General features: G+C 62.9%; 53 protein-coding genes (1 of these 53 running past the window's edge). 35 read left to right on the top strand and 18 right to left on the bottom strand.

Translation table 11 applies throughout. The features are described 5' to 3' along the window. The 14 genes from FJ938_RS15700 to FJ938_RS15765 form a co-directional block, all read left to right on the top strand. On the top strand, positions 1 to 724 hold a 724-nt coding region (locus tag FJ938_RS15700; protein WP_140606843.1), incomplete at its 5' end, for an extracellular solute-binding protein. 214 nt (positions 725 to 938) lie between these two features. Continuing rightward, positions 939 to 1,886, top strand: a complete 948-nt coding sequence (locus FJ938_RS15705) for a sugar ABC transporter permease (protein WP_140606842.1) — start codon at positions 939 to 941, stop codon at positions 1,884 to 1,886. Next, a complete protein-coding gene (locus FJ938_RS15710; protein WP_140606841.1) occupies positions 1,883 to 2,833 on the top strand; it encodes a carbohydrate ABC transporter permease in 951 nt (316 codons plus the stop codon). Before FJ938_RS15705 ends, FJ938_RS15710 begins: the two co-directional genes overlap by 4 nt. After that, positions 2,830 to 3,036, top strand: a complete 207-nt coding sequence (locus FJ938_RS15715; protein ID WP_140606840.1) for a hypothetical protein — start codon at positions 2,830 to 2,832, stop codon at positions 3,034 to 3,036. Before FJ938_RS15710 ends, FJ938_RS15715 begins: the two co-directional genes overlap by 4 nt. A gap of 2 nt (positions 3,037 to 3,038) precedes the next feature. Next, a complete protein-coding gene (locus tag FJ938_RS15720) occupies positions 3,039 to 4,151 on the top strand; it encodes an ABC transporter ATP-binding protein (RefSeq protein ID WP_140695192.1) in 1,113 nt (370 codons plus the stop codon). Further along, entirely contained in the window at positions 4,144 to 5,157 is a 1,014-nt protein-coding gene (locus FJ938_RS15725; protein WP_140606838.1) for an ABC transporter ATP-binding protein, read from the top strand. Before FJ938_RS15720 ends, FJ938_RS15725 begins: the two co-directional genes overlap by 8 nt. 72 nt (positions 5,158 to 5,229) lie before the next feature. Then, positions 5,230 to 6,873 (top strand): dihydroxyacetone kinase subunit DhaK, encoded by a 1,644-nt coding sequence (locus tag FJ938_RS15730; protein ID WP_140695194.1) that lies wholly within the window; start codon positions 5,230 to 5,232, stop codon positions 6,871 to 6,873. A 72-nt stretch (positions 6,874 to 6,945) separates the two neighbouring features. After that, entirely contained in the window at positions 6,946 to 7,548 is a 603-nt protein-coding gene (gene dhaL, locus FJ938_RS15735; protein WP_140606836.1) for a dihydroxyacetone kinase subunit DhaL, read from the top strand. Next, the gene (gene dhaM / locus FJ938_RS15740; RefSeq protein ID WP_140606835.1) at positions 7,548 to 7,937 is read left to right on the top strand and encodes a dihydroxyacetone kinase phosphoryl donor subunit DhaM; all 390 of its coding nucleotides are present in this window, start codon (positions 7,548 to 7,550) and stop codon (positions 7,935 to 7,937) included. The genes dhaL and dhaM overlap by 1 nt, the downstream gene beginning before the upstream one ends. Positions 7,938 to 7,958: 21 nt before the next feature. After that, entirely contained in the window at positions 7,959 to 8,261 is a 303-nt protein-coding gene (locus FJ938_RS15745) for an HPr family phosphocarrier protein (RefSeq protein WP_140606834.1), read from the top strand. After that, entirely contained in the window at positions 8,245 to 9,831 is a 1,587-nt protein-coding gene (gene ptsP / locus FJ938_RS15750) for a phosphoenolpyruvate--protein phosphotransferase (RefSeq protein ID WP_140606833.1), read from the top strand. The genes FJ938_RS15745 and ptsP overlap by 17 nt, the downstream gene beginning before the upstream one ends. Positions 9,832 to 9,842: 11 nt before the next feature. Beyond that, positions 9,843 to 10,268, top strand: a complete 426-nt coding sequence (locus FJ938_RS15755; RefSeq protein ID WP_140606832.1) for a hypothetical protein — start codon at positions 9,843 to 9,845, stop codon at positions 10,266 to 10,268. 32 nt (positions 10,269 to 10,300) lie between these two features. Beyond that, complete coding sequence (gene dhaK / locus FJ938_RS15760) at positions 10,301 to 11,287, top strand: dihydroxyacetone kinase subunit DhaK (RefSeq protein WP_140606831.1); 987 nt, start codon at positions 10,301 to 10,303, stop codon at positions 11,285 to 11,287. A 79-nt stretch (positions 11,288 to 11,366) separates the two neighbouring features. Then, positions 11,367 to 12,395 (top strand): nucleotidyltransferase family protein, encoded by a 1,029-nt coding sequence (locus FJ938_RS15765; protein WP_181165473.1) that lies wholly within the window; start codon positions 11,367 to 11,369, stop codon positions 12,393 to 12,395. Between the two features lie 50 nt (positions 12,396 to 12,445). Here FJ938_RS15765 and FJ938_RS15770 read toward each other — a convergent pair whose 3' ends face one another. Genes FJ938_RS15770 through FJ938_RS15780 form a run of 3 tightly spaced genes read right to left on the bottom strand, consistent with a single transcriptional unit; the run spans position 12,446 to position 14,164 of the window. Next, the gene (locus FJ938_RS15770) at positions 12,446 to 13,432 is read right to left on the bottom strand and encodes a serine kinase (RefSeq protein WP_140606829.1); all 987 of its coding nucleotides are present in this window, start codon (positions 13,430 to 13,432) and stop codon (positions 12,446 to 12,448) included. Then, the gene (locus FJ938_RS15775; RefSeq protein ID WP_140606828.1) at positions 13,429 to 13,863 is read right to left on the bottom strand and encodes a lasso peptide biosynthesis B2 protein; all 435 of its coding nucleotides are present in this window, start codon (positions 13,861 to 13,863) and stop codon (positions 13,429 to 13,431) included. Before FJ938_RS15775 ends, FJ938_RS15770 begins: the two co-directional genes overlap by 4 nt. 16 nt (positions 13,864 to 13,879) lie before the next feature. Continuing rightward, entirely contained in the window at positions 13,880 to 14,164 is a 285-nt protein-coding gene (locus FJ938_RS15780) for a PqqD family protein (protein ID WP_140606827.1), read from the bottom strand. 268 nt (positions 14,165 to 14,432) lie between these two features. Here FJ938_RS15780 and FJ938_RS15785 point away from each other — a divergent pair, with 268 nt between their 5' ends. Next, a complete protein-coding gene (locus tag FJ938_RS15785; protein WP_140695196.1) occupies positions 14,433 to 16,340 on the top strand; it encodes a propionyl-CoA synthetase in 1,908 nt (635 codons plus the stop codon). A gap of 322 nt (positions 16,341 to 16,662) precedes the next feature. Here FJ938_RS15785 and FJ938_RS30290 read toward each other — a convergent pair whose 3' ends face one another. The 3 genes from FJ938_RS30290 to FJ938_RS15800 form a co-directional block, all read right to left on the bottom strand. Then, positions 16,663 to 17,220 (bottom strand): acyltransferase, encoded by a 558-nt coding sequence (locus FJ938_RS30290; protein ID WP_140777896.1) that lies wholly within the window; start codon positions 17,218 to 17,220, stop codon positions 16,663 to 16,665. Between the two features lie 225 nt (positions 17,221 to 17,445). Further along, complete coding sequence (locus tag FJ938_RS15795; RefSeq protein ID WP_181169119.1) at positions 17,446 to 18,699, bottom strand: polysaccharide biosynthesis/export family protein; 1,254 nt, start codon at positions 18,697 to 18,699, stop codon at positions 17,446 to 17,448. An 84-nt stretch (positions 18,700 to 18,783) separates the two neighbouring features. Further along, positions 18,784 to 19,461 carry a sugar transferase gene (locus tag FJ938_RS15800; protein ID WP_140695201.1) on the bottom strand — a complete coding sequence of 226 codons (678 nt, stop codon included), beginning with the start codon at positions 19,459 to 19,461 and terminating at the stop codon, positions 18,784 to 18,786. Positions 19,462 to 20,060: 599 nt separating this feature from the next. Here FJ938_RS15800 and FJ938_RS15805 point away from each other — a divergent pair. Next, complete coding sequence (locus FJ938_RS15805) at positions 20,061 to 20,336, top strand: exopolysaccharide production repressor exox (protein WP_140606822.1); 276 nt, start codon at positions 20,061 to 20,063, stop codon at positions 20,334 to 20,336. Positions 20,337 to 20,374: 38 nt separating this feature from the next. Here the strand turns inward: FJ938_RS15805 and FJ938_RS15810 are convergent, their stop codons facing one another. The 6 genes from FJ938_RS15810 to FJ938_RS15835 all read right to left on the bottom strand — a co-directional run bounded on the left by FJ938_RS15810 (position 20,375) and on the right by FJ938_RS15835 (position 26,240). Continuing rightward, complete coding sequence (locus tag FJ938_RS15810) at positions 20,375 to 22,219, bottom strand: ABC transporter ATP-binding protein (RefSeq protein ID WP_140695203.1); 1,845 nt, start codon at positions 22,217 to 22,219, stop codon at positions 20,375 to 20,377. Positions 22,220 to 22,227: 8 nt separating this feature from the next. After that, positions 22,228 to 23,229 carry a serine kinase gene (locus FJ938_RS15815; protein ID WP_140695205.1) on the bottom strand — a complete coding sequence of 334 codons (1,002 nt, stop codon included), beginning with the start codon at positions 23,227 to 23,229 and terminating at the stop codon, positions 22,228 to 22,230. Beyond that, a complete protein-coding gene (locus FJ938_RS15820) occupies positions 23,226 to 25,148 on the bottom strand; it encodes a lasso peptide isopeptide bond-forming cyclase (protein ID WP_140695207.1) in 1,923 nt (640 codons plus the stop codon). The genes FJ938_RS15815 and FJ938_RS15820 overlap by 4 nt, the downstream gene beginning before the upstream one ends. Next, entirely contained in the window at positions 25,145 to 25,537 is a 393-nt protein-coding gene (locus FJ938_RS15825; RefSeq protein ID WP_226890474.1) for a lasso peptide biosynthesis B2 protein, read from the bottom strand. The genes FJ938_RS15820 and FJ938_RS15825 overlap by 4 nt, the downstream gene beginning before the upstream one ends. Before the next feature lie 109 nt (positions 25,538 to 25,646). Next, positions 25,647 to 25,895, bottom strand: coding sequence for a PqqD family protein (locus tag FJ938_RS15830; RefSeq protein ID WP_246673353.1), 249 nt, complete (start codon positions 25,893 to 25,895; stop codon positions 25,647 to 25,649). Between the two features lie 192 nt (positions 25,896 to 26,087). Next, the gene (locus tag FJ938_RS15835) at positions 26,088 to 26,240 is read right to left on the bottom strand and encodes a lasso peptide (protein WP_140606816.1); all 153 of its coding nucleotides are present in this window, start codon (positions 26,238 to 26,240) and stop codon (positions 26,088 to 26,090) included. Between the two features lie 540 nt (positions 26,241 to 26,780). Here FJ938_RS15835 and FJ938_RS15840 point away from each other — a divergent pair. From FJ938_RS15840 to FJ938_RS15870, 6 genes are all read left to right on the top strand, one after another. Next, the gene (locus FJ938_RS15840; RefSeq protein WP_140695213.1) at positions 26,781 to 27,929 is read left to right on the top strand and encodes a nucleotidyltransferase family protein; all 1,149 of its coding nucleotides are present in this window, start codon (positions 26,781 to 26,783) and stop codon (positions 27,927 to 27,929) included. 46 nt (positions 27,930 to 27,975) lie between these two features. Beyond that, a complete protein-coding gene (locus FJ938_RS15845) occupies positions 27,976 to 28,998 on the top strand; it encodes a glycosyltransferase family 2 protein (RefSeq protein ID WP_140695215.1) in 1,023 nt (340 codons plus the stop codon). Between the two features lie 284 nt (positions 28,999 to 29,282). Next, the gene (locus FJ938_RS15850) at positions 29,283 to 29,684 is read left to right on the top strand and encodes a hypothetical protein (RefSeq protein WP_140606813.1); all 402 of its coding nucleotides are present in this window, start codon (positions 29,283 to 29,285) and stop codon (positions 29,682 to 29,684) included. 146 nt (positions 29,685 to 29,830) lie between these two features. After that, positions 29,831 to 30,712, top strand: a complete 882-nt coding sequence (locus tag FJ938_RS15855) for a family 16 glycosylhydrolase (RefSeq protein ID WP_140695217.1) — start codon at positions 29,831 to 29,833, stop codon at positions 30,710 to 30,712. A 49-nt stretch (positions 30,713 to 30,761) separates the two neighbouring features. Continuing rightward, a complete protein-coding gene (locus FJ938_RS15860; protein WP_140695219.1) occupies positions 30,762 to 32,093 on the top strand; it encodes a UDP-glucose/GDP-mannose dehydrogenase family protein in 1,332 nt (443 codons plus the stop codon). Positions 32,094 to 32,307: 214 nt separating this feature from the next. Continuing rightward, positions 32,308 to 33,387, top strand: a complete 1,080-nt coding sequence (locus FJ938_RS15870) for a glycosyltransferase (RefSeq protein ID WP_140695224.1) — start codon at positions 32,308 to 32,310, stop codon at positions 33,385 to 33,387. 6 nt (positions 33,388 to 33,393) lie between these two features. Here FJ938_RS15870 and FJ938_RS15875 read toward each other — a convergent pair whose 3' ends face one another. From FJ938_RS15875 to FJ938_RS15890, 4 genes are all read right to left on the bottom strand, one after another. Further along, positions 33,394 to 34,416, bottom strand: coding sequence for a phosphoribosyltransferase family protein (locus tag FJ938_RS15875; RefSeq protein WP_140695226.1), 1,023 nt, complete (start codon positions 34,414 to 34,416; stop codon positions 33,394 to 33,396). A gap of 51 nt (positions 34,417 to 34,467) precedes the next feature. Beyond that, the gene (locus FJ938_RS15880; RefSeq protein ID WP_140695229.1) at positions 34,468 to 35,964 is read right to left on the bottom strand and encodes a lipopolysaccharide biosynthesis protein; all 1,497 of its coding nucleotides are present in this window, start codon (positions 35,962 to 35,964) and stop codon (positions 34,468 to 34,470) included. Between the two features lie 192 nt (positions 35,965 to 36,156). Beyond that, positions 36,157 to 36,900 carry a family 16 glycosylhydrolase gene (locus FJ938_RS15885; RefSeq protein WP_181169115.1) on the bottom strand — a complete coding sequence of 248 codons (744 nt, stop codon included), beginning with the start codon at positions 36,898 to 36,900 and terminating at the stop codon, positions 36,157 to 36,159. A gap of 286 nt (positions 36,901 to 37,186) precedes the next feature. After that, positions 37,187 to 38,503, bottom strand: coding sequence for a glycosyltransferase family 4 protein (locus FJ938_RS15890; RefSeq protein ID WP_140695234.1), 1,317 nt, complete (start codon positions 38,501 to 38,503; stop codon positions 37,187 to 37,189). 438 nt (positions 38,504 to 38,941) lie between these two features. On the opposite strand from FJ938_RS15890, the gene FJ938_RS15895 reads away from it, so the two are divergent. From FJ938_RS15895 to FJ938_RS15920, 6 genes are all read left to right on the top strand, one after another. After that, positions 38,942 to 40,114 (top strand): glycosyltransferase family 4 protein, encoded by a 1,173-nt coding sequence (locus tag FJ938_RS15895; RefSeq protein ID WP_140695236.1) that lies wholly within the window; start codon positions 38,942 to 38,944, stop codon positions 40,112 to 40,114. A gap of 15 nt (positions 40,115 to 40,129) precedes the next feature. Further along, positions 40,130 to 41,119 carry a glycosyltransferase family 2 protein gene (locus FJ938_RS15900; protein ID WP_140695239.1) on the top strand — a complete coding sequence of 330 codons (990 nt, stop codon included), beginning with the start codon at positions 40,130 to 40,132 and terminating at the stop codon, positions 41,117 to 41,119. Next, complete coding sequence (locus FJ938_RS15905; protein ID WP_140695242.1) at positions 41,119 to 42,069, top strand: glycosyltransferase family 2 protein; 951 nt, start codon at positions 41,119 to 41,121, stop codon at positions 42,067 to 42,069. The genes FJ938_RS15900 and FJ938_RS15905 overlap by 1 nt, the downstream gene beginning before the upstream one ends. Further along, a complete protein-coding gene (locus FJ938_RS15910) occupies positions 42,059 to 43,027 on the top strand; it encodes a glycosyltransferase family 2 protein (RefSeq protein ID WP_140695245.1) in 969 nt (322 codons plus the stop codon). The genes FJ938_RS15905 and FJ938_RS15910 overlap by 11 nt, the downstream gene beginning before the upstream one ends. A 73-nt stretch (positions 43,028 to 43,100) precedes the next feature. Beyond that, positions 43,101 to 43,997, top strand: a complete 897-nt coding sequence (locus FJ938_RS15915; protein WP_140695248.1) for a UTP--glucose-1-phosphate uridylyltransferase — start codon at positions 43,101 to 43,103, stop codon at positions 43,995 to 43,997. Positions 43,998 to 44,145: 148 nt separating this feature from the next. Continuing rightward, a complete protein-coding gene (locus FJ938_RS15920) occupies positions 44,146 to 46,533 on the top strand; it encodes a polysaccharide biosynthesis tyrosine autokinase (protein WP_140695250.1) in 2,388 nt (795 codons plus the stop codon). 74 nt (positions 46,534 to 46,607) lie between these two features. Here FJ938_RS15920 and FJ938_RS15925 read toward each other — a convergent pair whose 3' ends face one another. Both FJ938_RS15925 and FJ938_RS15930 read right to left on the bottom strand, forming a co-directional pair. After that, on the bottom strand, positions 46,608 to 47,231 hold the full coding sequence (locus FJ938_RS15925) for a transposase (protein ID WP_181169116.1): 624 nt from the start codon (positions 47,229 to 47,231) through the stop codon (positions 46,608 to 46,610). 215 nt (positions 47,232 to 47,446) lie between these two features. Beyond that, positions 47,447 to 48,754 carry an O-antigen ligase gene (locus FJ938_RS15930; RefSeq protein ID WP_140606797.1) on the bottom strand — a complete coding sequence of 436 codons (1,308 nt, stop codon included), beginning with the start codon at positions 48,752 to 48,754 and terminating at the stop codon, positions 47,447 to 47,449. Between the two features lie 346 nt (positions 48,755 to 49,100). Between FJ938_RS15930 and FJ938_RS15935 the strand changes: the two genes are divergently transcribed. The 7 genes from FJ938_RS15935 to FJ938_RS15965 form a co-directional block, all read left to right on the top strand. Then, on the top strand, positions 49,101 to 49,853 hold the full coding sequence (locus tag FJ938_RS15935; RefSeq protein WP_140695255.1) for an SDR family NAD(P)-dependent oxidoreductase: 753 nt from the start codon (positions 49,101 to 49,103) through the stop codon (positions 49,851 to 49,853). Between the two features lie 101 nt (positions 49,854 to 49,954). Then, the gene (locus FJ938_RS15940) at positions 49,955 to 51,400 is read left to right on the top strand and encodes a glycosyl hydrolase (protein WP_140695372.1); all 1,446 of its coding nucleotides are present in this window, start codon (positions 49,955 to 49,957) and stop codon (positions 51,398 to 51,400) included. After that, positions 51,393 to 52,742 carry a glucoamylase family protein gene (locus FJ938_RS15945; protein WP_140695257.1) on the top strand — a complete coding sequence of 450 codons (1,350 nt, stop codon included), beginning with the start codon at positions 51,393 to 51,395 and terminating at the stop codon, positions 52,740 to 52,742. Before FJ938_RS15940 ends, FJ938_RS15945 begins: the two co-directional genes overlap by 8 nt. Further along, entirely contained in the window at positions 52,732 to 54,261 is a 1,530-nt protein-coding gene (locus FJ938_RS15950; protein WP_140695260.1) for a mercuric reductase, read from the top strand. The genes FJ938_RS15945 and FJ938_RS15950 overlap by 11 nt, the downstream gene beginning before the upstream one ends. Before the next feature lie 161 nt (positions 54,262 to 54,422). Continuing rightward, positions 54,423 to 54,704, top strand: a complete 282-nt coding sequence (locus tag FJ938_RS15955; protein ID WP_140606793.1) for a hypothetical protein — start codon at positions 54,423 to 54,425, stop codon at positions 54,702 to 54,704. A gap of 132 nt (positions 54,705 to 54,836) precedes the next feature. Beyond that, the gene (locus FJ938_RS15960) at positions 54,837 to 56,480 is read left to right on the top strand and encodes a glycosyltransferase family 4 protein (protein ID WP_246671404.1); all 1,644 of its coding nucleotides are present in this window, start codon (positions 54,837 to 54,839) and stop codon (positions 56,478 to 56,480) included. A gap of 38 nt (positions 56,481 to 56,518) precedes the next feature. Next, positions 56,519 to 57,671, top strand: the 5' portion of a protein-coding gene (locus tag FJ938_RS15965; RefSeq protein WP_140695262.1) for a glycosyltransferase. Its footprint extends 422 nt past the window's final position; only the first 1,153 of its 1,575 coding nucleotides appear in the window; it begins with the start codon at positions 56,519 to 56,521; the stop codon falls past the right edge of the window.

Raw genomic sequence — 57,671 nt, forward strand, 5'->3', positions numbered from 1 at the left:
GATCTACACCGAGCGCGGCTCGGAAGGCATCACCATGGGCGCCATGGACGTGCTCTACAGCTACGGCTTCCAGTACGAGAACCCGAAGAAGCCCTATGACATGGAAGGCTTCGTCAATTCGCCCGACGCGATCAAGGGCCTGGAATTCTACAAGGCGCTTTACGACTGCTGCACCCCTCCGGGCGCCTCGAACAGCTACATGGGCGAAGGCGTCGATGCCTTCAAATCCGGCCAGGTGGCGATGCACATGAACTTCGCCTTCACCTGGCCGGGCCTGCAGAAGGACGAAAATGTCGGCGGCGACAAAATAGGCTATTTCGTCAATCCCAAGGGTCCTGGCGGCGCACAGTTCGCCCAGCTCGGCGGCCAGGGCATTTCCGTGGTGTCCTATTCCGACAAGCAGGAATCGGCGCTGAAATACATCAAGTGGTTCGCCAACAAGGACGTGCAGGCCAAGTGGTGGTCGCTCGGCGGCTATTCCTGCCTCAACGCGGTCGTCAAGGACCCGAAATTCCCGTCTAGCCAGCCCTATGCGCAGACCTTCCTCGACTCGATGGCCATCGTGAAGGACTTCTGGGCCGAGCCGAGCTACGCGCCGCTGCTGCAGGCCTCGCAGAAGCGCTTCCACGACTACGTCGTCGCCGGCCAGGGTTCGGCCAAGGACGCACTCGACGGGCTGGTCAAGGACTGGACGCAGATCTTCCAGGACGACGGCAAGATGTAAGCTCCTCCCGAGCTACGCCCAGGGCCGGATGATTTCAGGTCGAATAGACCAGAAATCATCCGCCTCCAGGCCTAAAGAGAGAGCATGATGTCGTTCCAAGACCGCTTCACACTTTTCGCCATCATGCTCGTGGTCCCGTGCCGCTCTTGGCACGAGACGCGGTTCAGATAAATTCCATCACAGAGACGCCCAAGTGACCGAAGCAGGACTGACCATGCTCAATCGGACCGCGGAGACCGTTGCCCGGGCGACCCCGGAACCGTTGGCGCGCAAGGTCCGGGGCATCAGCGACAAGGGCCTCGCCTGGCTGTTCATCTCGCCGACGATCCTGTTGCTGCTCGCCATCAACATCTTCCCGCTGTTCTGGGCGATCTATCTCTCGTTCACCAATTACCGCGCCAACCGGCCGAACGAGGTGGTGAAGAATCTCGGTTTTGCCAACTACCAGCGCATCCTCGGCGACCGGGACGTCTGGATCGCGATGCAGACGACAGCGCATTTCGTGTTCTGGACCATCCTGCTGCAGACGCTGATCGGCTTCACGCTGGCCTGGCTGATCGACCGCAAGTTCCGCGGCCACGCCTTCTGGACGACGCTGATCCTGGTGCCGATGATGCTGTCTCCGGCGGTGGTGGGCAATTTCTGGCGCTTCCTCTATGAGCCGCAGATCGGCCTGTTCTCCTATGTCATCGCGTTCGTCAGCGGCATTCCACCGACAAGCATCCAGATGCTCTCCAATGTGTCGCTGGCGCCGTGGTCGATCATCATCGTCGACACCTGGATGTGGACGCCTTACGTGATGCTGATCTGCCTCGCGGGCCTGCGTTCGATCCCCGAATACATCTATGAGGCGGCCGAGGTCGACCGCGCCTCCAACTGGCGCCAGTTCTGGTCGATCACGCTGCCTATGGCGCTGCCCTTCATCATGCTGGCGGTGCTGTTTCGCGGCATCGAGAACTTCAAGATGTTCGACATGGTCAACCTGCTCACCGGCGGCGGCCCGGGCTCGACCACCGAGGTCGCCTCGATCACGCTGAAGCGGCAGGCCTTCGAGAGCTGGCGAACGGGTTATTCCTCGGCCTTCGCCATCATCCTGTTCGTCGCGGTTTTCGGCCTCGCCAACATCTACGTCAAGGCGCTCAACAAGGTGAAGCAGAGATGAGCCTGACCACAGCCCACTCGGTCGTCGCGCCCTCGGCGAACTCGAAGCGCATCGCAGGCGCGATCATCATCGCCTACGCGCTGATCTCGATCGTGCCGCTCTTGTGGATCTTCGCCACCAGCTTCAAGACGCCGCCGGATTCGATCGCCTATCCGCCCAAGATCGTGTTCCAGCCGAGCATCGAGGGCTACTGCAACCTGTTCACCACGCGGACAAGGCAGACGCCGGAATACATCAACTCGCTCGGACCGGCGACCGGCTTCTGCGACGAGACCGTGCGCAAGCGCAATATGGTGATCGCCGGGCCGTCGAATTTCCTGCCGCGCTTCGTCAATTCGCTGGTCATCGCCTTCGGCTCGACCTTCTGTGCTGTCTTTCTCGGCACGCTGTCGGCCTATGGCTTCTCGCGCTTCAAGGTGCCGCTCGCCGACGACCTCCTGTTCTTCATCCTGTCGACGCGCTTCATGCCGCCGATCGCCGTCGCCATCCCGATCTACCTGATGTATCGCGAGCTCGGCCTGTCGGACACCGCGCTCGGCATGATCCTGCTCTACACGGCGGTCAACGTCTCGCTGGCGGTGTGGCTGCTGAAAGGCTTCATCGACGAGATCCCGCGCGAATATGAAGAAGCGGCGATGATCGACGGCTATACGCGGCTGCAGGCCTTCTGGCGCACCGTGCTGCCGCAGGCGACCACCGGCATTGCGGCCACCGCGATCTTCTGCCTGATCTTCGCCTGGAACGAGTATGCGTTCGCGGCGCTGCTCACCTCCGGCACGGCACAGACCGCGCCGCCCTTCATCCCGACCATCATCGGCGAAGGCGGCCAGGACTGGCCGGCGGTTGCGGCGGGCACGACGATCTTCCTGGTGCCGATCCTGGTTTTCACCATCCTGCTTCGCAAGCAATTGCTGCGCGGCATCACCTTCGGCGCGGTGCGCAAATGAGCATGACCCAATCCGCAAAACGCAAATCGCGCTGGCCGCGCTGGGCCAGGCGCGGCGTGATGGAAAACGTCGCCACGGCGCTCATCGCTATCGGCTTCCTGATGCTGTTCCAGCCCTTCGCGCTGTCGCTCTACACCTATTCCTTCATCACCATGCTTGCCGGCACCGTGATGTTCATCGTCGTCTCGAAATTCCCGGAATAATCATGGCCGAGATCCGCGTCCAACACCTGAGGAAGGCCTTCGGCGACTTCGTCGCCGTGCAGGATTCCAACTTCATCGTCGAGGATGGCGAGTTCTTCGTCATGCTCGGGCCGTCGGGCTGCGGCAAGACGACGACGCTGCGCATGATAGCAGGGCTGGAACTGCCGACCGGCGGCCAGATCCTGCTCGACGGCGAGGACGTCACCATGCTCAGGGCACGCGAGCGCGACATCGCCTTCGTCTTCCAGCTGTTCGCGCTCTATCCGCACATGAATGTGCGCAAGAACATCGGCTTCCCGCTCTTGGCGCAAGGCATGCCGTCGGCCGAAATCCGCACCAGGGTCGAGGAGACGGCGAAGCTGCTGCGCATCGACCATCTGCTCAACAAATCCGTCTCGGGTCTTGCCGGCGGCGACCGACAGCGCGTGGCGCTCGGCCGCGCCATCGTGCGGCGGCCAAAATGCTTCCTGATGGACGAGCCGCTGGGCACGCTCGACACCGAATTCCGCGACCTGATGGTGCATGAACTGCGCGAACTGCACAACCGGATCCACGCCACGACGGTCTATGTCACGCACGACCAGATGGAAGCGATGTCGATGGCCGACAAGATCGCTGTGATGAACCATGGCGTCATCGAACAGTTCGGCACACCTCGGGAGATCTACGACCGGCCGGCGACCATGTTCGTCGCCGACTTCATCGGCTCGCCGCCGATGAACTTCTTGGGCTTTGGCGGCGGGCTTGCCAAGGGCGCGAAGGAAATTGTCGTGCAAGGCGCAAAGGTCGCGGTACCGGAGGTGCGCGAGGATATCGCCCCGGCCGACATGGCGCTTGGCATCCGGCCGGAGCACATCCGCTTCGACGACGCCTCGAAGCTGCGCGGGGCCATCTACGGCACCGAATATCTCGGCACCACGCAGATCGTCGCCGTGGAGACGGCGGACGGCATCATCAAGGCGCGGGTGCCGGCCGAAATCCGGCTGAATGCGGGCGATCATGTCGGCCTGGCCCTGAACAGCGCGCGGCTGTCGCTGTTCGACAAGGGCTCCGGCCGCGCCGTGAAGACGGCGATCCACGACACCGCCTCTCAAGGGAGAGCGCAGCATGGCTGATGTGCGCGTCAAGAACGTGACCAAGAGTTTCGGCGAGCATGTCGCCGTCAACGGTCTCGGCCTGCATATATCAGACGGCGAATTCGTCGTGCTGCTCGGGCCGACCGGAGCCGGCAAGACGACGACGCTGCGGCTTATCGCGGGGCTGGAACGGCCGGATGCCGGCACGATCGAGATCGGCGGCCACGAGGCCACGACGCTGTCGCCGGCCGAGCGCGACACGGCTTTCGTCTTCCAGCAATATTCGCTCTATCCGCATCTGTCAGTGTTCGACAATCTTGCCTTCCCGCTGCGCTCGCCGGCGCGGAAAATGCCGGAAGACCAGATACGCCGGCGGGTCGAGGAGGTGGCGAAGATGGTGCGCATCCATCACAAGCTCGCCAACCGCTCGACCAAATTGTCGGGCGGTGAAATGCAGCGCGTCGCCATCGGCCGCGCGCTGGTGCGCAAGCCGGCCATCTACCTCATGGACGAGCCGCTTTCGTCGCTCGACGCCAAGCTGCGGGCGGACCTGCGGCTCGAATTGAAGCGCATCCAGTCCGAACTCGGCGCCACCATGCTCTACGTCACCCACGACCAGATCGAGGCGATGACGATGGCCGACCGGATCGGCATCCTCGCCGACGGCGTGCTGGTGCAGATCGGTTCGCCAAGGACGATCTATTCGGAGCCGGCGAACCTGCATGTCGCGGCACGACTCGGCCAGCCGGCGATCAACCTTTTGCCCATGGGGCTGTTGCCCGACGGCGGCGCGCCGGCGGGCGCCAAGACGATCGGCGCACGCACCGAGCATCTGGCGATTGAAAAGGCCGTGAATGGCCATGCCGACGGCGTCGTCGACTGGGTCGAGCATCTCGGCGACCAGAACCATCTGCATGTGACGGTGGGGCCGAAGAAGCTGGTGACGCTGACCGATCCAGACACCGATCTGGCCCAAGGCGACAGGGTGGTGATCCGCTACCGCTCGCCGCTCTATTTCGGCGCGGATGGACAAAGGTTGATGTGAACGGTTTCGAGCGTCCCCGCCAAGGGTCGACGCCGGCTTCCGATGGACGATTGCGAATACGGGACGAATTCGATGAAGCACTTTTTCAACCGCAGGGAAACGATCGTCGCCGAGGCGCTGGACGGCCTTTTGTGTACCATCGGCTCGGGCGACCTTGCACGCCTCGACGGCTACCCCGAGATCAAGGTCGTGCTGCGCGCCGGTTGGGACAAGACGAAGGTCAGCGTCATCTCCGGCGGCGGTGCCGGACACGAGCCATCGCACGCCGGCTTTGTCGGCAAGGGCATGCTGACGGCCGCGGTCTCGGGCGAGATCTTTGCCTCTCCGAGCGTCGAAGCGGTGCTGGCGGCCATCCGCGCAGTCACCGGCCCGGCCGGCTGCCTGCTGATCGTCAAGAACTATACCGGCGACCGTCTCAATTTCGGCCTGGCCGCCGAGAAGGCGCGCGCCGAAGGTTTTGCCGTCGAGATGGTGATCGTCGCCGACGATATCGCGCTGCCCGACATCGCCCAGCCGCGCGGCGTCGCCGGCACGCTGTTCGTGCACAAGATTTCGGGCCATCTGTCGGAGGCCGGCCATGATCTGGCTGCGATCGCGGCAGCGGCACGCGCGGCCGCGAAGGACATCGTCTCGCTCGGCATGTCGCTGTCGTCCTGCTCCATCCCTGGACAACCGCACGAAGACAGGTTCGGCGAAAACGACGGCGAGCTCGGTCTCGGCATCCATGGCGAGCCGGGCGTCGAACGCATCGCGGTGCAGAGCGCCGACCGGCTGGTGGCGATCATGGCGGAGCGCCTGGCGGCGCGACTCGATCCGAATGACCCTCATGCCTTGCTGATCAACAATCTCGGTTCGGTGCCGCCGCTTGAAATGTCGCTGATCGCCAATGCGGTGCTTGCCTCGCCGCTCGGTAAGTCCATCAAGCTGGCAATCGGCCCCGGCCCGCTGATGACGGCCCTCAACATGAACGGCTTCTCGCTGTCGCTGATACGGCTTGACGCGGCCCGCGAGGCCGCCCTGCTGGCGCCGGTCGGCCCGCACGCCTGGATGCCGGCAAGGCCGGTCGCCGCACCTGCTGTCGTGCCGATGGCGAAAGCAGCCGGACAGAGTGCGACGCACCTGCCCAGCCAGGACGCCGGCACAAGGCGCCTGATCGTTGCGGTCTGCGAAAGGCTGATCTCGCTCGAAGCGACATTGAACGGGCTGGATGCCAAGGCGGGCGACGGCGACACCGGCTCGACCGTGGCGACCGGCGCGCGCAGTGTGCTTGAGCGGCTTGATAGGCTGCCGCTCGCCAACCCCGCGGCGACGCTCGGCGCGGTGGGCGACATTTTGAGCGCATCGATGGGCGGCTCCAGCGGCGTGCTGCTGTCGATCTTCTTCACGGCGGCGGCGCAGGCCCTCGAAGGCGGCGCTGACATAGCCAAGGCGCTGCTTGCCGGGCTCGAGCGGATGACCTTCTATGGCGGCGCCAAACCGGGCGACCGCACCATGGTCGATGCCCTGGAGCCGGCGCTCAAGGCGCTCGACGGCAGCGGGCTTGGAAGCGCGGCGGCAGCGGCCCGGCGCGGTGCCGAGGCCACGGCGGCCATGGAAAAGGCGAAGGCCGGACGGTCCGCCTATATCGGGACCAAGTTGCAAGGCGTGGTCGACCCCGGCGCTCAGGCCGTGGCCGAGGCGTTCGCGGCCGCCGCCACGCTGCTTGTCACGGCCTGATGCATGCTCCAGTTGTCGAATGACCGTTCTTTCGCTACTGCGGGCAAGGCGCAAACCGGGAATTTGGCCGATATGACGGCATTGAACCTTGCCAGGCTGGTCGCGGCCGCCGCGGATGCGATTGCCGCCCACGCCGAGGAATTGACGGCGCTCGACCAGGCGATCGGCGACGGCGACCACGGGCTGAATATGAAACGCGGCTTCGAGGCCGTGCGGGCCGAGGCCGATCTGTTCGCGGCAAAACCGCTGCCCGACGCGCTGAAGGCGATCGGCACCAAGCTGGTGATGACAGTGGGCGGGGCCTCCGGCCCGCTCTTCGGCACATTGTTCATGGCGCTCGGCAAGGAGATTTCGGCCGACCCCGATCGCGCCAATTTGACGGTGGCCTTCGGCAAGGCGATCGAGGCAGTGGCCGCGCGCGGCAAATCTCAAGTTGGCCAGAAAACCATGCTCGATGTGCTGCAGCCGGTGCATCAGGCCTTGGCCGAGGGAAAGACGGCGGCGGAAATAGCCGACATCGCCGACATCGCCGCCAAGGCGACCGTACCTATGAAAGCGTTGCGCGGCCGCGCCTCGTTCCTCGGCGACCGCTCGATCGGCCATATGGATGCCGGCGCGCGCTCGACCGCGCTGCTGGTGCGTACGGTGGCGGAAACCATCGGGGAGGTTGCCTGATGAGCAATGTCGGGATCGTGATCGTGTCGCATTCGCCGCTGGTCGCGGAGGGCACGGCCGACATGGTACGCCAGATGGTGGGCGACGAAGTGCCGCTTGCATGGTGCGGCGGAAACGGCCATGGCGGGCTCGGCACCAATGTCGAGGCGATCATGGGCGCCATCGACAAAGCCTGGTCGGAAGCCGGCGTCGCCATTCTCGTCGATCTCGGCGGCGCCGAGACCAACAGTGAAATGGCGGTCGAGATGATCGGCGAGCCGCGTGCGCACAAGATCGTCGTCTGCAACGCACCGATCGTCGAGGGGGCGGTGATGGCCGCGACCGAGGCATCCGGCGGCGCCTCCCTGAAAGAGGTGGTGGCGACGGCGCACGAATTGTCGCCGTCGTGAGTGAACAGGAACGTTGAACATATGTCCGCAGCCGCCGAAGCGACCGTCCTGATCACCCATGCGGTGGGCCTGCATGCGCGCCCTTCGGTGAAGTTCACCAAGCTGGCCAAGACCTTTGCCGGCGATGTCGAGATCGCGCTTGCCGCCAACGGGCCGTGGTTCGACGCCAAGAGCATCGTCAAGGTGATGGCGGCCAAGGCGCCGAAGGGCACGTTGCTGCACATCAGGGCCAGGGGTGATGGCGCCATCGATGCCGTCGATGCGCTGGTCGATCTGGTGCGGCGCGACTTCGACGAAGGCGCGGACCATGCCCGCACCGCTTAGGCTCCAAGGCATTTCCGCCTCGGCCGGCTATGCCGAGGGGCCGCTGTTCGACCTCGACCGGCCATCGGCCGTCTACGCAAGCAAAGCCACCGCGGCGGAAGAGAAGGCGTCGCTGACAGCCGCGATCGACAAGGCGGTGAAACGGCTTGCCGCCATGGTCGAAGCCGCAGACAGCGATGCCGCCGGCATACTCGAATTCCACATCGCCATGCTGGAGGACGACGCGCTGAGTGGACCGGCCTTCGCATCGATCGGTTCCGGACAGACAGCCGATACGGCCTGGCGGCAGGCACTCGATAGCGAGATCGCCAGCTATGAAGCCTCCGACCAGGGCTATTTCCGCGCCCGCGCCGCGGACCTGCGCGACATCAGGGACCAGGTGCTGCGTGCCCTGACCGAGGACGGAGGCCGCGCCGCGCCTTCGGGCGCCATTCTGTTCGGCGACGACATCGCGCCAACACGTTTTCTCGAAACCGACTGGACGCACGGCGGCGGCATCGCGCTGAAGGCGGGCAGCACCGCCAGCCATGTCGCCATGCTGGCGCGATCGCGCGGCGTGCCGATGGTGGTCGGGCTGCGCCAATTGGAGGCCAATCTGGCAGGCCTCGCTCTGCTCGACGCCGAGCACGGCAGCATCGTGCTGGCGCCCTCGCCAGCGGAGGTCGCCTCCTTCCGACAATTGTCCTCTTCCTTCACGATTCGCGAAGGCAAGGCACGGACCTTCCTGGCACCGCCGGCGGTAACCAAGGACGGGACGGCGGTGCGCGTGCAGGTCAACATCGCCGGCCCATCCGATGTCGACGCCATCGACATCGCGACCTGTGACGGTGTCGGACTGATGCGCACCGAATTCCTGTTCGGCAAGACCTTGCCGGATGAGGCGACGCAATACCGCGCCTATCGCAAGGTGCTGGAGTGGGCCGGGGAAAAACCTGTGACGATCCGCACCGTCGATGCCGGCGGCGACAAGCCGGTGCCGGGCTTCACCGTCGAGGAAGGCAATCCGTTCCTTGGCCTGCGCGGCATCAGGCTGTCGCTGGCGCGGCTCGACATATTCCGTGTTCAAATCAGGGCATTGCTGCGCGCCGCGCCGCACGGCAATCTCAGGGTCATGTTTCCGATGATCGCCATGGCCGAGGAGTATGAATGCGCGGCTGCCTTGTTCGCCGAAGAACAGGCGGCGCTTGCCGCGCGCGGCGTCACGCAGCAGATGCCGCCGCTCGGCATCATGGTCGAGGTGCCGTCGGTGGCCATCGCGCCGGAGGCGTTCGCCAATGTCGCCTTCTTGTCCATCGGCTCCAACGACCTGACGCAATATGTGATGGCGGCGGCGCGCGACAATGCAGCGGTCGCGCATCTCAATTCCGTCCGTCATCCTGCCGTCCTGCGGCTGATCGGCTTGATCACGGCCTTCGGACGGGAAAACGGCATTCCCGTCAGCCTGTGCGGCGATGCCGGCGGCGATCCGGCGTCGATCCCATCGCTGCTGGAAGCCGGCCTGCGCGACCTTTCCGTCGCGCCGGCGCAACTCGCCATGGCCAAGGCGGCCATATCGGACATTTCGGTCTAGGCGCGGCTGACATGGTCGACAACATACCCGAACCCGGTCCCGAAGCGGCGATCCGCGCCTACAAGACGATCCTGTCGCAGGTCATCGACCAGCGCCCGTCCGGCATGCGCCAGCGCCTTGCCGACGCGCTCGGCAAGCACCGCAGCTTCGTCACGCAGATTTCGAGCCCGGCCTATTCGGTCCCCATCCCCTCAAAGCATCTGCCTTCGATCTTTTCCGTCTGCCATTTCAGCCCGGCCGAGCGCGATCAGTTCCTTGCCGCCTACCATCAGGCACATCCGGGAAAAATGTCGATCGCGGCGGGCATGCGCAAGACACGGCATGTGTCGCTCGTCGTGCCCGATTTCGGCGACGACAAGCAGAATGCGGCGCTCGACCGGGCGATCAACGAATTCATCCAGAAGATCACCAGCATCGCCGGCAAGGGTGGCGGCTGACCGTTTCTTGCCGAGCTGTTTGGGAGGACGCCATGAAGAAATTTATGAACGCGGTGGACACGGTGCTGACCGAGAGCCTCGACGGTTTCGCGGCCGCCCATGCCGATATACTGGTGCTTGGCGAGGAGCACAAATTCATTCGCCGTCGGAGCTTGCGGCCTGGCAAGGTGGCGCTGATCTCCGGAGGTGGCTCGGGCCACGAGCCGCTGCATGGCGGCTTTGTCGGCCATGGCATGCTGGATGCCGCCTGCCCCGGCCAGGTGTTCACCTCGCCGACGCCGGACCAGATGCTGGCGGCGGCGCAGGCCGTCGACACCGGCGCCGGCTGCCTGTTCATCGTCAAGAATTATGAGGGCGACGTGATGAACTTCGACATGGCGGCCGAAATGTCGGAAGGCGTCCTGCAGGTAGTGACCAATGACGACGTGGCCGTCGAGAATTCATCCTACACGACCGGCCGGCGCGGCGTCGCCGGCACGCTGGTGGTGGAAAAGATCGTCGGCGCGGCCGCCGAGCATGGCCTGGCCCTCCCGGTGCTGAAGACGCTGGGCGAGCGCGTCAATGCCGCGACCCGCTCGATGGGCGTGGCGCTCACCAGTGGCACGGTGCCAGCCGCGGGCAAGCCGACCTTCGACATCGGCGATGGCGAGATGGAGTTCGGCGTCGGCATCCATGGCGAGCCCGGCCGGCGACGCGACAAGTTGAAAAGCGCCGATGCGATCGCCGAGGAAATCTGCGCCGCTATTCTGGGCGATCTCGGCGACAGGGGCAAAGGTCCGGCGCTGCTGTTTATCAACGGCTTCGGCGGCACGCCGCTGATGGAACTCTATCTGATGTACAACAGCGCGCGCCGGATATTCGAGAGCCACGGCGTCACGATAACCCGCTCGTTGGTCGGCAGCTATGTCACCTCGCTCGACATGGCCGGCTGCTCGATCACGCTGACCATGCTCGATGATGAGATGACAGGCTGGTGGGACGCGCCCGTCCATACGGCGGCGCTGCGCTGGGGCATGTAAGACTGGCCTCAGACATGCATTTCTGCGACCATCGTGCACAACCCAATTAACCCAATTATCTGCAACATTGTCCGGCTTGATCCTGCCACCCCTGACACCCGCCGACGAAAAACTGTTGCTGCGCTTCGCCGATCCGGAGTCCACGGCGGTCGACGATAATCTGTCGGCAAAAGCTCTGTCGGCACTGCTCGACAATGCTGAATTCCACGGCGTTCTGCCGATCATGCTGCGCAAGCTCAGGGAACGTGGCGACGTCCATTTGCCTGATGACCCTGCCTTGCAGCTGAAGCTGTCGGGGCTGCGTGATCAGGCAACGATTGCCACCGGCCAGTCGATGCTGCTGCAGTACCATGGCGACCGCATCATGAAGGGGTTGGCGGCGGAAGGCATTCCGGCGCGGATCGTCAAGGGGCCGGTCTTCGCGCGAAAACTCTACCGCAACATATCCGACCGGCCGTTCACCGACATCGACATTCTCGTCGAGCCCGGCAACCTTGCGCGGGCAAACCAGGTGATCGCGGCCAGCGGCTTCGAGCTTGGCAGCGACGAAGCCGAATCCTACCAGTTGCAGGAGTTCAAATGGCTGGAAAAGGGGAATTCCAGCCTGCTGATCGAACTGCATGGCGACCTTGTGCACGACACCGGCATGCGGCGGCGCCTGTCGCTGGGCTTCCGCGAATTGGGCACCATCGACGGCGGGGCGAAGGACACGCCGGCAGCCCTTTTGACGATCGCCGTCGTGCACGCCGCCGGCGGCCACAAATTCCACCGGCTGCAGCTTTGTGTCGACGTGCTGCAAGGGGTGCGGGCACTCGGCTCGCCCGAATCGGAAATCCGCCTGCTGAAGTCTGCGCGCATGACCGGCATCGAACTCGAACTGGCGATCGTGCTCGACGTCACCGGCCGATTGTTCGGCGAGGCCCGCGCGCTTGAACTCGCCGGGCGGATCAAGCCTGACCTCTCGATACGGCTGGCCAGGCGGCTGATCACGACGAACACGCTGCTCAGGGTGAATTCCCGGGAAAAGATCGGCTCACGCCTGCGCCGCGACGCCTTTCGCTGGATCCAGCGGCTGGCTAAGGCCAGGGCGGTTCCAGGAAAAGCGTGAAGCGTCTTCCGTTGCATCAAGACAAGAAGTCTTCCGCCGCTGAATGGCCGTCAATCGGTTGAGGTCAGCGTCGCGTTGATCAGCGCCGCCGCGTCGGCAGGGCGTGCGCCGACTTCCAGGGTGAAGGTCGGCACCGAGGAGACCAGCTTGCCGATCGTCGCCAGCCGGCGCTTCTGCAACGGCAACAGGCCGGTCATGCCAGTGCGGACATTGTCCATCGCCAGCGCCACCATCGCGTCGGTCCGGACCATGGGCACGAGCCGGGTCTCGCTGTTTGCGGACCGTGCAAGGTGCACGAGAGCTGCCACAGGCCTGGCGGCAGGACTTTCGATTCGTATGATCCCGCTCAGCCGCTCCAGCGAGACGGCCTGTTCGCCGTTGCGGTCCCATGACGGACCAAGGCATGGTGACACAAGCGGGATAATTTCGGCGGTCTTCTGGTGGATCTTGACGTGGCGCGGCAGCCCCCAGGCCACAGGCATGACCGAAGCCACGTTCAGGACCATGGCGTCGTCGGAGCAGAGGCCTAAGCCTTGCGTCGCCAGCGCCAGCGACGTGGTGGTCTTGCCCGTGCCGCTCGGCGCGTGGATCAGCACGACAGCGTCACGATCGGGCAGCGTCAGGCCGGCGGTGTGCAGCATATGCTGGCCGCCAGCGTCGAGCGCGGCGTCCAGCACCAGCATCGACGGTGTCCAGGCTGCCTTCGTCCCAAGGCGGACCCGGAGTTTCGCCCAGCCCTCCTCATCATTCATCGCCACAGTCTGGCGTCCTGGAAAGACGAGATGGACCGTCGAGCCATCGGCGACCATCCGGCAATAGCCGTCTTCCGGTATCTCGCCTTCAAAGACGAGCGACCCCACCGGCTCTTCCTCCAGAACGTCCGTCTCGGCAATATCGAGGCGAAAATCCGGCTCGACGGAATCTGCTACGCGCAGGCTGGCGAGCATTCTGTCGAAGTCCCGCCCCAATTCGGGCCGGTCGGCCGATATGCCGAGAACCTGGCCGTTGAGGCCGTAGCATGCAAAAAGTCTGGTCAAGCGGGACGCACCCTTGTGGCATCGGCATGGTGGCGATAGATCTCGACCATGCCGGGAAGGCTGTCACTGACAACCGGTTTGCCATCGAGGCAGACCCAGCAATGCGCCGACAAGTGCTGCGCCTTCAGCGACTTCGGATCGACGCCGAAACGCAGCTCCGGATCGAAGCCGGCAAGGCGCAGGAAACGATGGCCAAGCAGGCCCTCGCGCAGGCATCTGCGGTCGCGCATCAGCCAGGGATGGCGCACGGCGCGGTTGACGCGGGCGACGATGTAGGCGGCCGGCAGGCCGCGATAGGGTGTCGGCGAGGCGAGCGGCGCCCATTTTAGCACCTCCTCGAAACTGCGGTTGGCGATGAGGACCGGCATCAGCCGCGCGCTTGCCCAGAGATGGCAGCGAAACAAAGCACGCAGGAGCGGACCGTCGGCCATCAGTTGCGTCTCTCCATCAGGCGCCCGGGGCGGCGAGGATACCTTCCGAGACCAGATCGGTGGCCAGTGCGGCCATGTCCTCGTCGAGCGTATCCTTGCCGACCTCGAACTCCTCGCAAAGCAGGCCGACGATCTGGTCAAGGCTGCGCGCGCCATCGACCTTGTCGAGAAAGGCTTCGGTCGTACCGTTGCAGGTGTAGAGTTGTCCGCTGCGCGCCAGAAGCACGACGGCCCCATCGCCGACATGCTGGACCGAGGCGTCGTCCGCCAGCCGCAAAACCGTCCCAGAAACAATTTCCATCACCAACCCCAAAAAGCCATGCAAAGCCCGAAATGAGATAGCGCGGTGATGGGGTGCTGTCTATCAGCCGGGGGAGGTAGTCCATGCCGGTCTGCGTTTTGCAGGCGACCACCGGTGGCGCATGCGCTCCCCTCAATGCCGTACTTCACGACTGTGGGCGTCTCCGCTCAGGACGAGACCATCTCGGACGAAAATCGGGGAAGACATCGCCGGAAAAAACAGCATAGGCTATCACAAAGACGGCAAATCGATCCTGGGGAGGATGTGGATGGCTTCACGCTATCACGAGGTCTATGACGGCTGGAAACGCGACCCGGAAAAATTCTGGGTGGACGCGGCCGTCGCCATCGATTGGTACTCGCCCTGGGACAAGGTGTTCGATGCCACGGCCGGCGTCTACGGGCGCTGGTTCACCGGCGCGACCTGCAACACCTGCTACAACGCCATCGACCGCCATGTCGCCGGCGGACGCGCCGATCAGATCGCGCTGATCCATGACAGCGCCATCACCGGAACGGTGAAGAAATTCACCTATGCCGAGCTCAAGCGTGAAGTGGTGGCGCTGACCTCGGTGCTGAAGAATCGCGGCATCGGCAAGGGCGACCGTGTCATCATCTACATGCCCATGGTGGCGGAGGCGGCTATCGCCATGCTCGCCTGCGCCCGGATCGGCGCGGTGCATTCGGTCGTCTTCGGCGGCTTTGCCTCGCATGAGCTTGCCACCCGCATCAATGACGCCAGGCCCAAGCTGATCATCTCCGCCTCCTGCGGCCTTGAGCCGGGCCGGGTCGTGGCCTACAAGCCGCTGCTCGACAGAGCGATCGAGATGTCCCGCCACAAGCCGGACGCCTGCCTGATCCTGCAGCGCGGCCAGTTGCGCTGCGATCTGAAGGACTATTTCGACATCGACTACGCCGACGCCGTCGCCCGCGAACGGGCGGCCGGCGCCAATGTCGACTGCGTGCCGGTGCTCGCCACCGATCCGCTCTACATCATCTACACGTCAGGCACGACCGGCCAGCCCAAGGGCATCGTGCGCGACAATGGCGGCCACATGGTCGCGCTGAAATGGACGATGGAGAACGAATTCGGGGTCAAGCCGGGCGAGGTGTTCTGGGCGGCGTCCGATGTCGGCTGGGTGGTCGGCCATTCCTACATCGTCTACGGACCGCTGCTGCATGGCTGCACTAGCATCCTGTTCGAAGGCAAACCGATCGGCACGCCCGACGCCGGCACCTATTGGCGCGTCATTGCCGAACACGGCGCCGTCGCGCTGTTCACCGCGCCGACGGCGTTCCGCGCCATCAAGGGACAGGACCCCAAGGGCGAGTTCGTTCCCAAATACGATCTGTCGAAATTCCGCACACTGTTCCTCGCCGGCGAGCGCGCCGACCCCGAAACCATCAAATGGGCGGAGCAGAAATTGAACGTGCCCGTCGTCGATCATTGGTGGCAGACGGAGACCGGATCGCCGATGACGATCAACCCGGCGGGGCTCGGCCTGCTGCCGGTGAAATACGGCTCGCCCGGCGTGCCGATGCCCGGCTACGACATCCGGGTGCTCGACGACGCCGGCCACGAAGTGCCGCGCGGCACGCTGGGCAATGTCGTGGTCAAGCTGCCATTGCCGGCCGGCTGCCTGCCGACCTTGTGGAACGCCGATGCCCGCTTCCGCCAAGCCTATCTCGACGAGTTCCCCGGCTTCTACAAGACGGCCGATGCCGGCATGATCGACGACGATGGCTACCTCTATGTGATGGCCCGCACCGACGACATCATCAATGTCGCCGGCCACCGGCTGTCGACCGGCGCCATGGAAGAGGTGCTGGCCGCCCATCCCGATGTCGCCGAATGCGCTGTCGTCGGCATTGCCGATGCCATGAAAGGCCAGGTGCCGCTCGGCTTCGTGGTGTTGAACGCCGGTGTCGCGCGCGACGGGGAAGCCATCGAGCAGGAGGTGGTCGCGCTGGTGCGCGAACGCATCGGCCCGGTCGCCGCCTTCAAGACCGTGGTGATGATCAAGCGCCTGCCCAAGACGCGGTCGGGAAAGATCCTGCGCGGCACCATGCAGAAGATCGCCGACAAGGAAGAGTGGGCCATGCCAGCGACCATCGACGACCCTGTCATCCTGGACGAGATCACCGCCGCCCTGAAGGAACGCGGGATCGGGGTTTGAAGTGCCCCGTTGGTGGCCGATGAGAGCCTACCTTGTTCGGCAGGCAGTACCTTTTTGTGTATCGTGCACCGGCCTCTTGGCACTATCCCGCCTCATACGCGATGGCAGGCAGCCATTTTGCGTGCACGACTGCCGGCTTGATATCGAGAGCCGCCGCATGGACCCGTTTCAGGATCGCCGACAAGGAGGACCGGCTGATCTTCGATGAACTCGATTGCGCCTAGAGCGGTTCAGCGTTTGATAGAATCGTTGATCCGCTCTAACTCTTTGTTATTACGCAATTCCGGACGGAAAACCGCTACGCACTTTTCCTGCAATTGCTCTAAAAGCGCACATATCCCGGGGACGCCGCTATCTCGCGAATTATTCGGGCGGGATTTCCGGCAACCAGGCTGTGCGGGGGGACACTTTTGGTGACCACGGACCCGGCTCCGATCACGCTATGGTCGCCGATTTCAACTCCAGGCAGAATTATCGAATTGCGGCCGATCCACACATTGTCGCCGATCACGACGGCTTTCATTTTGACGCCGGCGCCTTCATCGATCTCGTGATAGTTCGAATCTTGAATGACGACGCAATCGCCGACAAGGCAGTTCTTCCCGATGCTCACCGCTGTCGAAACGTCGATCATCACGCCGCTGTTTATGAATGATCTGGAGCCGATGGACAGTCTTGCATTGCCGAGCACATGGAACCAGGAACGGGATCCGAAACCCCGGAATGAAACCAGGGAACCGAGCTCGATAGCGCCCTTTCCTGCTATACGCGGCGAGACGCCGAGGACCGAAACGCGATCGGCTATTTTTATGCCCCTGGTGCGCCAAAGGAAGGTAAAGATCCTACCTTTGATAAACCTTCGGACACGATAGATATTCACGACGACACCCCTTCCGAGCCGCATTGATCGTTATGCGGACACAGACATCCGGCTGCCCTCCGCAGCCAGGTGAATGCAATGGAACGAACAGCCTTTGCAGGACGGCCCGCTAGAGCGGCCCGGCGTTTGATGGAATCGTTGATCCGCCCTAAGTCTTTGTTATTACGCAACTCGAGACGGAAAACCGTTACGCACTTTTCCTGGAATGCTCGATGCGACCAACGCCTACTGGCTGGCCAGAGGCGCCAGCTTGACCTTGATGACGTCGCCGGGCAGCACGGGTGTGTCTTCCTTCGCCGCGATCTCGCTGGTCTTGCCGTCGACGACCCGCACCAGCGCGTAGAGCAGGCTGGGCTCTTCGCTGGTATCAGCGGCCGCCCTGGTGGCTGGATCGGTTGCCTGGGCGATCAGGCCCTTCTGCATGTTCACCTTCAGCGCGGCCTCATTGAGGTCGGCTTCGGTCTGCTGCCGGTTGGCGGCGAGACTCGAACTCAAGGTGTTCTGGGCATCGATGGCGTCCTGCGTCGCCTTGCTGATCGCCTGCTTGGCGGTGAGGATGGCCGTTTCGTAGTCCAGGATCTTGCCCTGCAGGTCGGTGACGGACTGCTGCGAATCCAGAAGTCGCGCGTTGGCGACCAGACCCTTCTGCGCCAGCGGACCGATGCTGGCGAGTTGCTGCTGCGCCAGGTCGACCTGCTTCTGCTGGTTGACGATCTTCTTCTGCAGGGATTCGATCTCGGCCTGCAGAACCCCTTTGAGATCGTCGAGCGCCTCGAGCTTCAGCTTAAGCGCTTTCTGGTCCGAGGTCAGGATCGTCATCTCGTCGGCGACGATGGCCGGCAGCCGCGGATCGCCCTCGACCTCTTTTGGAACGTCGAAACTCGTCTTGCCGGCCATATCGGCGTCGATGCGGGCGCGCTTGACGATCAGCCTGATGCGCTGGTCGTCAGAAATGTCGAAGCCGCCCTTGGCGGTGACCAGGTCCTTGCCGAGTTGAGGCCCGTAGTCTGTGTTGCGCCTGATGCCGCCGGCGACGCTGATCGCCTTCAGCACCGTAAGGTCGGGCACATAGGGAAACTGACCGGGGTTCTGCACCTCGCCTGAAATATAGAATGGCCGGAACTGTGCCATTTCAACCGAGGCTTCAGGCCTGTCCGACAAAGCGAGCTTGTGCTGCAGCGCCTCGCCGATCGCTGCCGCGACTTGCGCCGTGGTCTTGCCGGCCGCCGGCAATTCGCCGACGAACGGCACGGACAGGGTACCGGCCGGGCCGACCGTGTATTGGCCGTTGACCGACGACCAGTCGCGGAACGTACTTTCGACGGTCTGCCATTCGGCGATGCGGATGGTGAGCTTGTCCTGCGAGCCGAGGTGGTATTCGTCGGCGGCGGCCATCGGCGGAAAAGCGAGCGATGCCGCAAGGCAGGCCATAAGCAGCGAGCGGCCGCAAAACGGGCCGCTGCCAAAGGCTTCCGATATGTCTTTTTTCAACTGTGCGTTCCGATCCGTTTTAGCCCCATCGCCCGATGAGCTTGCCGCCGGATGCCTGGCACCGGTGGCCGGTCAGTAAGAGCCGCGCGACATCCAGACGGCCGGCACGGTCTTGATGATGATGCGCACGTCCCCGAACAGCGACCAGTTCTCGACATAGTGACGGTCGAACGCGACGCGGCTGTCATAGGAGACGTCGTTGCGGCCGCTGACCTGCCACAGGCCAGTCAGGCCGGGCCGGGACTTCAGATAGTACACGGCGGCGCTGCCGTAGATCTCCAACTCGTCGCGTACCACCGGACGAGGCCCGACAAGGCTCATGTCGCCCTGAAGGATGTTGATGATCTGGGGGAGTTCATCGAGGCTGAGCTTCCTCAAGACCGCTCCGACACGGGTGACGCGCGGATCGTTCTTCAGCTTGCGGGTGGCCATCCACTCCGCGTTGGCTTCCGGATTGGTGGCTAGATAGGCGGCCAACACCTTGTCGCCGTCCGGAACCATGGTGCGGAATTTCAGGCACGGAAAGATTCGACCGCCGCGCCCGATTCGCCTGTGGCCGTAGAAAATCGATCCACCGTCGGAAAACTTGACCAGCAACGCTATCATGATGAACAGCGGGCTGAGCGCGATCAGGCCGGCCAGCGAACCCACAATATCGAAACTGCGTTTGATAAGGCCGCCGATCGGCGGCGGAAAATCGGTGCCAGCCTGCGAAAAGTCCGCCGTGGCCGACTTGGCAATGTCCCTCATGCCGATACTCCATGCGTTGAACGAATGGTTTACCGCACGATATCAAAAAAATGCTGCAGCGCAACACACAATTTCCCAGCCCCTTGAAATAGTCTCGTCATGAATTGACTAAATAATAAGCTTGGGCAGCAAACTTTTCAGGATGTTGAGCAAATTTGTGACAATAAAATGGCAACTAGAAAAAATGCCGACCTTTCTGGGGCGATTTTGAGGCGGGGCGTTCCCCCTGGCCTCCAACGGGGCATATTAGTGCTTTATAAAGGTGCGAAGTTCCGGAATATTAACATAAAATACTGCTTAATATTGTAGATTGTACTGAAATAGGCCTGTGGGCCTAGATCGTTTGAAATGCCTGTGTGTGCGTTGCAACACGAGCGAGTCAATCGTATCGGCTCAATCAAAAATATGTGCGGTTGCCCTTGCCGCCTCCTGCCCGCCTTAATAGAATTGCAAATTATACCTGTCAGAGTGGCGACAGGTTGAAAGGCCGGAAGCAACCGGTCGGCAGCGGGCAGCTTAACAAGCCCGCATAACAAGGGACGGCGCTCGGGTAGGGCAATCGTTGGATATAACCCGAGCCGGTTTATGGGCTGTTGGGTATGTCGCTTCCAAAATTCATCATTGGGATGATTTTCGCGCTGGCAATCATCGTTGGCTGGTCCTGGATCGATAGCGCTTCGCTGGGTACGACCCTGCTGCGCGTCATCATCTGCGCCGTGATCATCCAGGCCGGCTACTTCGTCCTTGTCTATGCCATGATCGCCAGGAGCGCGCCGACGCCGGCGGACAGGCTGCGCGAGGCCGAAAGAAAGCTCAGTGCGCCGGACGTGGCTGAAAGCGAAAAGCTTGGCAGCGCACGGCGAAGCCTGCACTGATCCAGCAATATCGCCAAATCCCAGGGATATATCCGCCCTCAGGCCACATTGGCGGATTCGGGTTCCGATTGTTCTCCAGACAGCATCCTGGATAGCCGGCTCCCCGGCTTTGCCTTCAGCCGCTGATATTGCCCGACTTCCACGACACGGCCGTCCTCCATCGCCACCACCCAGTCGGCGAAGGCGATCATCGACGGCCGGTGGGCGATGGTCAGGATGGTCATCGCGCCGCGCAATCCGTCGATCGACCTGGCGATCAGCGACTGGTTCTGCCAGTCGAGCGCGCTGGTCGCCTCGTCGAGGATGAGCAGCGACGGCTTGCGCAGCAGTGCACGCGCCAGCGCGATGCGCTGGCGCTCGCCGCCGGAGAGGCGCACGCCACGGTCGCCGACCACCGTATCGAGCCTGTGGTCGAGCCGTTCGACGAATTCACCGGCGTGCGCGGCGCGCAGCGCGCTCCATAAATCGTCGTCGCTCGCCTGCGGCGCAGCGAGACGCAGGTTCTGCGCGATCGTATCGTGCAGCAGGAACACGTCCTGCGGCACATAGGCCACCTGATCGCGCCAGCGGCGGCGATTGGCGGCATCGATCTCGACGCCGTCGACGACGATCTTGCCGGCGCTCGGCTCGAGCAGGCCGAGCAGCATGTCGGCGATCGTGCTCTTGCCGGATCCCGACGGACCGATCAGGGCGGTGACCTTGCCGGCGGGAAGGCCAAACGTGATGTCGCTCACCACCGCCTTGCCGGCGCTATCGTCATAGAAGAAGGAGACACCTCGAATGTTCAGTCCGGTATCCAGCGACAGCTTGCCACCATCCTTGGATCCGACATGGCCCGGTTCACGCTCTGCATCGAAACGTGCCTGCAGGCTGCGCATCGCCGTATAGGCGGGCAGGTTGATCAGCACCTGCTGGGCCTGTGTCTGCATGTCCATGAAGCGCGGCGCGATGCGCATGAAGACAAGCAACAGCACGACAATCTCGGCCAGCGACAGGTTGAAGCGGACCAGCGCTACATAGATGAACAGGCTCAAGCCCACCACGCTCGCCACCTGGAACACGGCGGTACCGATCGAGCTGTTGCGCACGTAGTCGATGTTGTCGGCCTTCATCTTTTCGAGCGTTGCCTGCAACTGGGCGAAATAGCTCGCTTCGACATTCAGGCTCTTGGCCACCTTGATGCCGCCGAGGAATTCCGAGACCGTCCGGTACTGATCCTGGCGATTGGCTGTCAGAACCCTGCCGAAAGCGGTGGCGCGCGAGCGGAACGGCTGCAGCGCGACGAACATCAGGATACCGATGACCACGGCAAACAGCGTCATCACCGGCGAGATGAACACGGAGACCACGAGATAGCCGGTCAGAAGCATGGCGATCTGCACCAGCATCAGCAGCGAGAAGGCCGCCCCCTGGACACGGTCTATGTCGCCGGTCAGGGCATGGTCGAGGTCGGAGCTGCGCATGCGCGTGAACACGCCCCAGCGCGCCTTGCCGATGCTCTCGAACAGGTTCATGCGCAAACGGTTGATGAAATCGAAGAGAAGCCTGGCCATGTAGACCGACTTGAAGCGGTTGAATGCTGCCTGCACAGCAACGAGCCCAACCAGCGCGCACAGCACCGTCGTCAGTTGCAAGGTTCCGCCAGGCACCAGCCAGCGCACGACATCAATATTCGGCAGCCGGACCGCGAAATCCTGGTCGGCGCGACCGACAAGGTGGAGTAGCGGCACAAGCAGCAGGATCGAAATGCCTTCCGTCAGGCTGCCAAGGATCAGGAACAGCAGCGCCGTCCAGGTGCGCCGCCCGCCGATCTGGGCGATGACAGCGCCGAACGCGGCGATATCGCGAAACAGCGACAGGCGAAGGATTGAGGACTTCGACATGTTTGCGCTCACGGCTGCCGGCGGCCAGCCTTCGGATCCCCTGCCGCCAGATCTGTTTCGATCAACTCCACGGCCTCGCCGATCCTGTCGAGCCCGGTCGGGAGTTCCAGCCGGCAGACGCCGGTATGGTTGGCAATTCCTGAACAGTGGCGAAAATGCACCGCCGCCAAGTCGCCTGACAGCGCGGCACGACCAAATCGCGTCACGTAGGAAAATTTGATGATGGCCGGCAAGGCGGCAATGCCTGGCAAGGGCGCGATCTCGGCCGTTTGGCCGCGCTCCAGAACATAGATCCTGGCCACCGGCACCGTGTCACCGGAAAAGGCGCCGTGCAGGCGATGCTGCATCTTCTCGATAGCCGGATGCACTTGCGGCCGCACCTCCGCTTGCCCCAGCGAAATCGCGGCCGCGGCGTCGGCGGCAAGCTTGATCTGCGGAAATCCCGGCACGATCATCGGCTCGTCCGAGTTGGCGAGATCGAGCGCCACGATGTCGTCGGTGAGCAGTTGGTGACCAGCCCTGATCAGCGCGCTTGCCGTCGTCGACTTGCCGGCGCCCTTGTCGCCCATGAAGATCGCGCCCTTGCCGGCCACCGCAATGGCGCTGGCATGCAGGACGAGCAGGCCGCGCCGGTGCAGCAACAGCGCCATCACCGGTCCGAGCAGGGGAAACGCGAGCAGCGCGTCGTCGGCGCCGGGCGCCGGTTCGACATCGATGCGGCAGCCGTCGCTGATCATGAAGGCGCCGACCGCATGCCAGGCCAGATATTGCCGCTCCGGCTCGAAGCGGAAGATCGTCGCGGCCTCGGGTGAGGGCTTCGGCATATCGATCGTGCCGATGGCGATCAGGATATCCGCCACCGCTGGCCCCGCCCGCTCCAGCTCGGGCAAAGCAACATCGGACGCAACGGTCAGGCCATAGGCCCGGTAGTAACGCCGCTCTCTGACCATCCCGGCATGCGCCGGCGGATGATCAGGATATGCGGCAAGCGGCTGGTTGCGGGGCATCATGCTGGGCTCCCGCCGGGCTGGACCTGCCGCAGCCATAGCGACAGCGAAGCCGAACGCCAGACATACTGGACGTCGAGCGCCGCCGCCCGATCCGGCTGGCTGAGCAGCCGCGCACAGGCGGCCTTCACCTGCGGCAGGTTGACGTAGGGCGCGATGCGGCCGGCATCCGAGACCAGCAGTTGCTCCAGGAGGTCGCGGTGGTTGCGCACCATGCCGTTGACCAGATTGGCGGTGAAATCGATCTTGTCGCGCCGCCACTGGACTGCCGCCGGCAGGATGCCTTCCATGGCCCGGCGCAGCACATAGCGGCCAAAGCCGTGGCTGAGCTTCTCCTCGCCCGGCAGCGCCAGGCAGAATTCGACCAGCGGCTTGTCCCAGAACGGGTAGCGCGGCTCGATGCCGAAATTGGCCGCGGCCTTGTCGAGAACCTCGAAAGAATGCGGGACATAGCCATTTAACAGGATCCAGCGATGGCTGAGCGCGTCGCTGGCCTGGACACTTGGCGGCATGTAGCCGGCCCGGTGAAACCGGTCGACAAGCTCGGTTCGTTTGGCCAGGTCCGGGTTGATCAGGTCGCGCCAGCTTCGGCCGCGCGGCGTTGCGGAGGCCCCGCGTATCTTGTTCAGGGCGCGGTTCGCCAGATGTCTCAGCCGGGCAATGCGCCAGGCCGGCCCGTAAATGGTCAGGAACTGGAAATAGAGAGCAAGCGTGCTGTTGCCATAGGTGTTCGAGGCGCTGCGGACCTCGCGCCAAAGGTCCAGCCATCGGCCGGTATTGGCAAGCTCGTGCAGATGGCCATGTCCCTGTGAAACGACCTCGTCGCCGCCGTGCCCGTCGAGCAGCACCTTGATGCCCTTGGCGCCCGCCGTCCGGTAGATGCCACGGGTCAGCGTCAGGCCCGGCGCCAGGAAGGTGCCTTCCTGCTCTTCCAGCACCCGTTCGAATTCAGCGAAGGGTGCGTAATTGTCGACGGGGATCAGCGTCGGGTCGGCCTTCTGCTGGTCCAGCACGGCATCGATGAAAGGGCGCTCGTCCATCGACGAGCCCTTCTCGAAAATCAGCGAGAAGGTCGGCAACTTCGATTTCCGCTCGGCGGCGTTCTGCAGGCCTGCCACGCAGGCGATCGAGGAGGAATCGAGACCACCGCTCAGCATCGCGCCGACCGACTGACTTCCGCGCATGCGGTTGCGCACCGATTGCGAGAACAGATGGGCGAACTCCTCCGCGGCGTCGGACCGGAGCGCGCGCGGCGATGGCTCGATCTGCCAGTACCGGCGCATCACCACTTGCTGCGCGGTGACGGTGAGGCTGTGACGCGCCGGCAGGCTGAAGATGTCGCTGTAGGGCGTTGATTGCGGGTCGTCGGGAAGCCCGGCCAGGAAACCCGAAATCCGATGCTCGCTGAGACGCGCACCGACCCCGTCCAGGCCAAGTATCGGCCCAATCTCGGAAGCGAAGGCAAAGCGGCGTTCGGTTGCGTGATAGTAGAATGGCTTGACCCCGAAATGGTCGCGCGCGCAAAACAACAGCCGCCGCTCGGCATCCCACACCGCGAAAGCGAAATCGCCTTGCAGATGCACCGGGCAGGCTTCGCCCCAGCGCAGATAGGCCTGCATCAGCAACACGGCGTCGGCGACCGACCTGTCCCTGACGCCGAGTCTCGCCATCAGCTCGTCGCGATTGTCCAGCCGGCAATCCGCGGTGATGGCGAGCTTGCCGCCGGCCAGGGTCAGCGGGCCTGGGCCGGATTCACCGGTGGTGTTTAACCAGGCGTGGCCAAGCGCGATGCCGGTGTCCAGCCACCACGAATTTCCGTCGGGGCCACGATGGCGCATGCGTGTCAGCATCTGCTGGATGTCGGTCGCCGCGTCCGTCGGCGCGGGTTCCTGTCGCAGCAGGATTCCGGCCACGCCGCTCATCGGCTGCCGTGATCGACCAGATGGGCGAAACCATCGACGGAGCCGCCGAGCACGACATGGTTGTCGCTGACCAGCCAGGCATGCGCCCTCAGTTGCTCGCCCGTGCCGCGTTCGATGCCTATGCGGATATGGGAAGCATTACCCTGGCGCGCGAGAATGTATTGGCCCGCAAGCGCCTGGGTAAGGCACGTTGCGCGCGGCACGAACCGCGCGGCGGCCACAACGCCCCAGGCGACGAGCCGCAACTCGCCCATGCTGGCACACTGGCGCGCGTTGAGCCGGGTCACCATGCCGCGAACACGGTTGTACGAGAACAATGTCAGCCCCAGCCGGACGGCCGCGACCACCATCAGGCAGCGGCAGAGGAAAAACGCTTCCGAACCGCTCAAGGTGAGAACCCTGGCCACCCTTCGCCCGCCGGGGCGACGGTTCGCCGGCGTGGCGCTTTTTTCCGTTGCAAGTCTTTGCCGCGAAGCCATGGCGTTTTGCGGAACCTGCCTAGACGAATGCCTCATCCTGCAGCCTCGCAAGCCCGTTTTCGGCCAGGCCCTTCAGCAATGCGTCGACGTCGGCGTTGCAGCGTTCGGCATCGACATTGTAGCGCGCAAGCACGGCGCCACGGATATCGGCGATCGACCTCGGGTCCTGGATCAGCTCCCAGATGAAAGCGCCGACGCCGTTGAGACTGTAATAGATGTTGGATTTCAGATCGAGCAGCGCGAGGCCATCGCCGAATTCGCAAGCCACGGCATCCCCAGTGGCCCTCACGCAATCGTGGTCAGATGGGTTCCAGTTCATCCTAAAACCTCGTTTGAAACACACGCTTTACGATACGCGTCGGCAGTTCAGTGCGGGAAAGTCGGGGATTTTCATCCCCGACTCCATTCATGTTCTTGGATCCTGGGGGCCCAACGTCATTCCTCCAGAACCAGACTGATCTCAGGAGAACGTCAGGTCGCCGATCGGGGTGTGCGCGGGAAACGAAACGTCAGTCGCCGTGTTGCCGCCGCCGCCCTGGGTGATCGTCTCGATCGAACCGTGCACCGTCAGGCTTGGCGTTTCGTACTCATGCCTTTCAACATTCTGTTCCATTTTACTCTCCAATGAGGACTGGAAATTACTCTCCAATGAGGACTGGAAACGGCTTGTCGAGTGCCGTCAGCACTTGCATGCTGCAACGCAATAGCTGCATAGCAACATTTATGAGTCAAGTCTGATTTACCTGACGTTAATCAATTATGGGTTGCGGGCGTCACCATGCGTGCGGGAGATGCTCAAAATTTGACCTCTTTTGGGTTGAAGTCAAAAGCAATCGGGCACTGTGGCCTTCGATTCATTAAGCGCTTGATTTTGCTGATAGAAAACTTTGACGTTCGATGCCTTTTTAGACGTCACTAAAAAGACGGATTTTTGTTGGCCCATCTGTGGTTGATGGCCGGCTGAGGTTGCTTCGATAGGATCGGAATTTCAGCCTGTACTTCGCCACGTTCGGGTAAGCGGGTAAACGCTCTGGTTGCAAAATTCCGCGCTGCGAAGGAAGGACTTTACGGCGCCGAGGTTTTTGAGGATGCTTTGCTTCGCACTTGCAGCATACGCGTGGCGCAAATCGCTTTTTTGGAGACTGTGCGCTCAATGGCCTTGCCGGAAAGTTCCTATGAACGACTGCGCGCCGCGGATTGCGCCGACGAGATTGCCTATGTGCGGGCCTGCCTGCGCTTGTATTTCGCGGGCCCGGCCGCCTCGGCCGGCGAGGTGTTGACGCCGGGCCTTTCCGATGCCGTGCTCGCCGACATTGCCAGGCTGAACAAGGTCGCGACCTTCGTCCTGAAGGTCCTGTCGCGTGCGCCGGCGGGCGAAAGGCCGGCCGAGCTCTTCGAATGGCTCGATACCTATCGCAGGCGGACGGTTTCGATGAATGCCGCCTGCCTGATGGATTCGCTGGCGATCCATGAGGCGCTGCGCGACAGGCAGATCGACTTCGTCTTTCTGAAGGGCCCATTCCAGCAGCACCTTCTTTACGGCGACCATTTCATGAAACCTTCGGGCGATGTCGACATCCTGGTCTCCCCTGCCGGCTTCTCGAAGGCGCGCGATGCGCTGCGCTCGATCGGCTATGAAGTGTCAGGCAAATCGCGCTCCGTCTGGTGGGTTCGCTTCCTCGGCGAACAGCATATGAATCGCGGCAATGGGCCGAAATCGTCGACCGTCGACCTTCACTATCGCCTCCAGCAGCCCGGTTCGCCCAGTCCGCGTGACTCTGACGGGTTCTTGCGGCGCAAACAACTGGTCGAGATCGCCGGCACCGAAGTGCCGTTCACGTCGGCCGCCGACACCTTGGTGCTGTCTTGCATCAGCGTTGCCAAGGCGCTGTTCAACCGCGAACCCTGCGCCGGCCATGTCTGCGATATCAGGGCCAGCGCCAGCCGTCTCGACGAGGCCAATCAGCGCCGTGTGCTCGATGCCGCGGCGAGCCAAGGGCTGGACGATACGCTGCTGCTCGGCCTGCGCGCCGCCGACGTGCTGCTCGGCGGTGCCGGCACGCTTTTGTCGGAGCGGGCCACGCGGGTCCTGTCGCGCATCGGCAATGAGGATCTGCTCAACATGGTCATCGCGCCGTGGCTCTCATCGCTGCGCTGGCCGCAGCGGCGAACGGTGTTATGGGAATTGTGCGGCAGGGCTCCCGTCCGCTACTTGGCCGAGGCCGGCTGGGCAGCGTCGGCGGACATAAGCCGCCGCATCTTCGAGCGGCCGACCCGCGATGGCGGTGGCGTCGAACGTTGACACGTACAGGGCGAGGGCATCGGAACCTGTGCAAGAGGCAGAACCAATGTCGATGACGAAATCCCAAGTCTGCGTGATCATCGCGGCCAAAAACGCGGCACGCACGATCGCGGTCGCCATCGCATCCGCGTTGCGCGAGCCGGAAGTGGCGGAGGTCGTCGTCGTCGACGACGGCTCCACCGACAATACGGCTGAAGTCGCCCGCTCCGCCGACGATGGCAGCGGCCGGCTTGCGGTGATGCGCCTCGACATCAATCGCGGTCCTTCCTTCGCCCGCAACGCCGCGATCGCCGGCTCGCAAGCGCCGTTCATCAGCATTCTGGACGCCGACGACTTCTTTCTCGAGGGACGGTTCCGCAACCTGTTTGCCGTCGCCGATTGGGATTTCGCGGCGGACAACATCATGCTCATCAGGGATGACGCGACGAGCGACGCGACGAAGATCGTCGCCCCGGATTTTGCCGCCGATCCGGAATTCCTCGACTTCGAGCGCTTCGTCGAAAGCAACATCTCCAGGCGCCACGTACAAAGAGGCGAGCTTGGTTTCTTGAAACCAGTGATCAGCCGCGCCTTCCTCGACCGGCACGGGTTGCGCTACGACGAAAGCCTGCGCCTGGGCGAGGATTATGAGCTTTACGCGCGCGCGGTCGCCCACGGAGCCCGGTTCAAGGTCATCCGTTCCTGCGGTTACGGCGCCATCGTGCGCGCCGATTCGCTCAGCGGCCGTCACAAGACGCAGGACTTGAAGCGGCTGGCCGATGCCGATCTGGCGCTGCTGGCGATCGACAGCCTGCCGGAAGGGTCCAGGGCGGTGCTGCGGCGGCACGAGCGGCACGTGCGCGACAAATACCGGCTGCGCAATTTCCTCGACGTGAAAGCGGAGCGCGGGCTGGCTTCGGCCGTGGCCTATGCTTTCGCAAGTCAATCCAACCTCGTTCCCATCGTCCAGGGCGTGGCCTTCGACAAGCTCGAGGCGCTGTTTCGTCGCGTCGGCCTTATGTCCAGGCACAAGCATGTGCCGCGGCTGCGTTTCCTGATGGCGGGAACCAGCACGGGCAAGGAGCGGTAAGACGCGGGAAACGCTTGTTCTGCCCCACCGCCGACAGACTCATCGCGCAAAGCATTTCCATCGGATTTATGAGTTTACGAATTGGGTGGTTGCCTCACGGCTTCGGGGATGGCAGTCTATGTTGCGGTGCAGCAAATAAAACGACCAGCCGAACTGGCCCCCGATCGGATTGGTCTGAAGTCCCTCTCCCCGTCGCAGGAGAAGGATGATGCGACGTTTAAACCCCGGTTGCGGGGGTCGGCCAGTAATCCGGCGCGCGCCGGTGATGACAGGAATTTAAGCTCATGGCCTCGATATTCGGCTTCAGATCAAGAGATCCTGCCCGGGACCGGCAGGCCGACATCGCGCGCCTCGACCGACTGGCGAAGCTGTTCGAGCAGATCGCCGCCGAGATCGAGGCCGAGAAAACCGGCCTGGAGAGCCGCTACCGCAAGACGGCGACCAACGCGGCTTTCCTCGTCGAAGCCATGGAAAATGGCTCCGCCTCCGACCGCCGGTCGTCCGAAGTCAGCGCACTGACAAAGTCGATCCTGAATTGCGAGCGCCGCATCGCGGCGCTGTCGCGCCAGAACGGCATGATGCAGGAACTCCGTCATTCGCTGGATATGGTCTTCGACAAGGATGAGGCGTCCGATTCAGCCGTCGAGGTCGATTTTGCCAGGCCTGCGGGCGCCGGCCGAAAGTGAAATGTGCGGGACTGCCACGACGAATTTGATGCGAGGTGGAAGGAAGTTCGAGGAGGGTCAAAGAGGAAGGCCGAGGTTGGCCCGTTTGGAGGCACTTCAAACGTCGACTTTGGGTTGGGGACGCACAGCACAAAGGTGAGTTTGGTATGAATTCTGATCCGAAAACCACGTCCGCGACAGCAATTCACGCAAGGCCCTTCGCGCGCCGGACCAGGCAAGACAGCCCGGATCGATTGGGTTTGCTCTGTGCGCTGCTGCTGGTTGCCCTGGGCAGCCTGCTGGCAGTTCCTGCCCATGCGCAGAATATCGAGACGTCCCCGTCCTTCGTCGACGATTTCACCAGTTTCAACCGTCAGCGCTGGTATGTTTCCGACGGCTGGACAAATGGCAGCCACCAGAATTGCACCTGGTCGAAAGGGCAGGTCAGCCTGTCGGACGGTGTGTTGTCGCTGGGCTTCGAGAAGCAGAAGACGAAGGATCGTGAGTTCGTCTGCGGCGAGGTCCAGACCAAGCAGCGCTACGGCTATGGCACCTACGAGGCGCGGATGAAGACCGAAACCGGTCCCGGTCTCAACGCCGCTTTCTTTTCCTATATCGGCCCGTCCGACAAGCAGCCCTGGGATGAGATCGACTTCGAGATCCTGACCAAGGACACCTCCAAGGTGCAGGTCAACGCCTACATCGCCGGCAAGGGCAAGAACGAGAAGCTGGTCGACGTGCCGGGCGGCACCGACGGCGGGTTCAACGACTACGCCTTCGTCTGGCAGAAGGACAGTTTGCGCTGGTATCTCAACGGCAAGCTGGTGAACACCATCACCGATCCGGCGAAGCTGCCCGCCCACGCCCAGAAGATCTTCTTCAGCCTTTGGGGCAGCGATACCATGAAGGGCTGGATGGGGGCGTTCGCGGATCCGGGCCGCAAGGTTTCGCTGCAGGTCGATCGCGTTGCCTTCACAGCGCTCGGCGAGCCATGCCAGTTTCCGGAATCGCTGGTATGTAGAGTAAAGGAAGTGGGAAAGACGAATTGAACCGGCCGGACCGTAAACGGTTCGCGGCCTTGGGAAGGAACGAAACCGAATGAACTTGACGGTGTTTGGAATTGGCTATGTCGGCCTCGTGCAGGCAGCGGTGCTTGCCGAAGTCGGCCACCAGGTGGTTTGCGTCGATGTCGACGCAAACAAGGTCGAGCGACTGAACCAAGGCCTGGTCCCGATCTTCGAGCCAGGCCTCGAAAGCATCGTCAGGGAAAATCACGCCGCCGGCCGCATCAAATTCACCACCGATGCCGCCGCCGCCGTCAAGCATGGTGAAATCCAGATGATCGCCGTCGGCACGCCGCCCGGCGAGGATGGTTCGGCCGATCTCAAATATGTGCTGGCGGTCGCCGAGACTATCGGTCGCGAGATGGATACCGCCAAGATCGTTGTCGGCAAGTCGACCGTGCCGGTCGGCACCTGCGAAAAGGTAAAGGCCAGGATCGCCGAGACGCTGAAGAAGCGAGGGCGTGAGGACCTGACCTTCGACGTCGCCTCCAACCCCGAATTCCTCAAAGAAGGCTCGGCCGTCGCCGACTGCATGAAGCCGGACCGCATCATCGTCGGCACATCCAGCGAGGACACCGAGGCGGTGATGCGCGAGCTCTACGCGCCCTTTAACCGCAACCACGAGAAGATGATCGTGATGGACGTGCGCAGCGCCGAATTCACGAAATACGCCGCCAATTGCATGCTGGCGACCAAGATCAGCTTCATGAACGAGATGGCCAATCTGGCCGAGCAGCTGGGCGCCGATATCGAGGAGGTGCGCAAGGGCATCGGCAGCGATCCGCGCATCGGCTACCACTTCATCTACCCGGGGCTGGGCTATGGCGGCTCGTGTTTCCCCAAGGACGTGCGCGCCCTGATCAAGACCGCCGAGGGCGTCAAGTTCGACGCCAAGCTGTTGCGCGCCGTCGAGGAGCGCAACAACGACCAGAAATCCGTGCTGTTCGACAAGGTGAACCGCTATTTCAAGGGCAACCTCAAGGGCAAGACCTTTGCGCTGTGGGGCCTGGCCTTCAAGCCCAACACTGACGACATGCGCGAGGCGCCGGCGCGCGTCCTGATGGAGGCGCTCTGGAAGGCCGGCGCGACCGTGCAGGCCTACGATCCCGAGGCGATGCAGGAATGCCAGGCCATCTACGGGCTGCGCGACGACCTGATGCTGTGCGGCACCAAGGAAGCCGCCCTGCGCGGCGCCGATGCGCTTCTCATCGCCACCGAATGGAAAAGCTTCCGCGCGCCGTCCTTCGACGCGCTGAAGGATGCGCTGACGACGCCGGTCATCTTCGACGGCCGCAACCTCTATGACCCGAAGGTCGTGGCGCGCCACGGCATCGAATACCACTCGATCGGCAGAATGGCGGCGTGAGGCCCGTTACGGACAGGCCCGGAACGGAAGCCGCGACGAGCGCGCGCAACGTGACCGGCGCAGTTCGCCCGATGATCCGATCCGGTTCACCGGATGGCACTCATGCACCGATCCGTTCGCGACGCTTGATCCGCCACGGTACGCCTGAGGCGGCTTCGACGCGGCTCTTCATTGGCCGCATGCATGAAACGCGAAAAGACGAGGAGCCAGGATCATGAAAGTTCTTTTTGCAGGTGGTAACGGGTATCCGCCCGAATTCAGCGGCGGTGTCCAGTCGAGCACCCATCACCTGGTTGAACAATTGATCGAACACGGACACGAGGCGGCGGTGCTCGCTGCCCTGTTCGGAGAGGGTGTCTTCGGTTTCAAGGCACGCGCCAAGATGAAGCTGTTGCGTCAGCCGGCGGTCGTCGACAGCTTCCCCGGCTATCCGGTGATAAGGGCGTGGTTTCCCTGGGAGGCCGCGGGCTTTGCCGTCAACCGGGTGAAGCCGGATGTAGCGGTGGTGCAGTGCCACAAATCGGTTCCGCTCGGCAAGGCGCTGCAGGCCGAGGGCGTGCCGCTGGTCGTCTATCTCAGAAATGTCGAGTTTCACGAGCTGGGTGGCGATCTGCGCGAGTTGAACTCGGCGCTCTATATCGCCAATTCCGATTTCACCGCGCGTACTTACAAGCGTGAGTTCGGCATCAAGGCGACGGTGATCCCGCCGACCATCAACCCGACGCATTACAGCACGCCGACGACGGGCCAGTTCGTGACCCTGGTCAATCCCTATGAGGAAAAGGGCTTCGAGCTTGCGGTGCGTATCGCCGGCGCGTGCCCCGAAATCCCGTTCCTGTTCGTCGAGAGCTGGAAGCTGGATGACGACCATCGCGCGCGCATCGAGGGAACGATCGCGCCCCTTGGTAACGTCACGCTGGAGAACCGCACCAGCGACATGAAGACGGTCTATGGCCGCACCAGGATCCTGCTTGCGCCCAGCAAATGGGAGGAGGCCTGGGGGCGCGTGGCGTCCGAGGCCCATTGCAGCGGCATTCCGGTCATCGGCTCGCGGCGCGGCGGCCTGCCCGAAGCGATCGGTCCCGGCGGCGCGGTGCTGGACCACGATGCTCCGCTCGCCGACTGGGTGGCTGCCGTCAGGCTGCTGTGGAACGATAACAAGGAGTATGATCGGGTCTCGGGCCTCGCGCGCGGCTTCGCGGCACGCCCGGAGCTTGATCCGGATCGTCAGTTCGTCACCTTTTTCTCGATACTGGACAGGGCGGTGCAGCAGCGCGCCCGTCAGGCCGCGTAGGGCAATTCAGGCCGGGCGCTTGCCCCGGCTTCTGAGCGTTTCGTAGCCACGGGCGCCAAGCAGGGCGCGAGCCAGGGACTTGACGACGCTCTTGCGGCCTTCCTGCGAGTTGATCTGCCGCAGCCTGGCCGGCAGGTTTCGCGCCGCCTGGCCAAGCGCCGGCAAGGATAGCGCCTCGGGAAAGCTTACCATGTGGGTCTCGACGCACAGCACCGGCTTGCCCGACAGCTCGGTGATCCTCAGCGCCTGCGCGTGCTCGCTTTCGATGAACAGGATGGCATCGGATTTGCGATAGAAATCAGCCTTGAAACTGCCGTGCGCGCCAAGCCGCTGCCGCTCCGCCTTGCTCGGCAGGTCAAGCATGACCAGATGGTCATACTGGATTCCGTGCTTGGCCAGCCACGCCTCGGTCAGCGTGCGGTATTTCTCGAGGCGGCTGGTGACCAGCCAGCCGATCCTGTGGGTCGGCGCATGAAGCGGCCGCGCTTCGCTGAGGAATTTCTCGTAGGCCGGGCCGTCGTCGTTCTCCGCCTCGGTCGGATCGAGGCACAGCACGCCGTCTATGTCGACGCAGCATTGCGCCAGGAACTTGTGGTGCATGAAATTCCACTGGAACATGCGTGGATGCGGCACGACTTCGAAGACGATATCGGTTTCGGGATGCTGCGGCCGCAGACCGAACACGGCGGCGAAGGTGAAGTCGGCCTCAATGCCGGCAGCCTTTATTCGGGCGCGGGCGTCGCGCATGGCGTTGCCGCCGGAAACGCTGTCATCGATCACCAGCACCTTGCGCATGTCCGAAACCTTGCGGTCGAGCGCGGCGCGGCGCTTGGTGATGCCTGACGTGTAGACCCGGCCTTCCAGGAAGCTGTCGAGGTCGGTCATCGGAATGTTCGCTGCTAGGCTGACCAGCGTCGCCGCCAGCACGCCGCTTCTGGGAACGCCGACCACCAGGTCGATGTTGCGCGGCAGCCTGTGAAGGTTGCCGACGATGGCGTCGTTCATGTCGGAGATCGATCGGTAGTGCATGGATCGGACCTGCTGCTCGGATGGACGGCATAATGGTCGAAAGCGCCGAAATTATTGCGCTTCACGCGGTGTCGCCGCCGGCGGCCTTGCCGGCAGCATTTTCAGAGCCTCGCGCAAGGCCTCACGGCCGGGTGCGAACACCAGCGCGACGACGATGGTGATGGCGTAGGCGAGCACGGCACCGCTGGCCAGGGCGACGACATGCTGCTGCGGCAAGACCGGCTTGATCAGCCAGACCGCCGCCAGCGCCAGATGCGCGCCGAGCACGAATGGCGTTGCTCCGCGCAGCACATGGCTGGCCCGCAGCGGTCCGCTCTTGCCGACATAGAGCCACAGGAAGGGCGTGCGCAGATACTCGCTGACCGCATAGGCCACCGCCACCCCCAGCGCGCCATAGGGCAGGCCAATTGCGAAGGCGATCACCGAGGTCACGGCCGTGATGATGCCCCAGCGCATGAAGTCGCCGGAGCGGCCCTGGCTGACGAAAAGCCAGCCCGCCGGGTTGTTGAGTGGCTGCAGCAGGCCGGCAAAGCCGAGCGCCAGGAAGATCGGGGCGCTTTCACGCCACTGCTCGCCGAGCACGAAGGGGATCAGCACGTCCGACATCGCGGTGGCGAAGGCGACGCCGGGCAGCGCCACCAGCAGGATCAGCGGCATGACGCGCAGATAGGCGCTGCGGTAGCGGTCTGGCTCGTCCTTGAGCCTGGAGAGCGCCGGCACCATGACCTTCGACAAGGGATTGGTGATTTGGCTGAGCGGGAACAGAAGCAGCTTGTAGGCGCGGTCGTACAGGCCGAGCTGGGCCTCGCCCCAGTATTTGCCGATCAGCACGTTATCGAGGTTGCGGGCAAAGAAATTGGCGAAATTGAAGCCGGTGATGCCGGCGCCGAAATTGATCAGCTCGCTGATGCCCGCCACCTTGCGCGGCAGGCCGGGCCGCCAGCGCGAACTGGCCCAGTAGCAGAGCGTCGGCAGCACGGCGCCAGTCAGTGTGCCGGCAAAAAGCGACCAATAGGAGCGGTCGATGAAGGTCCAGGCGATCGAAACCGCCAGCCCCGCGACCGCGCTGGCGACATCGATGATCGCCAGGCGCCCGAACTGCATGCGGCGCGTCAAAAGCGCCAGATGCTGGGCGCCGAGCCCATAGGCCATGATCTGCAGTCCGAACGCGGCCACCAGGCCGGTCACGCGCGGCTCGCCATAGAAGGTGGCGACCAGCGGCGCCGAACCCGCCAGCACACAGGCCAGCACGGCGCTGACGGCGACGTTGATCCAGAAGAGGTAGTTCACCTCCTCATGCCGGATGCCGGATTTCTGGATCGTCGCCTGGGTCAGGCCGAAATCCTGGAACAGCGCGATGAAGGCCAGCACCGGCGCGCACATCGCCACGACGCCGAAATCCTGCGGCGAAAGCAGCCGCGACAGCACGATGACGGATACGATCTGTGTTGCGACCCGCACCGACTGCGACAGCGCGGTAACCACCGCGCCACGCCCGACCGATTTGCGCAGAGAGCCTTCTAGCGGATCGAATGGATTGGCTTCCAAATTCAGGATTCCTGATCTTTGCGCGGATTCCAAAATCCGAAATCCACCACCGCCGCCGCCCACAAACTACGGCAATAATTTTGCAGCGCAACAGAAAACGTGGAATGCCGCACCAGGAATATTGCAATGCAGCATATCCGGCGCATATGCCTTGATCCTCGACAAAGCAGCCTTGGTGCCGTGAAGTTTAGCTCACTGGCCGACGTCGCTGCGCCTGTATCCGTGAAGTGTCATGACCAGTCTTTCCGAGGGGGCCATTGGCTCCCATTTGCCGGCCCAACGCGGATCCATGACCGCGCCTGCCGCCACCCACAGGTCGAAATACGGCTGCATGGGCTTGTTCGGAAAGGCTCCGCCGGGGGTGTCGGCCGGCGTTACGACGGCCACTTCCTTGCCGTCGATGAAGAAGGCAACTCTTTTCCCGGCCTCGTATTGCATGGCCAGGCGATATCGTTTGCCCGAGAGGTCGCCAGACTGGATCAATTTCATCCAAACGGTCTTGTGCTGATTGTCGACGTTGGCCCAGACCGTAAGCTGCATCCCCTTGGTGCCGACGATCTCAAAGTCGACTTCCTCATGGGCCTTGTCGTTGAAAATCCAAAGCGGCGCCGCGATTAGCCCTGGCTTCATCGAGGGAAGCGTTACGTCCACTTCCCATTTTGCCGATGAGGAAGCGGAGTTGGCGCCGGACACTACCTGCGCGGATGCCTTCTCGCTGACGGTAAGCTGAAGGGAGCCGTCGACGATTTTGACGTTCGCGGCTTTCCAATCGTAGCCTCCAAGCTTGGGTTCGCTCCACTGCGATGGCACGAAGGGATTGCTGTATTTCCAAAGTTGTAGCCTGACACCCGACCAGTCGGGAAGCTTGTCGAGGGTAACGTTCCCGCTTCCCGCCGTGCCGCTTTCAGCCAGTGCAGGCCCGGCAACCCACTGCATGGCCGTGGAGGCCGCCAGAAGCGTCAGGAATTGTCTGCGTGTGGAATTCATCGCTAGCCTCCATTGGGTCGCCTTGACCTTGTCAGCGGCGACGATGCCAAGCCGGGCGTTCGATGCGGCCTAGGTCGTTCTAGTGCATGGACACCACTTTGATGATCGAGCCGTACACCAAAGATAAGGCGATTGTTTGCTGCATTGCGTCAAAAATGTTGCACTGCGGAAAAGGCCTTTCGTGTCAGGAGATTTCCGGCTGGCGCGGCAGCAACTGCAACTCCTGGAGAGACGCTCAAGCCGCGGAGGCTGTTGGGGGGTGGGTTTGTCCACTGCATTCTTGCCTGCCAGGTTCAAACTGCGATGAACCGAGTCGAACGGTTTCAAGCTGCAAGGACTGGGGAGATGCAACATCGAGGGCAGGATCGAGTTGAACAGACTCGCGCACGCTTTCCAATGCGACACGATCGTAAAGCGCATCGAGAAACGCGTCCGCGGATTCTAACCCGAACATGGTCTCCGCGGTCCTGCGGGCATCGCGCCGGAGCGGCTCCATCAAGGCGGGTTGCCCTATATACGGCTTCAATCGTTCGATGGCCAAACTGGCGAGCCGCTCGACCTCGTCACGGAAATATTCGGCATATTTCGCCTCCCCCCGCGAGTCGTATCCCGGACTCCACCAATCGCCGATGTCGTTGAGCCTGACAGGCAGGGCAATCCCGTTGACGCCGTCCTCAAGGAATTCCGGCAAGGCGCAGACCTTTGTTCCAAGAACCGGAGTGTGCTCGGACATGGATTCCAGCGCTGAATAGCCGAAGGTATCGCCAAACGTGGCGAGGATGCCGAAGTGCGAGTTGCGCAGCAAGTGTCGCACCGATCGGTTGGGCAACACCCCGTGATGCTGGACGTTTCTCAGTTCGAGCAGCTTGATATAGGGGTCGAAGAATCCCGGGCTTGTCGGATCCGTCCATATATGGCCGCCAACCTGGAGACTTGAGACAATGTTTACCCGGATGGGCAATTTCTGCTGGATGGCTTTTTCGGCGATCTTGACTGCAACGCATCCGCCCTTGCGGCCAAAGTTAGCGCCGACAAATGTCAGCACCAGTTCCTCGGCGCTGTTTTCGGACATCGCATCTTCCGTCGCGGGCACCACGATGCTCGGGTGGCGGACCAATAGCTTTTCCGTCAGGAGGCCGATTTCCGGATTGTCGCTGTGCTGGGCCAGAAAACTTCTGCGGGCAAAATGCGACAGTGCGATAATGCGACGGCAATTTGGGCTGGCAATCCGCGACCTCAGGTAGCTGGCCATCAACCCGCGTTTGCGAAGGGCAAACTGTCGCGGCAAATGAGATTCAAACGACATGATGTACTTGGAGGAATTGATCGGTATCCGGTTGAATGCATGCACCATGTCGACAGACAAGGCAGGTTCGATCAGCGTCACGCCTTCCAGCTTGGATGAGACCAGATTCAATGGCAGAAATCGCTGGCGCAGGATCGTATGCCTTGATGCTCGCGGCGTGACGAAGCTGGTCGGATACTTATCGTCAAAGATGGCGATGCGAAGAGACTTGCCCATACTGAACCACTCGTCTTCAAGTAGCGGCATCGGGGATTTCGCAAGCTATTCCAATGATGCAGAAAGCTTGCTGCCGCGCTGCAACAAAATGCAAGAGCGGATCCCTAGCCAAACTCAAGGCCCAACTTTCCTGACGAGAGTTCAACACCGTTTTGTGTTGCAGTGCAATACTAATTTAGCAATTGCTTAAACTTCAGCTCGGCTGCCGGATGGGGAGCGATTTGGGCTGATGTGATCGTCATGTTGCGGGGATTGCAAGCAAAATGCCTCGTTTCCGGGCGCGTCAGGCCATGCCGCCTCCCCGATGGTTCGATTGTGTGGCCGCGCCCGCGCTGCCAAAATTGGGTCATATGTTTTGTGCAGTGCGGTACAGATGGGTAATTTTGCTACGCCGCACCAAAAATGTTGCGATGCAGCAAGAGCTGTACTAGCATCCCCTTGGGTGGGTCAAACAGCGGTCGAGTTTTCATGCTGCATGTCTTGTACCTGGTGCACGATGTTTCCGATCCGGCGGTTCGCCGGCGGATCGGAATGCTCAGGACAGGCGGCGCCCGGGTCACCCTGGCGGGCTTCCGCCGCACCGCGGCCCCCATCGCCGACATCGAAGGGTTGCGGCCGATCGACCTTGGCGCGACACGCGACGGCCGATTCGCCCAACGCCTGACAGCGGTGGCGAAAGCGGCGGTTTCGATAGGTTCGAAGCTCGGCGGCATGCCGAAGCCCGATCTCATCATCGCGCGCAATCTGGAAATGCTGGCGCTTGCCCGCCGCGCCAGGTCGGTTTTCGGCGCTGCGGTGCCGATCGTCTATGAATGCCTCGATATCCATCGCCTGGTGCTCCGCGATGATGTCCTCGGCAAGGCGTTGCGCGCCACCGAGCGGCATCTGGCGCGCGACGTGAAGCTGCTGGTGACCAGTTCGCCCGCCTTCATCGCCAATTACTTCAAGCCCTTCCGCCAGGTCGCCGCACCCGTCGAGTTGGTCGAGAACAAATATTTCGAGGCAGCAGTGATCTTGCCCGGTGACCGCGAGCCGGTCGAAGCGCCTGTCGCCCCGCCGTGGCGTATCGGCTGGTTCGGAGCGCTGCGCTGCCGCCAATCGCTGGAGTTGCTGGCCGATTTCACGCGCCGCATGGAGGGGCGCTTCGAGGTCGTGCTGCGCGGCCGCCCGGCTCTGTCCGAATTCCCCGATTTCCACGGCTTCGTCGAAGCCGAGCCGTGGTTGTCGTTTGGTGGCCCATACCGCAATCCGGAGGACATGGCGGCGATCTATCAGGACGTCCATTTCTCCTGGGCGATCGATTTTTTTGAAGGGGGCCAGAACTCGGAATGGCTGCTGCCCAACCGCCTCTATGAAGGCTGCCGCTTCGGGGCGGTGCCGATCTCGATGGCCCATACCGAAACGGGACGGTTCCTCAGCCAACAGGATATCGGCGTCCTTCTGCCGAACGCCACGCCACACGCGCTCGAAACAGCACTCGGCACGATGGAGGGGCACCGCTTCGGCCGACTGAAGGCGCGCGTGCTTGCCCATAATCCGAGAATGTGGAGCTACGACCGCGGCGACTGCAGCGCACTGGTCGAAAAACTGCGCCGCCTGACCACCGTGCACGAGCCCTTCGCGACCGAAGCCCTGGCATAGGAGGGACTTTGCCTGATGACGCAAGCGCTTCCTTCCAGCCTGATCGTGATCCCCTGCCTGAACGAAGCAGCCCATATCGGTGCGCTGCTCGACCAACTTTGCCCGGCGGCGGCAAGGCTTGGCGCCCGCATCGTCATTGCCGATGGCGGCAGCACCGACGGCACGCTGGCCATTGTCGGCGAGCGCCTGAAGAAAGACCCGCGCATCATCCTGCTTCACAATGAAAAACGCATCCAGAGCGCGGCGATCAACCTTGCGGTGGTCAGGTTCGGCGAGGGCGCCGAGTATCTGATCCGCATCGACGCCCATGGCGGCTATCCCGACGACTATTGCGACCGGCTGGTTGAGGAGGCGCTTGCTACCGGTGCCGATTCGGTCGTGGTTTCGATGCTGACCAGCGGCAGCGGCGCGGTCCAGAAGGCGACCGCCGCGGCGCAGAATTCCAAGCTCGGCACAGGCGGCTCCAAGCACCGTCATCTCTCCGCCGGAGAGTGGGTCGACCACGGCCATCACGCGCTGATGCGGATATCCGCCTTGCAGGCCGTCGGCGGCTATGACGAGACGTTCAGCCACAATGAGGATGCCGAGCTCGACTATCGGCTGCGGCAGGCCGGCTACAGGATCTGGATGAGCGGCAGGACGCAGATGGTCTACTATCCGCGCGCTTCGCTCAAAGATCTCTATTTCCAGTACCTTGGCTATGGCCGCGGCCGCGCCAAGAACGTGCTGAAGCACCGCGTCATCCCGAAGGTCCGGCAGATGGTGCCGCTGCTGGTTTTCCCGGTGGTTCTTCTGGCCGCCTTCTCCTTCGTGCACTGGATCGCGGCGGTGCCGCTGCTGATCTGGGCGTCGGTATGCCTGGGCTATGGTTTGGTGACGGCGGTCGGCGAGCGCAATGCCGATATCGCGCTGGCCGGCGTTTCGGCCATGGTCATGCATTTCGGCTGGTCCGTCGGCTTCTGGCTGCAGCTTCTCGGCCTCGGCGCGCGACGCGGGGTGGCGTGATGGCGCCTCAGGCCAAGAACCGCAGCATCGACATCGGCGTGTGCACGTTCCGGCGTCCAGAATTGGCCGACACGCTGCGCTCGCTCGCCGCCATGGACATGCCAGGAGGTTTCGATGTCGGCGTCATCGTCGCCGACAATGACGACACGCCGAGCGCCAGGGATCTGGTCACGGCGTTGTCGCGGGAACTGGCCTTGCCGATCCGTTACAAGCATTGCCCGGCGCGCAACATCTCGATCGCCCGCAACGCCTGTCTCGACGCCAGCGAGGCGGATTTCCTCGCCTTCATCGACGACGACGAGACCGCCACGGCTTCCTGGCTTGCCGAACTGGTCGCGACGGCTGAGAAAAGTGGCGCTGCCGCCGTGCTCGGCCCGGTGCGGGCACTTTACCGCCCGGATGCGCCGGACTGGATGCGCCGCGGCGATTTCCATTCGACCTTGCCCGTCTGGGTGCGGGGCGAAATCCGCACCGGCTACACCTGCAACGTTCTGCTCCGCATGGGATCGGACAGCCTGCGTGGCCGCCGCTTCAGCCTGGCGCGCGGCCAGACCGGCGGCGAGGACACCGAGTTCTTCGACCAGATGGTCAAGGCGGGCGGCCGGATCGCCTTTTCAGAGGAAGCGTGGGTGGACGAGGTGGTGCCGCGCGCCAGGGCCGCGTTCGACTGGCTTGGCCGGCGTCGCTTCAGGGTCGGGCAGACACATGGCCATCTCCTGGGCAACAACGCCGGCGGCATCGGCCTGGTCAAACAGGTCGGCCTTGCCGCGGCAAAGGCGGCCTATTGCTTCGCCGCCGCGCTTCCAGTTGTCGCCAGCCCGGTGCGCAGGAACCGCAGCGTGCTGCGCGGCATCATGCATATCGGCGTCGTCAGCGGACTTGTCGGCATCCGCGAAATCCGGCTCTACGGTCAGCCCTCTCCACGGGAAGGAGGCAAGCGTGCAGCCTGACGCCTCCTTCGTCCCGGACGTTTCCTTCGTCATCGCCGCCTACAATGCCGAGGCCACCCTTGACCGGGCGATCGCCAGCGCCATCGCGCAGAAGGGTGTCAGCGTCGAGATCATCGTCGTCGACGACCAGTCGAGCGACACCACGCTCGATGTGGCGCGGGCCTATCCCGAGGATATCGTGCGCGTCGTCGCGCTCACCACAAATCGTGGTCCCGGCGGGGCCAGGAATGCCGGGCTCGACGTCGCCCGCGGCAGGTGGATCGCGGTTCTCGATGCCGATGACGCCGTCTTTCCGGGCCGCATAGCCGCCATGATCGGCCGCGCCGAAAAGGCGGGCGCCCAGATCGCCGTTGACAACCTCCAGGTCGTCCGCGAGGACGGCGTCGTCGAGGACGCGATGTTCCCGCGGCAGTATCTTGAAGGCCTGCGCGAGATTTCGCTGGCCACCTACATCGCCGGCAACGTCGTCTTCGAATCGAAGTTCAATCTCGGCTACCTCAAGCCGATCTTCCAGCGCCGGTTCCTCGATGAAAACCGGCTTCGCTATGATGAGAAACTGAGAATCGGCGAGGACTACATCCTGTTTGCCGACGCCCTGGCCAAGGGCGGCAGATGCGTGGTCGAGCCCGCCATCGGCTATGCCTATCACATTCGCAGCGGCTCCATCTCCCGTGTGCTCGAGCTTCACCATGTCGAAGCGATGCGCGAGGCGGACGCCGTATTCTCTCGGACCCATCGTATGGATGAGGCAGCCCAGGCCGCCTTCGCCCGGCGCGGCCGCAGCCTGCGCAAGGCGGCCTCCTTCCTGTCGATGGTCCAGCACATCAAGGCGCGGTCCCCGCTCAAGGCGATCCGGACCGCGCTCGGCGACCCGGCGGCGGTCAGGCATATGGGCATGCCGATCGCCGTGCGGTTGCGAAGAGTAGCGGCACAGTTTGCCGTGGGGGCGGGGAGGTGAAGATGCAGGCACATGGAGGGATTTTTCGTGGCCTGCGAATGGATGCAGTCGATCTCCTCAGAAGGAATTTGCGATGAAGAAAATCAGGAAGGCCGTGATACCGGTGGCGGGGCTTGGGACGCGGTTCCTGCCGGCGACCAAGTCGATGCCGAAGGAAATGCTTCCCGTCGTCGACAGGCCTGTCGTGCAATATGCGGTGGACGAGGCCTTCGAGGCCGGCATCGAGCACATCGTGTTCGTGACCGGCCGCAACAAGGCGGTCATCGAGGACTATTTCGACCTGCATCCGGAATTGATCGGAACCCTGGAGCAGACCGGCAAGAAGGCGCAATTGCAGTCGCTGGAAAGCCTTTTGCCCGTGGCCGGCGCCACCAGCTTCATCCGTCAGCAATCGCCGCAGGGCCTCGGCCACGCCGTCTGGTGCGCGCGCGACGTTATCGGCAACGAACCCTTCGCCCTGCTCTTGCCTGACATGGTCTCCTTCGGCGGGCGCGGATGTTTGGCCGAGATCACCGATCTCTACGAGGAAACCGGTGGCAACGTCATCGCCGTCGAGCGCTGCGATCCGAGCGAAACCAACAAATACGGCATTGTCGGCCGGGGCGCCGACATTGGCGGTGGCTTCGAGGTGACGGCCATGATCGAAAAGCCGGCGCCGGCCAACGCGCCGTCGAACTTCTACATCAACGGCCGCTACATCCTGCAGCCCGAGATCTTCGCGCTGCTCGGCAACCAGCAGCGCGGCGCCGGCAACGAGATCCAGCTGACGGACGCCATGGTGCGTCTGGCGAAGAACCAGCCGTTCTTCGCCCAGCCCTTCAACGGCCGTATGTTCGACTGCGGGTCGAAAGAAGGGTTCATCCAGGCCAATGTCGCTTTCGCGCTGGCGCGAGACGACATGAAAGGCCCGGTTTTCGAGATGCTCCGGGCGTTCGTCCGGTCGCATGAACGCCAGGAAGAAGCCGCATAATGCCCATCTTTCGGGAGCATTGTCGGATGGCTGACGGCGGAGGGGCCAGCCGGCTCACCGCTGTCCGGCATGAAGCTTATGCCGCGCCCGGCACTGCTCCCGATCGTCCCGGGGCCTGTGCGCTAGACAAGCCAGAATTGGACCGAAGATGAATTATGCCAACTTTCCTCTCGACAAGAGGATGCCATTGCCGAATTCGGATGCAGGAGACGGCGAAGACTTCATCGATATCGAGCGGCTGCTTGGCATGGCCGCACGACAGGCCAAGGTCGTCGGCGTATGCGCCGTCATCGGTCTTTTCCTTGGCATGCTCTATATCCAGACCACGCCGCCCAAATATCAGTCTTACGCCTCGGTGCTCATCGACGAGGGCCTGAATAAGATCGTCGACGACATTTCGGCTGCGTCGACAACGATGCAGACCGATTCCGCCATTCTGAGCCAGATCGAGATTCTGACCTCGACGCGGCTTGCCGCCGTGGTCGTCGACAAGCTCAAGCTGGACCAGAACGATACGTTCATGAACCCGCCCCAGTCGGCGCTTGCCCAGGGCGTCGACCTGGTCCGCGGCATGATCCAGTATTTTCGCCCCAGCCCTCCCATGCCGGGCGTCGGTGACATCAGCAAACTCGACCCGGCCGCGCGCGACGCGCTGATCGCCACGTCGCGCCGCGACTACGCGATCCTCAAGCTGCAGAACGAGATCCGGGCTGATCGCGTCGGACGAAGCTACGTCATCGCGCTTGGCTACCAGGCGACGGATCCGGCGCTGGCGACAGCGATCACCAAGGCCTATGCCGACGCCTATCTCGCCGATCAGCTCGATGCCAGCTTCGACGCCACCGAGCGTGCGGCGGTCTGGCTGCAGGGCAGGTTAACGGAACTGCGCGAGAGCTCGCAGGCGGCATCGCTCGCGGTCGAGAAATTCAGGGCCGAACACGGACTGTCCGCCAACAGCGACGGCCAGTTGATGAGCGACAAGCAGCTCGCCGACCTGAACGCCCAGCTCATCGTGGCGCAGGCCGATACCGCACGCGCCAGCGCCCGCTACCAGCAATACAAGACGATCGTCGACAGTGGCTCCGACAATGCTTTCAAGGATGCCGCAATATCGAGCGACCAGCCGAGCAGCTCGGTCATATCGGCGCTCAAGACGCGCTACCTCACGGTCGCCAAGCGGCAGCAGGACGTCGAAGCGAATTTCGGACCGCAGCATCCCCAGGCGGTGGCGCTCGCCAAGGAAAAGGCCGACATATCGGCGCAGATATTCGGCGAGCTGAAGCAGCTCACCGAAAGCTATCGCAACGAATATGAGGTGGCGCTGGCGCGCGAGACCGCGCTCAGGGCCAATGTCGCCGCCGCACAAGGCAAGAGTTCCATCGACAACCAGTCGCAGGTCAAACTGCGGGACCTGGATCAGAAGGCAACGGCACTCACCACGCTCTATCAGACGTTCCTCGGCCGCTACGAGGAGGCCGCGCAGCAGCAATCCTTCCCGGTCGGCAAGATCCGCATCATCTCGGATGCCTCGACGCCGCTCTCCGCCTCGAGCCCGCGCACCATCATCGTGCTCGGACTTTCGCTCGTGCTCGGCGTTCTGATGGGCGCCGGCTTCGGCGGCCTCAACGAGTTCAACGAGCGCTTCTTCAGGACCGGCGAGGAAGTGCGCGACCGCGTCGGCCTCAAGTTTCTCGGCTATCTGCCGACCATCGGCAGCAAACCCGCCAAGGAGGACAAGCCAGCCGACGGTCAGCCTGACGTCAAGGCGGCCAGATCGCCGGCGGCCATCGAAAGGCGCGCGCGCATGAGGGTGAGCGTCGACGCTCCGGCATCGATGTTCGCCGAAACGTTGCGCAGCGCCAAGATCGCCTTCGATGTCGTGCTGGAAGGGCAAGGCAGCCGCGTCATCGGCGTCATCTCGGTGCTTCCCGGCGAAGGCAAGTCGACGGTCGCGGCCAATCTCGCCGGGCTGCTTGCCGCCAACGGCGCCAGGACGCTGCTCATCGACGGTGACCTGCGCAATCCGGGCCTCAGCCGCGGCCTTGGCATGGAGGCCGACCAGGGGCTGATGGAAGCGGTGGTGAGTGGCCAGACCTGGCAGTCGGTCGGCAAGATCGACCGGCAGACCAAGCTGGCCATCATCCCAGCCGCGTCGCGCGGGCACTTCTCGCACACCAGCGAGCTGCTTTCCTCGGCCGGGATGCGGCGCTTCATCGAGAACGCCAAGGAGACGTTCGAATACATTGTCGTCGACCTGCCGCCGCTCGGGCCGGTTGTCGACGCTAAGGCCTTCGCACCACTCGTCGATGGCTTCGTGCTGGTCACCGAGTGGGGGCGCACGCCGCGCGCCATGGTGCGGTCGATGCTGGAATCCGAACCCTATGTCGCCAACAAGATCGTCGGGATGGTGTTGAACAAGGTCGACCTGAAGAAGCTGGCCAAATACGGATCGTTCGGGGCCTCGGAGAAATTCTTCGACAAATACTCGACCTACTATCTCGACAAGTCGGAAGTGCGCAGCAAGGCAACCGTCTAGAGCAATTCCAGAAAAGTGCGTACCGGTTTCCATCGGGGATTGCGTCTCATCGTTCCATGTTCGCAGTACACGGCTCATGGGATTTTGAAGCGTTTTGGGAATTGGTTTTGCCAGGCGCGGACGGCGTTTTGGGGTGCGAAGGTGATCCATGCCCTGAGCGCGTCGAGGCCGGTTCGGAACCACGACTTCTCGCGTCGGCCATTGACCTTTCGCTTGATTGCCTTCAGGCCCATGGTTTGAGTTGCGCATCGATAGGCCCAGGTTACGGCAATGGCGAGGATGGCGGTCAGGGTGTCGATCTTGTCTGGCGCGGTCATTCTGGTGTCTTCCATGTTGAAGCCGCGTGTCTTGGTATCGGCGAACAGGCATTCGACGGCCCAACGGTTCTTATAGGCGCTTATTGCCGCCTTGGCGTTGGGGCTGTTGGTCATGACGATCAGCCATTCGCCTTGCTGGCCATTTCTGCCGTCGATCCGTTTGGCGGCGAAGGACAGAGCGGTGGATGCATCGGGCAAGCTGGCTTCGAAGGTGGTGAGGCTGCGGCTCTTGCGGCGGCGACGCAGCAGCGACTTGATCGTCCAGAGCCGTCCATCGGCCAGGGCAACGCACTGGCCCTGCTTGACGCGAATGGCGAATAACCGCCTGATCCAGCCGGATCGACTGGAAGAAACGCTGCAGGCGGCGATAGTTCGAACCATGCTGCGCGGCTCCCGGGAAGCGACTCGCGACATGGCTCAGATTGACCGTGCGGCCCTGAACCAGCGCCACGATCAGAACCGCCAGCGTTTCCAGGCGCGAATTGCGCAGCACGAAATGACGTTTTAGGGTCTCAAGGAGGGCGGCCTGAACCGTGCTTGGCATGGGAGGATCCTTTTGGCGAAGAATCCCCTGTTCAAAGCACTTCAAACCGTCCTCACCCTTGCGTCGTGTACCGTGGCCGCTCTACGCCAATTTGGTCAACCTTGTGCGGGTTTGCTTCGGCAGGCCCAACTGGAACCCGTCGACGCTGCATGACCGGCACCGGCGCGAGCTTGAAGAAGCTGTAGTACAGCAGAAACGACCCCATGATGTAGGGGCTGAGAATGTCGACCTCGACGAAGGAACGGATCAGGAGCAGCACCATCACGCCGGCCAGCACCACAGGCTCGGGCTGCCATGTCCTGAGAACCACGGCCGCGAGGTGACCAAGGAGCGTGCGCAGGATGATCAGCGAGATCATCACCGCGCCGACAAAGCCGAGCTCGACCAGGGCTTCGATATAGGTGTTGTGGAAATGGAACCCGCTGCGGGCGGTGATGTAGAACTCATTCCACAGCCGCTCGGCCTCGGCGAAACCCTGCACCCAATAGGCGGCATAACCAACGCCGAGGATCGGAGATTTCTGCACGGCGCTCCAGCCCTGCTCCCACAGATATGTCCGCCCGGTAAGCGTCGAATCCTTGCCGAAGATGCCAAGCACGAAGTCCATGAGTCCGAGGTTCAAGGCGACAATGGCAACCACCACGATCAGCCCGGCGCCGACCAGGACAATCACCCGGCGGTAGCGCCGTGACAGAAGCTTGCTCATGGCAAGAAGCGCGATCAACGCCAGGACCGCCGGTATCGAGGCTACCGAGGTGGCCGAATGCGAGATGGCCAGAAGGTAGCCCGACAGCAGCACCACGGGCATCGCCAGGATGAAGCTCAGCCGTCCGCGCCGCAGAAAAGCGAGGAACACCACGGAAAAATAGATGCCGAGCGAGGAGACGAACCCGATCTGGTTCTTAGACGCAAAGGCGCCAACGAAGTTGTAGGTGCCGTCGAGGACGTCCTCGGAATAGCCCCCGACCTTCAGCGAATAAAGCAGGACGACGAAGATCCCGATCAACGCACCGATCGTCAGGGTGCGCACGCTGACGGTGCGCGCGGCCACGTAGGCACAGGCGATATGGGAAAAATACTGGACGGCGGTCCTCGCGGTGATGCCGGGCGCCTGCGACCAGAAGACGGAGGAGCAGATATAGGCCGCGAACAGCAGCGGCAGCCAGGCGCTGGACAGTTGCCGCAGAAACCGCCGGTAGTCGACGAGGATGAGCGGCAGCCAGACGGCGTAGTAGGCCAGGATCATCATCTGGCCGAAAATCACGGAGTAGGAAAACGCCCAGATAGAGACAGCCACGGCAAAGCTGCCATAGACCGAGTTCTTCTGGGGATCGATCAGCAGGGATTTTGGGATCTTCATCTCAGAGTCCCGTCGACGCGGCGCGGGGCGGGCAATCCACAAGCCAGCCAGCATATCCGCAAACAGGGGCGTACAATAAACGGCGTCTCCATTGTGCAGTGCAATATAATCTATCGCACCCTGTGCTCAATGGCAAATCCGGTCACCTTGTCTTACAGCGGGGCGATCGACGAGATCAGCCGGTTGCCCTGCGACATCCATCCGGCGGCGATCACTTCGGGGTTGCTCCCAGGCATTGGCCCAGACGATCGGCCTGCATGCCGGCTTGAACTTGCCTGGCAGCAACCTCACAGTCACCTGGAGGTCAGACGGCCGATCGCGGCCGATCACGACAGGGGAAGATCGGATGCCTATGAGTTTCGCTGGACGGTTCGCTGGCCGGTCGGCTGTCATCACCGGCGGGGCCTCGGGCATCGGCCTGGCCGTTGCGCAAAGGATCCTCGACGAGGGCGGACGCGTGAGCGTCTGGGATCGTGATCCGGCCCAGATCGATCAGGCGAAAACCGTTATTCCCGGCCTGCACGCCGTGACGTTGGATGTTGCCGATGCGGCCGGTGTGGAGGCCGCCGCACGGTCGACGATCGAAGCGCTTGGCGGCGTCGATATCCTGGTCACCAGCGCGGCCATCACCGGGCCGAACATGACGACCTGGGCCTATTCGGTCGAGGATTGGCAGAGGGTCATCGACATCAACATCAACGGCGTTTTCTATTGCAACAAGGCGCTCGTGCCGCACATGCTCGAGCGCAACTATGGCCGCATCGTCAACATCGCCTCGATCGCCGGCAAGGAAGGCAATCCCAACGCTTCCGCCTACAGCACCTCGAAGGCGGCGGTGATCGGCCTGACCAAGTCGCTCGGCAAGGAACTGGCCAAGACCAAAGTCACGGTAAATTGCGTGACGCCGGCGGCCGTACGCACCGCGATCTTCAGGCAGATGAGCCAGGAGCACATCGACTTCATGCTGTCCAAGATACCAATGGCGCGCTTCGGCGAGGTCGACGAGGTGGCGGCCCTGATCTGCTGGATCGCCTCGGAGGAGTGCTCATTCACCACGGCTGCCGTCTTCGACGTTTCCGGCGGCCGCGCCACATACTGACGGCAACAACAAATCCGCGTGACAAGGCAACGAATGGAGCCTGGCCGGCATATATAGTCGGCAATGCAGGCGTGCGATCGGCAAATAATCGTGACTGTTCCATGGGCGTGACCTTTCGCTGCGATCTCGGCGTTCAAGGCGAGGACTTCCCGCACTTCTGGGAACATACGGTCGGCAGCGGCCATGCGACGCTGGCGTTGCGCGTGGACTGGCAGGCCCAGATGCGCCGGGCGCATGACGAACTCGGCTTTCGTCATGTCCGTTTTCACGGGCTGCTCGATGACGACATGGGCACACTCATCGACCAGGATGACCAGCCGCTCTATTCGTTCTTCAATGCCGACCAAATCTTCGATTTCCTGCTGTCGATCGGCATGCGGCCCTTTGTCGAGCTGAGTTTCATGCCGACAATGCTGTCATCCTCCGGGCAGATCATCTTCCGCTACCGCGCCAATGTCAGCGCGCCGAAGGACTACGACCAATGGTCGACGCTGATTTCGAAACTCGTCGCCCATTGGATCGATCGCTACGGCCTGGACGAAGTGCGGCAATGGTTCTTCGAAGTCTGGAACGAACCCAATCTCGACGCGTTCGGCAGCGGCAGGCAGGAAGATTATTTCAAGCTGTATGCCTATACGGCAAAGGTGATCAAATCCGTGGACACCAAGTTGAATGTCGGCGGACCGGCTACTGCGGACAACGCCTGGATCGATGAGTTCATCGCATATTGTGAGCAGAACAGCCTTCCGGCCAATTTCATCAGCACGCACCATTATCCCACCGATGCCTTCGGCATACCTGGCGACGACACCGAGACCCAGCTTTCGGAAAGCATCAGGAGCGCGTTGCGCGATGAGGCTCGCACCGCTCGCCTGCAGGCGGGCGACCGGCCCCTCTACTACACTGAATGGTGCACCTCCTCGAATCCACGCGATTCGATGCATGACGAGCCCTATGCCGCCGCTTTCATCGTCAAGACGGTGATGGAGGCGAGAGGATTGGTTCAAGGGTACAGCTACTGGACCTTTTCCGATATTTTCGAGGAAAACTATTTTCCATCCGTGCCCTTTCATGGTGGCTTCGGGTTGATGAACCTTCACGGAATTGCCAAACCGGCCTACCGTGCCTTTGAAACGCTGCATCAACTTGGAACGGAAATTCTGTTCATGGAGGGAACCCATTCAACCCTTGATGGCTGGTGCGTCCGTGACGGGAATTCGCTGACCGTGCTGATCTCCAACTTTGCCTTGCCACGGCATCCGATCGCCAACGAGACCGTCCATGTCGAACTCAGGAATGCGCCGCAGCCCACAGCGGCAACCGTTCGGCGGATCGATGCGGAAAATGCCAACGCCAAGGCGCTGTGGGTAACAATGGGGCGACCCGATTATCCGGGCGCGGCAGCGGTCGAGCAGTTGCGTGCGACCTCGGTAATGCAGAAACGGCGCCAACCAGTTGCCTGGCACGACCGCACCCTTGGATTCGACGTGGCCGTTCCTCCCCTGGGAGTCGCGGCCATCAGGCTGGAGTTCGCGTCTCTTGCTTAAAGCCGATCCCGCCGCGCTGTCCGATGACGAGCTTCTGCAGCGCTACCAGCGCGCCGCCTTCGGCTATTTCCTGGAGAATGTGAACCCCGACAACGGGCTGGTCGCCGATACGTCGCGGCCGAACTGGCCGGCCAGCATCGCCGTCGTCGGCTTCGCGCTCTCCTGCTATCCGATCGGCGTCGAGCGCGGCTGGATGAAGCGCGAGGCGGCGGTGGAATTGACGCTGGCCGCGTTGCGTTTCTTCTCGGCCAGTCCGCAAGGCGGCGGCGAGGACGTCACTGGCCACAAGGGTTTTTACTACCATTTCCTCGACATGCGAACCGGGCTGCGTGTCTGGCGCTGCGAACTGTCGATGGTGGACACCGCCTTGCTGATGGCCGGCATACTGGTGGCGGGCGCCTATTTCCGCGGCGACAATGAACGGGAAGCCGAAATCCGGCACCTGGCCGAAGTGCTCTATCGGCGCGTCGACTGGCGGTGGGCGCAAGGCAGCAGCCCGACCCTGCGGCAAGGCTGGAAGCCGAAGAGCGGCTTTCTCCACTATGGCTGGGAAGGCTACAACGAGGCGATCGTCCTCTATGTGCTGTCGATGGCCTCACCCGACAGCCCGGCCTCCGACGACAGTTACGAGGCCTGGACGGCGACCTACCAGTGGGAAAACATCTACGGCCATGACGTGCTTTATGGCGGGCCGCTGTTCATGCACCAGTTCTCGCATGCCTGGATCGATTTCGCCGGCATCCGCGACGCCTTCATGCGCGAGAAGGACTCGGACTATTTCGAAAACAGCCGCCGCTCGACCTACCTTCACCGCGACTATGCCCGCCACAACCCCTATGGCTTCGATGGCTATGGCGAGAACCTTTGGGGCCTCTCGGCGGGGGACGGGCCTGGCGGCTTCCGCGCCAGCGTGGAGCGGCGTACGCACCGGTTTTCCGGCTATGCCGCGCGCGGCGCGCCATTCGGTCCCGATGACGGGACGATCGCGCCATGGTCCTTTCCGGCGTCGCTGCCTTTCGCGCCCGATATCTGCCTGGCTGCGTTGCGCCATCTCGCCGATCGCTATCCACAGGTGATCGACGGTTACCGGCTGCCGAGCGGATTCAATCCGACATTGGCCAACCGGCGAAGATTCGGCGGCGATGGCTGGGTGTCCGAAGGCCATTACGGGCTCGACCAGGGCATCGTGGTGATGATGATCGAGAACCACCGCTCGCGTCTGATCTGGGACTTGATGCGGTGCAATCCGCACATCCGTCGCGGCCTGGGCAGAGCCGGCTTCACGGGCGGCTGGCTGTCGCAGCCGACAGCGCCCGCGGCAGGGGGTGGCGATGTCGCGTGAACGGACATGGGCCGCCGCCTTTCCTGTCGACCGCAATGACGTCGAACTGATCCGGGGCGCGCATCCGCCGCGCTGGAAGAACCCGGAGCCGGACGGTCCCTACAATCTCGTCGTCATCGGCGCCGGGCCGGCAGGACTCACCGCTGCGCGTGACGCCGCGAGTCTTGGCGCGAAGGTTGCCCTGATCGAGCGCGGGCTGATCGGCGGTGCATGCATCAATGTCGGCTGCATCCCGTCGAAGTCGATCATCCGCACCGCCAGGCTCTATGCCGATATGCGCGATGCCGAGAGCTTCGGCGGTGACGCGCCACGACATCTTCATGTCGACTTCGAGCGGGCCATGATGCGGATGCGGCAGATCCGACAGCGGATCAGCCGCGCCGATTCGGCCGAGACCATCGCGGCCGAAGGGATCGACCTCTATTTCGGCGAAGCGCGGTTTGGCGGGCCGGATACGGTGATGGTCGCCGGCAAGACGCTGCATTTCAGGAAGGCATTGGTCGCGACGGGCGCGCATCCGAGCGGGCCGGCGATTCCGGGGCTTGCCGAGGCCGGTTATCTCGACAACGAGAGCATGTTCAACCTCACGGAATGCCCCCAGCGGCTCCTGGTCATCGGCGGCGGTCCGCTCGGCTGCGAGACCGCGCAGGCTTTCCGCCTGCTCGGCGCCAAGGTCATCCTGGCGCAAAGCGATCCGATGTTCCTGCCCGGCGAGGAACGCGACGCCGCGCAGATCCTATCAGACGCCTTGGCGCGCGAGGGGATCGAGGTCCGCCTCAACACCGAAGTGGTGGCGGTGCGCGGGGAAGGCGGCAGGAAGCTCGCCGACCTGGTGCGGGACGGCGACACGACCACGATCTCCGTCGACGAGATCATCACCGGCGTCGGCCGTTCGCCCAATGTCGATGGTCTCGGACTGGAAGAGGCCGATGTGGCGTATGACGCCAGCGGCATCAGAGTGGACGACTATCTGAGAACCACGAATCCGCACATCTACGCGGCGGGCGACGTCTGCCTCGAATACAAATTCACCCATACCGCCGAGGCGACGGCGCGCATCGTCGTGCGCAATGCGCTCTTTCGCGGGCGCGAAAGGCTGAGTGAGCTTGTTGTTCCCTGGTGCACCTATACCGATCCGGAGATCGCCCATGTCGGTCTCTATCCCGCGGAGGCGCGCCTGAACGGCATTCCGGTCAAGACCTATACGGTGCTGATGCATGATGTCGCCCGTGCCGTGATGGACGGCGAGGAGGAAGGGTTCGTCAAGATCCATGTCAGGGAAGGCTCCGACCGTATCCTGGGGGCGACCGTCGTCGCCAGCCATGCCGGCGAGATGATCAATGGGGTGACGCTCGCCATCAGGTCGGGTATGGGATTGCATACCCTGGCCGATGTCATCCATCCCTTCCCGACACAAGCGCAAGGCATCAAGATGGCGGGCGACGCCTACAGGCGAACCCGGCTCACCTCCTTGCGCAGGCGCCTTGCGGCGCGCTGGCTGGCATGGTCCAGACGTTGACCGCAAGCGGCGCACCGGCCTTTGTTCACTGAAATGTCCGCAAATACCAGACCAAGTATCCCATCCGGCGCTTGACGGCACCCAGTACTGCTGGGGAAGAGATTGACCTCACCGTGCGTGGGGAAGATTGATCTCACCGTGCGGCCGCGGAACACTCGTGGATGCAGCCTGTAACTGAAACGGAATATGCAATCCAGCTCTTGACCAGGAGTTACATCTGCGTGCCGTTGTGTGCCGGAGGCAAGCATCTCGATCTCGATGCAATGGACTATCATCCCCTACATTTGCAGGCCCGTCGAAAGGATCTGAAAGAGTTGGCGTTCCGATCGATTGCCTTTCATCTGTCGCAGAAACCGCCAACCAGCGACGACATCCGCCGCTGGTTTCGGAAGTCTGCTGGAAATGTCGGAATCCTTGGGGATTCTCCAACCTTCTTATTCTGAATTTCGATGATGCCGCAGGCTACCTGAGCTGGTCGGGCAGGCACGGACAAGCTCAAGGTTCCACATGGATATACAAGCGATCGCACCCTGAACGCCCGGCGCTACCTTTTCAACGAGACATGGCCGATCGCCGTGGGCAGCGCATTGGTCGCGGCCTGGGCGACGACCGCCATCCGCTTTCCGGAAACCATCAGCCTTGACGAGGATTCATGCTATTGGGCAGCCCTGCTTGCCCGCGCCGACGTGGCGACGACCCCTACCCCGGTGCTCCTCTACCACCATGACGAAGAGAGAATGGCGCGACGATTTGTGCAGGCTCCGCGGGCGACGTTTCTCGCTATCGCGCTTGAACTGGACAAGCTCGCCGGTTCAGGCATTGCTAGGGACGTCCTGCAGTGGAGGAAAGCCTGGATCGCGCAGCGGCTTTCAAGGCGGCTTCTCAAGCACAAGCGATACAGGGATGCGATGAGCATGATGCGTGCGGTCCGCGCCCACAAGACCCTGAACCGGAGTTGGAAGACATTGCAATATCATACCCGAATTCATGCCGGAGCTATAATGGAACGGCCCGGCCTTTCGTCGGCCGCCGGCGGGGTCAAGGAAAAACGTACCCTGGTCGTCTCTTACGACCCTGCCTTTCCGGCGGTTTCGGGCGCGGATCTGAGGAATTTCCGCAATGCCAGTCTGGCCTCGGAATACGGTCCGGTCCGGCTTGCCTCGGTTCGGCCGCTGGGTAGTCCGTCAAAGCCGTCCAACGGACGCCTCCAAGCCGTTGGGCTGACGATTGCGGAGGAGCCGCGCTCGTCCTCGCTGGGCTGGTGGAGGATAGCGGCGGAGAACCGCATTCCCCGCACGGCACTCGCGCGCCTGCTGACCCTGGTGCAAACCTTCAAACCCGACACGATCATCGTCGAGGGAATCGGCCTGTTCAAACTGCTGCGGCCGTTGCGGCCGCTGACGAAGCAACTCGTCCTCGATATGCATAACGTCGAGTCCGACCTGGCGGCACAGCTGCAGCATCTCCGTCTGGAGCGATTCCGGGCCGGATTTGGCATTCGGCGACTGGAGAGAAAAGCGCTTTCCCTCGTCGACAGGGTCTGGGTCTGCTCGAACCTGGACCGCGAGAAGCTGACGGGCCTGTCCCGGCACAAGCTGCCGATCGATGTCGTTGCGAACGGAATTCCCAAGGCCGAAGACATTCCCGAAGCGCTGTCCGCCGAGGCCGCGACCGATAGAGGCTTTCCGGTGATCCTGTTCATCGGCCATCTCGGCTATCCACCGAACGTCGATGCCGCCGAGCGGTTGGCCCATGCCATACTGCCCCGCATCCGGCAGGTCTTGCCCGGCGCGAAGCTTGTCCTTGCCGGACGTACCCCAAGGGCGGCGGTGCGGGCGCTGACCGGGTTGCCCGACGTGGAACTCATCGAAAATCCCGAAAGCGTGGCACCGCTTTTGTCCGCCGCGCATCTCACCATCATTCCACTCAAGGCGGGTGGGGGCACGCGCATCAAGATCCTGGAGGCGATGGCCTGGGGCGTGCCGGTGATCGCGACACCGGTGGCGGCCGAGGGTCTGGACCTGGTCGATGGCGACGAGGTGCTGTTGTCGGCCACCGACGAAGGACTTGCCGATATGGCGATCGGACTTTGCCTGGACCCCGAACGCCGGGCGCGGCAGCGCGTGCGCGCGCATCAAGCCGCATGGGCACGGTTTAGCCCGCAAGCGATCCGCGAGGCGATCCGTACCGGTCTTGACCTGGACAATGACGGCAAATGACGCCCGGCCGTTCCCCTCATCCGCCCCATGAGCTGCCGATGATCCCGCCGATCCTGCACCAGACATGGAAGACCGACAGCGTTCCCGCACGCTTCCATGCCTATGCCGACAGCTGGAAACGGCATAATCCAAACTGGACGGTGATGTTCTGGAGCGACCGGATGCTGCTCGAATTCGTGGCCGAGCATTATCCGGATTTCCTGCCTATGTTCTGCAGTTACACGAACGGCGTGCAGCGGTCGGATGCGGCCCGCTACATGCTGCTGCATCATTTTGGCGGGATCTACGCGGACATCGATTGCGAATGCCTCGCCCCCTTCGATCCGATCATGGACGAGACCCGCGTCGTGCTGTGCAAGGAGCCGGCCTCGCATGCAGCCATCCAGGCGGATCTCCGGGGTCTGCCCTATCTCCTGTTCAACGGGACGATGGCCAGCCCAGCCGGTCATCCCTTCTGGATACAAGTGCTTTCCCTGATGCGCAGGCTCGCCAGCGCCAAGAACGTGCTCGACGCGACCGGACCCTGTCTGTTGACCTCCGCACAACTCGCCTACAGCGATCAGGCTGCCTTTGCCATTCATCCTTCCGGCCTGTTCACGCCGGTGACGCCGGCCGGGAGCGCGAAGCGCGAAGCCGGCGACGACACGGCAGCGCTTTCGATCCATCACTGGGCCGGCACATGGTGGATCCCCGAGCCGCCACCGACCTGGAGGACCAGGCTGCGCAACCGAGCCTATCGGCTGCGGTATCAGCTGACGCGCGGCGCGTATCTGGATGAGGCCGAGGCGAAAGCCAGCGTCGACAAGGCGGTTCTGTCGGCGCCGCCGCCCTCAGGCCGCAACATTGCCGTCCTGGTGCCGCTTCGCGACGCCGCCGATCTCATCCAGCCCTTTCTCGACGCACTGGACGGGCTCGACTATCCCAAGGACAGGATCAAGCTGGTCTTTTGCGAAGGCGACAGCCTGGATGGGAGCTGGGAACGCCTGCAAGCCGCGACAGCAGGATTAGCCGGCAAATATCGTGACATCGTCCTGCTGCGGAGACAGGTCGGCACCAGGCTCGACAGGGCAAAACGGGCAAAGCCCAGCATGCAGCGGGTGAGGCGGGGCGCGATTGCCAAGGTGCGAAATCACCTGATCGATCATGGACTGAAGGAAGACGACGACTGGGCGTTGTGGATCGACATCGATG

Origin of the sequence: Mesorhizobium sp. B2-4-14 (assembly GCF_006442155.1) — a bacterium.
GTDB lineage: Bacteria > Pseudomonadota > Alphaproteobacteria > Rhizobiales > Rhizobiaceae > Mesorhizobium.

Coding starts and splice junctions, on each gene's coding strand:
- FJ938_RS15705 (WP_140606842.1), top strand. CDS start 939: ATGCTCAATCGGACCGCGGAGACCGTTGCCCGGGCGACCCCGGAACCG.
- FJ938_RS15710 (WP_140606841.1), top strand. CDS start 1,883: ATGAGCCTGACCACAGCCCACTCGGTCGTCGCGCCCTCGGCGAACTCG.
- FJ938_RS15715 (WP_140606840.1), top strand. CDS start 2,830: ATGAGCATGACCCAATCCGCAAAACGCAAATCGCGCTGGCCGCGCTGG.
- FJ938_RS15720 (WP_140695192.1), top strand. CDS start 3,039: ATGGCCGAGATCCGCGTCCAACACCTGAGGAAGGCCTTCGGCGACTTC.
- FJ938_RS15725 (WP_140606838.1), top strand. CDS start 4,144: ATGGCTGATGTGCGCGTCAAGAACGTGACCAAGAGTTTCGGCGAGCAT.
- FJ938_RS15730 (WP_140695194.1), top strand. CDS start 5,230: ATGAAGCACTTTTTCAACCGCAGGGAAACGATCGTCGCCGAGGCGCTG.
- dhaL (WP_140606836.1), top strand. CDS start 6,946: ATGACGGCATTGAACCTTGCCAGGCTGGTCGCGGCCGCCGCGGATGCG.
- dhaM (WP_140606835.1), top strand. CDS start 7,548: ATGAGCAATGTCGGGATCGTGATCGTGTCGCATTCGCCGCTGGTCGCG.
- FJ938_RS15745 (WP_140606834.1), top strand. CDS start 7,959: ATGTCCGCAGCCGCCGAAGCGACCGTCCTGATCACCCATGCGGTGGGC.
- ptsP (WP_140606833.1), top strand. CDS start 8,245: ATGCCCGCACCGCTTAGGCTCCAAGGCATTTCCGCCTCGGCCGGCTAT.
- FJ938_RS15755 (WP_140606832.1), top strand. CDS start 9,843: ATGGTCGACAACATACCCGAACCCGGTCCCGAAGCGGCGATCCGCGCC.
- dhaK (WP_140606831.1), top strand. CDS start 10,301: ATGAAGAAATTTATGAACGCGGTGGACACGGTGCTGACCGAGAGCCTC.
- FJ938_RS15775 (WP_140606828.1), bottom strand. CDS start 13,863: ATGGCCGACGGTCCGCTCCTGCGTGCTTTGTTTCGCTGCCATCTCTGG.
- FJ938_RS15780 (WP_140606827.1), bottom strand. CDS start 14,164: ATGGAAATTGTTTCTGGGACGGTTTTGCGGCTGGCGGACGACGCCTCG.
- FJ938_RS15785 (WP_140695196.1), top strand. CDS start 14,433: ATGGCTTCACGCTATCACGAGGTCTATGACGGCTGGAAACGCGACCCG.
- FJ938_RS15800 (WP_140695201.1), bottom strand. CDS start 19,461: ATGAGGGACATTGCCAAGTCGGCCACGGCGGACTTTTCGCAGGCTGGC.
- FJ938_RS15805 (WP_140606822.1), top strand. CDS start 20,061: ATGTCGCTTCCAAAATTCATCATTGGGATGATTTTCGCGCTGGCAATC.
- FJ938_RS15810 (WP_140695203.1), bottom strand. CDS start 22,219: ATGTCGAAGTCCTCAATCCTTCGCCTGTCGCTGTTTCGCGATATCGCC.
- FJ938_RS15815 (WP_140695205.1), bottom strand. CDS start 23,229: ATGATGCCCCGCAACCAGCCGCTTGCCGCATATCCTGATCATCCGCCG.
- FJ938_RS15820 (WP_140695207.1), bottom strand. CDS start 25,148: ATGAGCGGCGTGGCCGGAATCCTGCTGCGACAGGAACCCGCGCCGACG.
- FJ938_RS15835 (WP_140606816.1), bottom strand. CDS start 26,240: ATGGAACAGAATGTTGAAAGGCATGAGTACGAAACGCCAAGCCTGACG.
- FJ938_RS15840 (WP_140695213.1), top strand. CDS start 26,781: ATGGCCTTGCCGGAAAGTTCCTATGAACGACTGCGCGCCGCGGATTGC.
- FJ938_RS15845 (WP_140695215.1), top strand. CDS start 27,976: ATGTCGATGACGAAATCCCAAGTCTGCGTGATCATCGCGGCCAAAAAC.
- FJ938_RS15850 (WP_140606813.1), top strand. CDS start 29,283: ATGGCCTCGATATTCGGCTTCAGATCAAGAGATCCTGCCCGGGACCGG.
- FJ938_RS15855 (WP_140695217.1), top strand. CDS start 29,831: ATGAATTCTGATCCGAAAACCACGTCCGCGACAGCAATTCACGCAAGG.
- FJ938_RS15860 (WP_140695219.1), top strand. CDS start 30,762: ATGAACTTGACGGTGTTTGGAATTGGCTATGTCGGCCTCGTGCAGGCA.
- FJ938_RS15870 (WP_140695224.1), top strand. CDS start 32,308: ATGAAAGTTCTTTTTGCAGGTGGTAACGGGTATCCGCCCGAATTCAGC.
- FJ938_RS15875 (WP_140695226.1), bottom strand. CDS start 34,416: ATGCACTACCGATCGATCTCCGACATGAACGACGCCATCGTCGGCAAC.
- FJ938_RS15885 (WP_181169115.1), bottom strand. CDS start 36,900: ATGCAGTGGGTTGCCGGGCCTGCACTGGCTGAAAGCGGCACGGCGGGA.
- FJ938_RS15890 (WP_140695234.1), bottom strand. CDS start 38,503: ATGCCGCTACTTGAAGACGAGTGGTTCAGTATGGGCAAGTCTCTTCGC.
- FJ938_RS15895 (WP_140695236.1), top strand. CDS start 38,942: ATGCTGCATGTCTTGTACCTGGTGCACGATGTTTCCGATCCGGCGGTT.
- FJ938_RS15900 (WP_140695239.1), top strand. CDS start 40,130: ATGACGCAAGCGCTTCCTTCCAGCCTGATCGTGATCCCCTGCCTGAAC.
- FJ938_RS15905 (WP_140695242.1), top strand. CDS start 41,119: ATGGCGCCTCAGGCCAAGAACCGCAGCATCGACATCGGCGTGTGCACG.
- FJ938_RS15915 (WP_140695248.1), top strand. CDS start 43,101: ATGAAGAAAATCAGGAAGGCCGTGATACCGGTGGCGGGGCTTGGGACG.
- FJ938_RS15920 (WP_140695250.1), top strand. CDS start 44,146: ATGAATTATGCCAACTTTCCTCTCGACAAGAGGATGCCATTGCCGAAT.
- FJ938_RS15925 (WP_181169116.1), bottom strand. CDS start 47,231: ATGGTTCGAACTATCGCCGCCTGCAGCGTTTCTTCCAGTCGATCCGGC.
- FJ938_RS15930 (WP_140606797.1), bottom strand. CDS start 48,754: ATGAAGATCCCAAAATCCCTGCTGATCGATCCCCAGAAGAACTCGGTC.
- FJ938_RS15935 (WP_140695255.1), top strand. CDS start 49,101: ATGCCTATGAGTTTCGCTGGACGGTTCGCTGGCCGGTCGGCTGTCATC.
- FJ938_RS15940 (WP_140695372.1), top strand. CDS start 49,955: ATGGGCGTGACCTTTCGCTGCGATCTCGGCGTTCAAGGCGAGGACTTC.
- FJ938_RS15950 (WP_140695260.1), top strand. CDS start 52,732: ATGTCGCGTGAACGGACATGGGCCGCCGCCTTTCCTGTCGACCGCAAT.
- FJ938_RS15955 (WP_140606793.1), top strand. CDS start 54,423: ATGCAGCCTGTAACTGAAACGGAATATGCAATCCAGCTCTTGACCAGG.